Origin of the sequence: Mucilaginibacter antarcticus (assembly GCF_042686155.1) — a bacterium.
Classification (GTDB): Bacteria; Bacteroidota; Bacteroidia; order Sphingobacteriales; family Sphingobacteriaceae; genus Mucilaginibacter; species Mucilaginibacter antarcticus.
This window is the reverse complement of sequence record NZ_JBHUON010000011.1, coordinates 1-57,671: the sequence shown is the minus strand read 5'-3', so window position 1 is coordinate 57,671 and position 57,671 is coordinate 1. Positions and strand designations below refer to the sequence as shown.

Sequence of the window (57,671 nt, the reverse complement as noted above, 5' to 3'; positions counted from 1 at the left end):
GAGCTGCCGCAGGTCGAAGAAGAAGTAGACCGCTGTATCGAGTGCGGCTTTTGCGAGCACAAATGTCCAAGCCGCAACATTACCCTTACCCCGCGTAAGCGTATTGTAGTGCGCCGCGAGCTGCTCAATCTAAAGAACAAGGGTAACCTTGCACAGCATGCCGAACTGCTGCACCAATACCAATACGAAGGGTTGGATACGTGTGCGGTAGATGGCCTTTGCGCCACTGCCTGCCCCGTAGACATCAACACCGGCGACCTGGTTAAGCGCCTGCGCCGCGAGAGCCACTCGGACGGAGCTAATAAGTTGGCGCTGTTTACGGCTAAGAACTTCAAAGCTGTTTATAAAACGGTGAAGTTTGCCCTGGCATCCGGCGTTGCCGTAAACAAGGTGTTTGGCCGCAAGGCAATGTACAACTTAACGAGTGGCTTGCGTAAGGTTGTGCCGGCGTTTCCGTTATGGTCCAACCAGCTGGCATTGGCTGATGAGTTGCCTACTTCATCGTTCAGGCAGAGCAATACGCATGGGGTGGTGTACTTCCCGGCTTGTATATCGAGAGCTATGGGGGAGCCGATGCCTGATCAAAAGGGCGTTATGCAAACCTTTATGGACGTATCGTCCAAGGCGGGCATCAACGTGATCATTCCTAAGGATATTGAACATAACTGTTGCGGGCAGATCTACTCGTCTAAAGGCTTTAAGGACGCTTATACCTATACGGTTAACGAAACCGTGTGCAAGTTATGGGAAGAGAGCGGACAGGGCACACTGCCGATTGTGCTGGATATCACCTCATGCACCCAAACCCTGAGTCATTGCCGCCCCGCGCTTACCGACGAGAACAAAGCCAGGTTTGATGCCCTGCAGATCATCGACAGCGTGACCTATATCCATGACTACGTGCTGCCCGAGATCACCATCATTAAAAAGAAGAACAGCATTGTGCTGCACCCCGTATGCTCACTACAAAAGATGCCCGGACTTGAAGCTCAATTCTCTAAGATAGCTGCAGCTTTTGCCGTCGACGTAAACCAACCCGTGTTTGCTGGCTGCTGCGGCATGGCCGGCGACAGGGGCTTTCTGCATCCCGAGCTAACCCGGTCAGCGACCAAGCCAGAGGCGCACGAGGTTAGAGAACATAGTTACGACGGCTACTACTCCTCATCCAAAACCTGCGAGATTGCCTTGTCTGAAGCAGTGGGTCAAAACTACCATTCTATACTGATGCTGGTGGATGAGTGTACTGCAGAGCGGGGATAGAGGTGTTTGTTTCACGTGCGTGTGACACAGATGAAACAAGTGAAACAAGGTTTGGTCTAATATATTTATAATCAGCTTATTGCAAAAATGGAGTGAAACAAAATGAAACAAGAATTTTGCGTAACTAATTGATAGTGAGTTGATTTAAAATCAGTCAAATTCTGATAAAAATGACACAAAAGGATGGGTAAAACAGCTTAACGTGAGCTTTCTACCGTGTAAACAAAGCTATCTGCCTTGTAATAGCCCAGGTTATATTCGATGGGCCGCTCGCCGTGGTCAAACACAAAGCGCTTGCGAAAAAGCACCGGGTTGTGCAATGGGATCTGCAGCTTGCCGGCTATAAAACTATCAGCTGCTTTGGCGCTAATCTCTTCTTTGGATAGTGTGGCTATTACAGAATGCTCATTTTCAAGCATTTCATATAGCGGGGTGCTAAAATCTTCCTCGCCGGTTAAGCCCACACGTGGGTGAAAGTAGGATACGAAATATACAAAAGGCGCATCGGGGGTACCGCGCAGCTTTTCCATTTTTAACACTTTGCGGTCGGGTTTAATCTCAAAGAAGTCAACCACGTCCTCGTCTGGCAGCACCCAAGACACCTGCATCTCAAAGTTTTTAACCTCGATGCCGCGCAACTTCATCTCCTGCGAAAAGCTCAACCAGTTGTTAGATTTAGAGCTCACCACACTTTTAGCAACCTTGGTGCCGGTGCGCTTTTTGCGGACTAGCAGACCCTCAAAAACCAATTTATTAATAGCCTGGCGTAAGGTTGAACGAGAAATTGCAAGGACTTTAGCCAGTTCTATTTCGTTAGGGAAAGTCTTGCCGTTTTGGTAATCCTCCTCCGCTATCATCTGGCGCAAAAGCGTCTCGGCTTGCGCATGCAGGGGAATAGGGCTTTTATGATCAATAGCGTGGCGCATATGTTTAATTTACAAGTATAAGATTTTAAACATCGTTTAATCAAAATAAAGCGGCACATGACGTAGTTGGTTGATTTGCTTTACTGACTTAGTTAAGATACCTTTAGTGAAGATAAATAACATGCAGCTAAATTATGCCTGGTTTTGATTTTAGGTTAAGGGTTTTTTATGAAGTTTCTACACGCCTCAGCTTCACTAAGGCGGCATCAAGATTAAATATTACCCAACCTGCTGTAAGCAAGCATATCCAGGAGATGGAACATCAATTAAATGTTCGCCTGTTTAGCCGCAATGGCAACAATATTAAGTTAACCCCGGCCGGCGAAATTGTTCATAGCTACGCTGCTAAAATCATTACCGCGTACAGCAATTTAGAATCAGAGCTATCACAGCTCTCAGATATTTCCGAAGGCATTATTCATATTGGGGCAAGTACCACTGTGGCGCAAACAGTATTGCCTAAAATATTAGCCCTGTTAAAAAAGAACCATCCGAAGATAAATTTCACCTTTGTACAGGGCAATACTGATTTTATTACCCAGCAGGTAATTAATGAAACAATAGACGTTGCTATTGTAGAGGGGATTAAACACAACCCCCAAATTAGCTACACTCCGTTTTTAAAGGATGAAATAGTTTTGGTTACAAGCTCCAAAACCAAACTGGCAAAGCGGGGAGAAATTAAAGCGTCTGAATTGTATGATATACCGCTGGTTATGCGCGAAGCAGGGGCCGGTACCCTTGAGGTTATCCTGGAAGCGCTGCGAGCGGCAGGGATTGCACCCGCGCAGCTTGATATTGAAATTGAACTGGAAAGTACCATTGCTATTAAACAGTATTTGCTTTACTCAGAAGCCGCCTCGTTTCTGTCTGTCCAATCTATAACCAATGAGCTGAAATATCAGCAACTTGCCATAGTCGACATCGAGGGCCTGCAAATTTTAAGGGACTTTCAATGTATCCAGCTTCATGGCAACACATCTAAATTAATTAGTTTCTTTAAACGGTTTTGCCTGAGCAATCATAACTAGAAGTAATAGGGCATTACTTTATATCATTTGATTGGCATCTGCAGCTTCTTCAATTTTGTCGTTATATAATAATGACAAAATATGGAAGATAAAATAGTTACAGATCTATGTATAATTGGCGCTGGGCCGGTTGGCTTGTTTGCGGTGTTTGAAGCCGGCTTGCTAAAAATGAGATGCCACTTAATTGATGTTCTGCCGCAGGTTGGTGGTCAACTATCAGAAATATATCCACAGAAACCTATTTATGATATACCGGGTTTCCCGGTTATTAACGCGCAGGCTTTGGTGGAAAATCTTATGGAACAAATTGCTCCGTTTAAACCAACATTTAGCCTGGGCGAACGAGTTGAGCAAGTGATAAGGTTAGACGGGGATACCTTTTTGGTTAAAACTAACGAAGGCACGACGGTAGAAGCAAAAGCAATAGTCATAGCGGCTGGGTTAGGCTGCTTTGAGCCCAGAAAACCGGCTATAGAAGGACTGGTGGAGTACGAAGGAAAAGGCGTAAATTACTTTGTAAAAAACCCGGAAGTGTACCGCGACAAAGATATTCTAATTGCCGGTGGTGGCGATTCGGCATTGGACTGGACAATATTTCTCAGCGATATTGCCCGTAAAGTAACACTAGTTCATCGCAGCGACTCATTTAGGGGCGCGCCAGATTCTGTAGAGAAAGTTTCGACACTTGCCAATGCGGGTAAAATAGATTTAGTACTACAATCAAATGTAACTGCCCTGGAAGGACTAGGGCATCTGCAGCAGGTGCAAATTGCGCATAATGATACAACAATAAGCAAAACCAAGGCAGACTTTTTTATTCCATTATTTGGACTGACCCCTAAACTGGGGCCGATTGCCGAGTGGGGCCTCAACCTTAACGGTGGCGCTATTGAGGTAAATACGGTTGATTATTCAACCAACGTGCCGGGTATCTATGCTATTGGCGACATCAATACTTATCCCGGTAAACTCAAACTAATATTATGTGGCTTTCATGAGGCGGCATTAATGGCGCAAACCGCCTATCATCGTGTATATCCGGATAAAAAACTAACCTTTAAATATACCACGGTTTATGGCGTTAACCAGTTTTGATGCTATACAGCTAAAGGTGCAGGACCGCAATGGCGAAATCCGCATACTGAATATCCCGGCAGAGGCCGAGTATAATGTTATGGAGGTTTTAAAAACCTTTGGCTACAAAATGCGGGCAACCTGCGGCGGGATGGGGCTATGCGCGGATTGTCATTGTAAAGTACTGGAAGGCTCGGATGACTTACCCGATCCAACAGACCAGGAACTGGAAACCCTTGACGAGATACCCGATGCCGCGTTTAACAGCCGACTATCTTGTCAGATAAAGCCCGGTCAGCACCTTAATGGCGTTTATTTGCACCTGATGCCTACAGATTATTATTAAGATAAGGCTTAGCCGGCAAGCTTAGGCTGAGCCAATATGCAAACGGATTTATAAATGCGCTTTGGCGAGAATTACTGCGACGAAACAAACCGTATGGGTTCATGTTGATATACCGAATTTATTAATAAGTTTGTATCACAATTATAAGCCACCTACTAATTATTTTTTTGAAGCTGATTTTTAACTGACGGATACTATATTTGTGTTTTAATATGTACATACATTTAAACATTTAAAACAACATGTATCCCGAAGGAAATAACGATATCAATACCATGCGCAAAACCACGCAATACTTAATGCCCGCTACCCTGCCCGATGTAAAAGACGGCGAGGAATACAACATATACCCGGTAACCAAATTGGCGTCGGGCAAAATCTTTAATGGTTATGATAGCCTTGCCAAATGGATCATCGCTCAAACAACGGTTGTTATTGATGGTTTTAGCGGCGTAATATGGGATGTTACCAAAGATGCCCTGCAGGCAGCGCTTGAAACAGCGGGCTTAAACGTAAACTTTATTGATACGGCTGATTATTATAAATCATCCGCAGAAATAGAAAAACTGGTTGAGCCATTTTTAGGCACCCCGACATCGGTGTGGGGCACCAAATGTACGCTCCAATTAGCTGATTTTTTTGATTTTACAAGCGTTCCATCGCCCGATAAAAATGCCGATATAAATATTATCATCGGCACTGGTGCGGCTTTGGCCGGTTGGGATGCACCGATAGTGTACATTGATATGCCGAAGAACGAGATCCAGTTCAGAATGAGGGCCGGATCTGTAGGTAATTTGGGCACAGACGCGCACATTGAGCCGGCGCAAATGTATAAGCGTTTGTACTTTGTAGACTGGGTGCTGTGCAATGCGCATAAAAAGGCCATCCTTAATAAAATAGCTGTTATTGCAGATGGCCAATGGGCCACAGACATCAACTGGATATTGGGTGCCGACCTGCTAGCGGGCCTTGACCAGATCAGCCGCTCGGTTATCCGTGTTCGCCCGTGGTTTGAGCCGGGAGCCTGGGGCGGGCAGTGGATAAAAAAACATGTCCCTGGATTGAATAAAGACGCGGTTAATTATGCGTGGTCCTTTGAGTTGATCGTGCCTGAAAATGGCCTGATTTTTAAAAGCGATGATAACGTGTTAGAGGTATCGTTTGACATGGTGATGTTTGCTAATAACCAACAAGTCCTGGGTGCGCATGCAACCACCTTTGGCGATGAGTTCCCTATCCGTTTCGACTTTTTGGATACATTTGATGGCGGTAACCTATCCATTCAATGCCATCCCCATTTAAAATATATCCAGGATAATTTTGGCGAAACCATCACCCAGGACGAAACCTATTACATATTGGATTGCAAACCCGATGCACAGGTTTACCTGGGTTTCCAGGAAAATATCGAGCCTGAAAGTTTTAAAACGGCATTAATCAGCAGTCAGCAAGAAAACAAGGCGCTTATTATTACCGATTACGTACAATCGCACACCGCTAAAAAGCACGACCTGTTTTTGATTCCTAGCGGCACCATCCATAGTGCCGGGGCAGATAATTTGGTATTAGAGATTAGCGCTACGCCATACATTTTCACCTTTAAAATGTACGACTGGTTAAGGCTCGATCTGGACGGTAAACCGCGCCCCATCAATATAGACCATGCCTTTAAAAATTTGGTGTTTGACAGGAAGGGCCAAACAGTGCAGGACGAGTTAATATCAAAACCATCTGTCATTGAAGAAGGTGCAGACTGGAAACTGATCCATATCCCAACACATCGCGAGCATTTTTACGATGTGCACCGCATTGATTTTGAAGACAAAGTAGCTATAGACACCAACAACCTTTGCCACGTAATGATGCTGGTTGAAGGCGAATCGGTATTACTGGAAACCGCCGACGGCACGCGCCACGTTTTTGCCTATGCCGAAACATTTGTGGTGCCGGCAGCGGCAGGCAGCTACACGTTGACTAACGTAGGCCAGCATACAGCACGAGTAATAAAAGCATTTTTAAAATAAAGATATAATGACAACAGCAACAAAACAAAGCAGCATGTACCTGTACCTGGTTTGCCTGGTGGCGGCCCTGGGTGGGTTTTTATTTGGTTTTGATACCGCCGTAATATCAGGCACGGTAGGCCTGGTAAAAAAAGATTTTGCATTGGATGTATCACTGGAGGGCTGGTTTGTGAGCTGCGCCTTACTGGGTTGTATATTCGGGGTAAGTATCTCAGGTAAACTGAGCGATAAATACGGACGTAAGATCATCCTGATCCTGTCGGCGGTGCTATTTTTGGCATCGGCTGTTGGCTGTATGCTATCCTCATCATTTACAGAACTGATTGTTTACCGTTTAATAGGCGGCTTGGGTATCGGTGTGGCATCTATGGTGTCGCCGCTTTACATCTCTGAGTTTGCGCCGTCGCGCTACCGGGGTATGATGGTGTCGTTGTACCAACTGGCGCTTACCGTTGGTATTGTACTTTCATACTTCTCTAACGCGTATTTAGCTAATCATACCGGCGATACCTTTGGCGGTGATATGAGCCAGCGCATATTTGGTACAGAAGTATGGCGCGCTATGCTTGGTTTAGGTACCATTCCGGCAGGAATCTTTTTATTGTCCTTGTTCATGGTGCCCGAGTCGCCACGCTGGTTGTTACTGCAGGGTAAAGAGGCAAAGGCTAAAGAAATTTTAATCAAAATAGACGGCGAAGATGCCGCTAAAAAAGAAATCGCGGCTTTTAAAGCAACCGAAAGAGGCGAAGGCGAAGCTGATTTGAAAGAATTGTTTAAGCCGGTTTACCGCAAAGCTTTGTGGATAGGTTTGTTGCTGCCTTTCCTGTCACAGGTATGCGGTATTAACGCGGTGATCTATTACGGTCCGCGGATTTTGGAGCAAGCCGGCTTTACCCTGAACAGCGCTTTAGGCGGGCAGGTTACCATAGGCATAGTAAACGTTGTATTTACCTTTGTGGCCATATTTACAGTTGATAAATGGGGGCGCAGGCCGCTGTTGTTTTTAGGTGTAGGCGGCGCGGTTGCGGCACTATTAATTATCGGCGCTTTGTTTGCGGCAGGTATTACTTCCGGTCCGTGGATTTTAATTTTTATCCTGTTGTTCATCGCTTGTTTCGCATTCTCTTTCGGCCCGGTTTGCTGGGTGGTTATCGGCGAGATCTTTCCTAATGCCATTCGTGGCAAAGCAATGGCTCTCGCTACTTTATCGTTATGGATAGCTAACTTTTTTGTGGGGCAGTTAACGCCTTTAATGCTGGAGGATTTAGGTTCATCAGTAACGTTTTGGCTGTTTGCCATTTGCTGCTCACCGGCGCTTTGGCTTACCTGGAAACTGATCCCGGAGACCAAAGGCAGATCTTTGGAAAACATCGACACTTACTGGAAAGAAGACTATCAACGTACGCAAAAAGCATAATATACATCTATGAAAACAGTTATCAGATCAGGCTTTGCTATCGCGCTATTTTTGCTGTCGGCCGGCCGCTCTACAGCGCAGGACGTATTGCAGTATGTAGACCCCAACATTGGTACGGCGCATAGCCGCTGGTTTTTTTACACCCCTGCGGCGGTGCCTTATGGCATGGCTAAACTGGCCCCGTCAACCAACGGCCATTACGGCAACCCCAGCGGCTGGGAAGCCGTGGGTTACGATACCCGCCACAACTCGATAGAGGGCTTTGTGCATTTCCACGAGTGGCAGGTGGGCGGCGTTAGCGTTATGCCCGCCACCGGCGAGCTTAGAACCAAACCCGGCGAGCTGGATAAAGCGGGCAGTGGGTACCGTTCAAACTTCGACCGCAAGAGCGAGGTAGGGCAGCCCGGCTACTATAAAGTTTTATTAACTGATTATAATATCACAGCAGAAATAACAGCTACAAAACACGTCGGTTTCCACAGATATACTTTCCCTAAAAGCGAGCAGTCAAGACTGATATTTGATATAGGCACCCAACAAGGCGAAAGCGGTGAGGTGCGCGATGCCGGTGTGAAGATGATTGATGCTACGCACTTTGAAGGTTACGTAATTACCTACCCCAAGTATGTAAGAAAATACGACCTGGCAGGCCAGGTTAAAATGTTTTTTTATGGCGAGGTAAGCAAAAAGCCACAATCGGTTGGGTCATTTAATACCGCAGGCAATCAAGCTAACAGCAATGAAGCAAAGGGCAAAGGCGCGGGCTTAAACCTGGAGTACAACACCCAGGCAGGCGAGCAGATAGAATTGAAAATCGGCTTGTCATTTACGTCTATTGCTAATGCTAAGATCAATTTAGCTACTGAGGCTACCGGCTTAACTTTTGAAAAAGCTAAACTGCAGGCGCAAGCTACCTGGCGCAATGAGTTGGGCAAGATCAACGTGCAGGGTACTGATCGCGATAGCAAACTGAAATTTTATACCGGCTTGTTCCATGCCTTGTTGGGCCGTGGTACGGCCAGCGATGTTAATGGGTCGTACCCCCGGCATGATGGTACCATAGGCCAACTGCCTAAAGATAAAAACGGCCGCTTTAGCTATGACTTTTATAACACCGATGCCATTTGGGGTGCGTACTGGAATTTGACTCAATTGTGGGCGTTATCCTATCCGCAGCATTATACCAACTATGTACAAACCGAGCTGGCTATTTACAAAGAGCGCGGCTGGTTTGGCGATGGTATTGCCAATAGCAATTTCGTATCAGGCGTAGGTACAAATATGGTGGGGCTGGCCATTGCCGGTGCATACCAATCAGGTATCCGAGATTATGATGTCGCCTTAGCTTATAAAGCTATCCGCGCAAATGAGCTGGACGGCAAAGACCGCAAAGAAGGCTCGGGCAAAATGGATGTAGAAGCGTTTGTAAAGCATGGCTATTCACCGTTTTTAGATGCGGATAAAACGAATGAAACAGGATCGCACTTCTCGGCATCGCATACCATGGAATATAGTTTCAGTACGTTTGCGGCAGCGCAGATGGCAAAGAGCCTTGGTAAAACGGATGATTATCAATCATTCATGAAATACTCAAACGGCTGGCAGCAATTGTTTGATAAGGAGCAAAAACTCATTCGACCTAAATATGCTGACGGCACGTTTATTGACAAGTTTGACCCTACCGAGCCATGGCGGGGTTTCCAGGAGGGCAATGCGATACAATACACTTTCTTTGTGCCTCAAAACCCTAAGGGCTTGATTGATGCTATTGGTAAAGACCAGTTCAACAAACGTTTGGACGATATCTTTACCACATCGCAAAAAAATGGTTTTGGCGGCGGTAAAACTATTGATGCGTTCGCCGGGATAAAATCATTATACAACCATGGTAACCAGCCTAATTTACAGGCCAGCTGGATGTTCAACTTCTCTGGCAAACCATGGCTCACTCAAAAATGGACGCGGGCCATCTGCGATGAGTTTTATGGTGTTGAGCCTATCCACGGTTACGGCTACGGGCAAGACGAAGACCAGGGCCAATTAGGCTCATGGTATGTTATGGCAGCCCTAGGTATTTTTGATGTTAAAGGATTTACAGACCTGCGCCCCATAGTTGAGCTGGGCAGCCCGATGTTTAATAAAGCCATCATCACCCTGGGCAATAAGAAGCAACTGGTTATCGAAGCAAAAAACAATTCGAAAGAGAACGTATATATCCAGCGGGCTACCTTCAATGGCAAGCCCCTAAATAACTGCTGGCTTTACCGCGACGAGCTGATGAAAGGCGGCGCATTGGTACTAACCATGGGCAGCCAGCCAAATACGGCTTGGGGTGTTAAAACGCCGCCGCCGTCGGTACAGTAATTACGATCTCACATATATCCGTTAACAATGCAAAAAGCCGCTTACGTTAGGTAAGCGGCTTTTGTGTTTTCTACCACGATAGTGGGAAGATTAAAATAACATTTCTGCAGGTGGCGTAACACCTTTTAAACGCAGGTAAGGGGTGGTTTGCCCGCGATGGTGTGTTTGATGTTCAAACGCTTTAGCCAATGCAAGGCCCTTGGTGGTTTTCATGTTAAACAGGGTGATCTCCTGGGTCATCTGGTCAGCCGTGATACCCTGGATAGTGCTGATAGCATAATCATAGCTGGCAAGCACGGCTTTGGTAACCGCCTCTTTAGTTGGCGTAACGCTTTTTTCTGCATTTGCTTCCGCAGGTGGTGTTTTACCTGCAGCGCTTGAAGAGAACATGTAGTTAGCACCGGCCAAATGCAGCATTTGTGCAGCGAAGGTGCGTACTTCTGGCGTGGCTTTAAAAGCATAACCGTCAGCAGGCATGGCATCTAAATAAGCTTTAGTGTAAGCCTTGGCGCGGGTCCATTCAGCAATGTTTTGTTCTTTGGTTATCTGTCCAAAGGCGGTGGTGCAGGCAATAGCCAGCACGCCGAATACAAGTAGTAGTTTTTTCATTTTGAATTTCGATTTGGTACGATAAAGGTAATTAAAACAATTCAGTGCGTTTTTCAAATCATTGTCATCATTCGGGCGCCTTCAACCCCGGGTTCAGGGGAGCTTGCTAAAATCCACCTCGGGATGCTGTTGACTGGCCAAAGGCCTTTTAAAGGCACTTTTCAGCTTTACGAAGTCGTTAAAAAAGCCGCAGTTTTGCAGGTAAAACCGGTTGCCCTGCAGCCCGCCCGCGTAGTCTTTACGGAAGTTGATGTTAGCTGTTTCATCGCCTGTAAATACCGCGCTATCTAGCGGGTACCACTTGCCGTCTATATCAACTATCCACTGGTTGCCATATAGCACCTTGCGCGGCTTGTTGCCCATGGCGGGATCAAAATTTTCAAGGAAAGAGTGCAGGCCCTTTAAATAACTGCCGGACTGCGGCCGTTTAAAACTGGCCACCAGTTGCCATTCGGCAGCTTCCAGCGGTTTAAAGTAAGCGGTATAAATAGTAGTTTCGGCAGCGATATCGCCTTGGGCGCGTACCAAAAAGCAATAGGTTTTACCGGCAACCCAGGGGAAGTCCATATAACTTTGTCCGCCGGAGCCTTCTCCGCCAAACTCGCCGCCATGTACAGCCGCGCCTTTTTTCATCAGCTTAACTTTTAAATGTTCGGGGATGCTTTTGGGGTCGTCGGTAGTGTAAGGGCTCCATACAGAAAATAATATGCGGCGTGTGGTAGGGCTATTTACCTGCATGCCAAAATAACCACCCGTGAAACCGTTGGCCATATAATAGGTGCCTAATACATCCTGCCCCATAGGCACGATTACCTCGTTATAAAACCACTCCGTAGTATTTTTATTTTCGGCGGGGACGGTGTAGTTAAGGTGTACAGACGGCCCGCGGCGCCCCCAATAAAAAAAGTTGCCATGGTTGTCTTTAACATAGGCCGCATTACCTTTTGTGGCAGGGCCTGATAAAACCACGTCGGCGATATCGGCAAAAACATTGCCCTTTCTTTGGTAGCCGTGAATCTCTATTTTGATGTACCCCGGCTCTTTTACAATTACTTTACCGAAGTGCACAACGGAAAAATCGGTAGCGGATACGGTTTTGGTCAACCCCCTGTCTAACAAATTTATACTGATCTGGCTGGAGGTACCGCCTGTGCGCAGTTTCAGGGCAACGTTTAAATCGCCCGCATTTTCGGCACGAAAATATACGTTTATAACATCGTTATTCTCTGTCCACCGTGTTAAGCCTTGTTCGCCTATCCTTGCTTTGGCATTGGGGGTTAGCCACGCGTTACCGCCCAGCGGTACAACTATTGATGTATCAATTATTGGGGCAGATACGGCACAGATAGCCGTCGCCACAAAAATCACTGTTAGCAGGGCTTTGCAAATAACTTTCATATACGTCTGCTTTATTAAAACAGGTTATAGTTTTCCTTCGGTTTCGTGCTTAACCGCTCTAAGTAGCTCATTAGGATGTAGCGAACCAATAATATAGATGAGGCCATCCCTGTCGGTTAGGTATACGGCATCTCTGCCTGCCGCATAAAAGCGGATGGTGCCTTTGGTATGCAGGTTGTAAACCGGGTTATTGATAAAATCGCGGCTGTAAGGTAATACCTCGGCTTTTACAATGCTGTTAAGATCAATTTTTACCAGGCGGCTGGTCCACAGCCCGCTTAGCAAAATGCTCTTGTTTTCTACATTGGTTTTAACATGCACCAAAAAGCCCATAATAATGGATATAATCAGGATGGCAAAACCCACTACGGCCAACACATCGCCGTTCGAGTCGCCCACCGCGGTAAACGCGTAGACGGCGAAACAAACTATAACCAACACCAGGCGTATAGACAATGGCACAAACTCGCGCCCCAGGTATTGCTTCTCAGAAAAAACTACTTTTTCGTTCATTTTACTTTATACAATTCGAATATAGTTACTTTTTTGGTGTTTTCGCTCACCTTATATCTGTCGCTAAGCCTATGGCCGCCCACCCATATAATTTCGCCGTTACCATTTATAAGCAAAGGTATCTGGCTTTTTTGATGCACCGGTATTTTTAAGCTAATAAAAAAGTCGCTCAATTTTTTGCGGGTTTTCATCCCCAAAGGCTGAAAACTGTCCGTTTGCTGCCAGGCCCGTACCTGTAAAGGATAAATCAGTTTATCAGCATCTACCGAAACCGCCATAGGATTATCTTTGATAATCAGCGGCGAATCGTCGTGCAATAAGGTCAATTTATAATTGCCATACACCGCAGCATGTTCATCGACGTTAATCACCACCCCTTGCGCTGTCGATTTGCTTTTAGGGACAATGATCAATTTATCGCGGTCAAGTATCAGCTTATAGGTGTCCGACTCAAAAGTTCTGCCCGAATGTTTATCCAAAACAGAAATAACATCGTTGAGGCTAGTTTCGCTAAAGCCATAATCCTGCAATAATTTATACAGCAATAGTTTTTGCGGGTTAAGCGCCTTTACAGCACTTATTTGCAAATACACTTCGTCGCCATCAATAGTTAGCAGGTGCTTCAGCTCAGCAACGCGTATTTCTAAAAGGGTTTCCAGATCCCTAAAGTGCTGCAGGTTGTTTTCAAATGTTTTTTCGAGCGAGGGGTTAAGCTCCTGCAATTTGGGAATCACGTCATGCCTTAATTTATTGCGGGCGTATTTGGTTGATGCGTTCGAGCTATCCTCTACATACGTTAAATCATTCTCACTCACCAAGTGCGCAATCTGCTGTCTGGATAAAAATAGCAAGGGCCTTACCAGGTGGCCATTTTTGGGTAAAATGCCATGTAGGCCGGCAATACCGGTGCCGCGTACCAGGTTTAACAATATTGTTTCAATTGTATCGTTTTGGTGATGCGCAAGCGCAATAGCGGTGTAATTGTGCTGTTGCCTTAGCTGCTCAAACCATTGATACCTAAGCTCGCGCGCCGCCATCTGGATAGAAGTCTTTTGGGTAGTGGCATGATATTGGGTGTCAAAACTGACAGTATGAAAAGGCGCGCCGAGTTGCTGAGCCAGTTGTTCGCAAAATTGCTGATCGGCGTCGGCTTCGGCTCCGCGAAGCTTAAAATTACAATGCGCGATAGCAAATTTAAACCCCGATGATTTTAATAAATGCACCATCAACACAGAATCCATACCCCCGCTAACGGCAGCCAGCACAGTGTCACCTTTACTAAAAAGGGTATGTTTAGCTATAAAATCGGTTAAACCTTTGTCTGGCAGCATCATCAAAATTATTAATTTAATTACCCCGACAAAAAACTAATTTTGCACTAGTGAATAAATACGTTTTAAGTTTATTGTTTTTACTGGCGGCAGCGGCAGTTTTTGGCCAAAGTAAATCAAAGGTTGAGCTTATCAGGTCTACCTATATGCAGGCGGCAACCGCGCCCGATGGCAGCCGCATACTTAAAGTGCGTAACGGTACTTTTAAACAAGATTACTCTACCCTAACATCAGACAGTGCCTACTTTTATACAGAGCTAAATATAGTGGAGGCCTTTAGCCACGTGGTGATAAACCAGGGCGATACCGTTCATATTTACAGCGATAAGTTAAATTACAACGGTAATACCAAAGTTGCGGTGCTAACCAACCATGTTGTTATGGTTGATAAAGACGCTACCCTGACTACGGATTACTTTACCTACAACACCGCTACGCGCATTGGTACCTATACCGATGGCGGCAAGCTGGTAAACAAAGAAACTACGGTTATAAGTAAAAACGGGTACTATTTTGCCAATTCGCGCGATGCTTATTTCCGGTACGATGTGGTTGCCACCTCGCCCGACGCTACGATAAAGACAGACACCATGCGTTATAACGCGGGTACACGTATTAACTATTTTTACGGGCCAACACTTATTAACGGCAAGGATAAAGACAACCTGTATACCGAAAATGGCACGTACAATACTGCAACGCAACAAGCTTTCTTCGGCAAAAAAAATCTTTACGTACAAAAAACTAAAAGCCTTAGGGGCGATAGCTTATTTTATGATAGAAAAAGAGGCTATGGCAAGGCTGTTAACCATGTAACTTTTACAGATACAGAGCAACGAATAACCCTTAAAGGCGATTTGGGCGAGTTTTTTAAGGCTAATGAGGAGGCCATAGTTACCCGTAATGCCTACATGATATTTGTTACCGAAGACAGTAGCGGCGTTAAAAAAACAGTTAACGTCCCCGCGAGTGTAATAAAAACCAATACTGCTGATTCGGTGCTGAAAAAAACCAGGCTGCCGGGTAAAGATACCCTGGCAAAAGCGTTGGATGAGCTAAATAAAGCCCTGCCTGCCGGGAAGAAGCTCACCGAACAGGCTTTAAGAGACTCAGTTACTAAAAACCTGCCGGGCGATAAAAACCTGGCGACGCAGGCGGTGAAAGACGCTGTTACTAAAAACCTGCCGGCTATAAAGAAAGCCGCAGCAGCCAACAGTAGTGTGGTGAGCGATGTTTTGGCGGCGGTTAAAAAAGCGGTGCCTGCGCCCCCCACTACGCAGTTCCCCAAAAAAGTGATACCTAAATTTGAAAGCGTACTGCGGTTTGGCGATACCATACAGGCTGTAGAAAAACCCCGGGCAGGTATCAGGTACGATTCGCTTTATTTTGTGGCTGATACGTTGCGTACGCAAGTGCTCACTTTTAAAGACTTCAAGATAATGAAGCAGAAAAGATATGATGCCGAGCACCCGGACACTACCATAAAAGCGCCCGTTAAAAAAGCCGCGTCTGTTATGCTGACAAAGCTGCCCAAATACATCGTTTCTGAGCCAATCCCTTTTTATAAAGACACCACCTACATACGTTTAGAATACTTTGGCAAACCCGTTGCTAAGCCTAAGCCGGTAGTAGTGCCTGTTAAAATTGCTAACGCGCCGGTAAAGAAAAAAATAAGCCCGCAGGATTCATTGAAAGCGGTAAAAGTAAAGTTTATAGCAGATTCATTGGCATTGCTTAAACCTAAGCCCAAGGTGCTAAGCGATACATCAAGAATAAGAATAGTGAGCGGCTATAATGCAGCCAAGCTCTTTAAATCTGACCTGCAGGCTAAAGCCGACTCCATGTTTTATAGCAGCAGCGACTCTACCATCCGCATGTTTGTGCAGCCTATGATATGGACGCAAGGCGCGCAATTATCCGGCGATAGTGTAACCTTGCAGATGAAAAACAAGAAGCTGGATAATTTGGATATGTATCCTAACGGCTTTATTGTTCACCTTGAAAAGAAAGACTCCACGGTGTTTAACCAGGCCGGGGGCAAGCGTATGCATGGCACATTTAAAAATGGAAAGCTAAATACGTTTTTAATTTTGGGCAATGCCGAAACCATATATTTTAAGCGCGATACGGTTAAAAATATAATTACTGATATGTCTCGCACGGTTAGTGGTACCGCATCTTTTACGTTTGAGAATGGCGAGATTACCGGCAATGGATTTTCTCAGAAATATGAGGGTAGGGCTTTACCGATAAATAAGGTTAAAGAGGATGATAAAATACTGAAAGCTTTTATCTGGAAACCAAAAGAAAGGCCGATATCTAAAGAGGCTATTTTGAATAGACGAAAAATCCTGCCGGCTAAAAAAGGAACAGTCAAGCCGGCAGTTAACACGGTTAAACCAACAGGCAAACCGGTGTTAAAGCCCGTAGGGACAGCGGCAAAAAAGGATTCGTTGGGCAAGGCATTGCCACAAATAAAACTGGGTAAGGATAGTTTGGCTACAAAGCCAGCAATTAAGTTGTTAAAGGATACGCTGAGCAACAAAGCTGTAATAAAGCCATTAAACGATAGCCTCAGTAAACCGACTGCAAAACCACTAAAAGACATTTTGCCTAAAGACACCACGCAGCAAAGGCGGTCAATAATTTTGAAGCCTTAAATATAATTTATAGCGATTACGAGCTGGTAAGCAAGCGATATTAGGCGGATAAGATTTGTCTTCCTCTCCGTGCGCATGCCACCTTCGGCTCTTTGGGGTGACAGGTATTTACTTACAAACGCTTTAAAAATTCAACCAACTTTTCAACTGCTACAGCCCGGTGACTGATAGCGTTTTTTTGCGCCATTGTCATTTCGGCGAACGTAATGTCGTAGCCATCGGGTTGAAAAATTGGGTCATAACCAAAGCCGGCGGTACCAGCTAGCTCGTGGCGGATAGTACCCTCAACTGTTCCTTCAAAAAAGTGTTCTTCACCGTTCCAAACCAGCGATATTACTGTCCGGAAACGTGCTTTGCGTTTATCAATACCTTCCAGACTTTTTAAAACCTTAACCATGTGGGCAGCGTGATTGCCATGCTCGCCCGCATAACGTGCCGAGTAAACACCGGGATCGCCGTTAAGGGCGTCAATCTCTAATCCGCTGTCATCGCCAAAACAATTAACGCGGTACTTATTATAAATATGATGGCTTTTTATCGACGCGTTTTGGTTAAACGTGGTGCCGGTTTCTTCAATATCGTCGTGGCAGTTAATGTCATTCAGGCTGAGTAGTTGTATAGGCTCCTGGTTGCTATCTTGCTTTAATATGGCGGCAACCTCTTCAAGCTTGTGAGCGTTATTGGTAGCAAAAACTAATTGTGGCATTATTACAGATTTTTAACTTGTTCCCAAAAAGCTTTTTTATTGTCGGTACTGGCCATCATCTCATCAAAACTAAAACTACGCAGCAACAGCCCGCTTTTCATTTTTTTAGGCTGATTAAGTGGTGGTAAACCCATGCCGGGCGGCACAGCGGCCTCCCCCAAAATCAAAAGTTTTTCGGGTTTAAAATAATTTACCAGGTCAATAATGGTATAACCTGATTGATGAACGTTGAAGATGGCCACATCGTCTAAGCCGTACTCCAGGCGTTTTAGAATATTCTGTAATGCAGAGAGGTGATCTGCCGCTATAAACTCCGCGGTAGTATAGTTAGTCAGTATCAGAAACTGTTTTTTATTACCACCCAGATAATTATAAGCCGGCGCCGGCGTTTGTGTTAAAGCTGAAATGACGGGCGTTTGAGCTGCAATATCCGGCTGTTTGGTTTCAACTGGTGGGGTTAATACCGGCGTTTGAGCCACAGGTTCAATTTGTTTTGTTGCGATTGGTGTAGCGTCAGCGGGTTGGGTTTCAACAGGCGTACTTGTGCTATTTTTCAGATCGGTCTTATCGCTTTGCAGCAGGTAGATATCGTCTAGTAAAATATAGCGTAACGCTGCCTGGTTTTCTGCTCTCACTTTAACAAATTTTAACCAAAAATAGTTAAAGTGTTTGATGCTTTATTGGCATATTCGCATTATTATAAATCCGTGCTGTGTTTAAAGGAGTTAAGAGGCTTTATAATTGATTATTTTTACCGAAATTCGGGCACGTTTTTTTGCGTTTTCTACGCAGCATATTTAAAAAGGATAAATGAGAAAGTTTGGGATTGTTATACTAAGTACAGTTTTGTTTGCGGCTGCCGCTAATGCGCAGCAAAAGAGGGTGTTAGATAAAATTGTTGCCGTAGTAGGTAACAGCGTGATATTGCAGTCGGATATTGAGTTAATGAATACCCAATACATTATGCAAAATGCGCACCCTGATAAATGCATGCTTGCGCAAAGCTTAATAACGCAAAAATTATTGATCCAGCAGGCCGCTATTGATAGTATTGTGGTAAAACAAGAGGACGTAGAGGCAGATGTTGACCGCCGTATGCGTTACATGATACAGAAGGCTGGTGGGCAAGACAAAGTAGAGGCTTATTTGGGCCGTTCTATCCTGCAATATAAAGAGGATATACAGAACGATGTTAGAGAGATCATGTTGGCCGAAAGGATGAAGGGACATATCACCGAAAAGCTGAATACCACCCCTCAGGATGTTAAAGATTATTTTAATAAGATACCAAAAGATAGCTTACCAACTTTTAATAAAGAAGTTGAGGTAGCCGAGATCGTGTTTGAACCAAAGCTAAGCAAGGAAGAGAAGGACATTTATCGCGAAAAATCGCAGGCTTTATTAGACAGGATAAAAAAGGGCGAAGATTTCGGTACCCTTGCAACCACCTATTCACAAGATCCGGGTTCGGCATCACAAGGCGGCGACGCCGGTTTTAATGACAGGAACCAGTTTATTAAAGAGTATACAGGTTGGGCCTTTAAGCTAAAGGCGGGCGAGTATTCGCCGGTGTTTGAAAGCCCTGATTATGGTTTCTTCTTTCTGCAGGTGTTGGAGCGCCGTGGCGAACAGGTCCATACACGTCACATTTTAATTTCGCCACCTTTTACAGCAGCCAGCCTTGAACGCACAAAAGGCAAAGCCGATACCGTGTTTAATTTATTAAGCAAAGATAACAAGGTTGATTTTTTCGCTACAGCAGCTTCGCTATACTCTGATAGCAAAGAAACCAAATACAACGGTGGCCTGATATTAAACCCTGAAGGCGAATCGCGTACTACTATTATCCCTACTGATAAATTAGACCCGCAAATTGCGGCAGTTATTGACACCATGAAGGTGGGTAGTATATCAAAACCGATAGTATATACTGATGCACGTAGCGGCAAATCAAGCTACCGCATATTTTACCTAAAATCTGTAACCAACGCGCACAAAGCAAACTTGGAGCAAGATTTTCCGAAGATAAAGCAGTTTGCAACCGAAGATAAAACAGCAAGAACTATTAGCCAGTGGTTTGCTAAAAAACGTAAAGAAACGTACATCAAAATAGATCCGCAATACCAGGCTTGCCCTGTATTAACCGGATGGGCCACACCAGTAGTAGAGAGCGCACAGGTAAAACCATAACATATATTATGCAACACAAATCCGATGTAGAAGCAGCAGATGCTTTAAAACTGGCTTACCAACAAATACGATCAGAGATAAGTAAAGTAATAGTCGGGCAGGATGAGGTTGTAAAATTTGTATTGATATCCATTTTTAGTAATGGGCATTGTTTATTGGTAGGTGTGCCGGGGCTGGCAAAAACGTTACTGGTGCAAACCGTATCGCAGGTGCTCGACCTTGATTTTAACCGTATACAGTTTACGCCGGATTTGATGCCGTCGGACATCATCGGGTCTGAAATATTGGGCGAGGACCGTAATTTTAAGTTTATACCGGGTCCTGTATTCTCAAACATTATCCTTGCTGATGAGATTAACCGTACGCCGCCTAAAACCCAGGCCGCGCTGTTAGAAGCTATGCAGGAAAAATCGGTTACTGCTGCCGGTGTTACGCATAAACTGGCACAGCCTTTCTTTGTACTGGCTACGCAGAATCCGATAGAACAAGAAGGGACTTATCCGTTGCCCGAGGCACAGCTTGACCGTTTTATGTTCAAGGTGTCGTTAAACTACCCATCGTTTGCAGAGGAGCTGGAGATTGTTAAAAATACTACCAGCACCCTTAAGCAAAGTGTATCTAAAATATTAAACGGTGAGCAAATCATCTACTTTCAGCAATTGGTGCGCAACATCCCTATTGCCGACAATGTGTTGGAGTATGCGGTTAAACTGGTAGCTAAAACCCGCCCCGATGGCGAGTTTGCAGGCCCTAACGTTAAGCGTTTATTAAACTGGGGCGCTGGCCCGCGTGCATCGCAATTTTTGATCCTGGGGGCTAAATGCCATGCTGTGATCAATGGTAAGTACTCGCCGGATATTGAAGATGTACAAGCCGTAGCCAAACCAATATTAAGCCACCGTATAGTACGCAGCTACCATGCAGAAGCAGAAGGCTTGTCTACAGATGATATTGTAACCCAACTATTTTAGTCTTAGAAGATTGGTATTTCAAGATTAAAGATTGGAAATACTTGTGACAAACAAAAAGGCGAACCAGTATGGTTCGCCTTTTTGTTTAATAGCCGTGAGGGGCTCAAATCTTTAATCTTCAATCACAAATCTTCACTATTAGTTCTCTACCGCTGCGAAGATCTCTAACAATACATTCCATTTGTGTGCAGCATCTACTTCCCAGATACGTACGTAATGGTAATTACTTACAATGTTGCCTTTTTTAATACGGGCGCGGCCATAGGTATAAGCCAGATCATTAGTGATAGAGCGGGCACCGCTAATGTTGTCTGCAGTAATGCTGATGGCTTGATTGTTTAAAAACTTTAATATTTTATCAGTACCGGTAATAGGCTCAAAACCAGGGAAATAGTAACGGGCCTCTGGGCTTAAAAACTCTTTATAAGCGCCTAGTGCTGACATGCCCAGGGTTTGATTAAATACCTTATCAGTATTAATGATAATGGTTTTGCCGTTAAACGGGTCTTTATTTGCAGTCGGTTTTTTCGACTCGTCGGGCTCTTTAAAATCAATAAGCTCTTCTTTTTCAGGCTCGGGGTGTTGTATACCCAAATCCATCAGCAGCTTGTATTTGCCTTCGCCATCACCGCGCCAGATAGACACATAGTCGCCATAAACTTTATCGTCATCGGCCTTGCCATTTGCGTAAGTATATGGTCCGGCTGTAAAAGCCAGATCGCCGCCATGCGAAGTACGGGCAAATTTTGGGGTCCATTGTAAAAGGCCGGGCTGCTTATCAATGTTCGAGTAAAAATCAGTGATCTTAACGGGCCCGGGTCTAAACACTATACCGTCCTGGTCGGCTACAGATAAAAAGGCTTCTTTCATTCCTTTTTTTGCAACCAATTTATTAAAGCTTTCTTCGGCTTCAACTACTTTACCAACTTTAGCAGGGGCTTGAGCAGCCGCTACAGCGCTAATAAATGTAAAACAGATGGCAGCTAATACGATTTTTTTCATGTGTGGTGTGAGTTAGGGGGGATTTTACTTAAATATGCCCGCTTTTAAGGGCGGGGAGTTATCAGCTTTTATAACGTTGATTATTAGATTAAATTTTACTCCAGTTTGTTCCTTCTTTACTGTCTTTTAGCTGGAAGCCTATTTTCTGCAGGCCATCTCTGATTTTGTCAGATGTAGCGTAGTCTTTGTTTGCCTTAGCCTCGTTACGCAGATCAACTACCAGGCTTAAAACTTTAGGCAGGTCATCATTAGCAGCCTGTTCGTTTTTTAAACCCAACACATCAAACACAAATAGTTTGATTATGTTTTTTATGATTTCAAGATTAACAGCGTCTATCTTCAATTTACCATCGTTAACAGAATTGATAATACGCGATGCCTCAAAAAGTTCGGCTATTAAAACGGGGCTATTAAAATCGTCATTCATGGCATCGTAGCAGCGTTGCTGTAAAGCCGCAGCGTCAACGTCTGTGGCGTTAGTCGCTTTCAAGCCGTCCAACAAGCCTATGGCATTCATTAAGCGCTTAAAGCCTTTTTCGGATGCTTCCATTGCCTCGTTGCCAAAGTCTAAGGTACTGCGATAGTGTGCCTGTAACATAAAAAAGCGCACCGTCATGGGGCTATATGCCTTGTCAAGTATGGTGTTGTTACCGGTAAAAAGTTCATCGGGTAAAAAACTATTGCCTAATGATTTTGACATTTTTTGCCCGTTAACGGTCAGCATATTGGTATGCACCCAGTAAGTAGCCGGGTTTTTACCGCAGCAAGCCACGTTTTGGGCTATTTCGTTAGTATGGTGCGTCGGCGCCAGGTCCATACCGCCACCGTGGATGTCAAATTGTTCGCCTAAGTATTTTTGGCTCATGGCAGAACATTCCAGATGCCAACCCGGGAAACCGTTGCCCCACGGCGAAGGCCACTGCATTAAATGCTCGGGTTTGGCTTTTATCCAAAGCGCAAAATCAAGGGGACCGCGTTTTTCATTCTGTCCACCCAGTGTGCGGGTGTTCACCAGTAAATCTTCGAGGTTGCGGCCATTTAATATCCCATAATTTTGCGTTTGGTTATATTTTTCAACGTCGAAATAAACGGTTCCATTAATCTCATAGGCAAACCCCTGGGCCAATATCGCTTCCACCATTGCTATCTGCTCAATAATGTGGCCTGTTGCCGTGGGCTCAATGCTTGGGGGCAGGGTATTCAATATCTGCATCACATTGTGGAACCCTACCGAATACTTTTGCACAATTTCCATTGGCTCAAGCTTGGCCAGTTTGGCTTTTTTTGAAATTTTATCTTCACCCTCGTCGCCAGCATCACCCTCCAAATGCCCTGCATCAGTGATGTTACGTACATAGCGTACTTTATAACCCAACAGCAAAAGATATCTGAAAATCAAATCGAAGGATATATAGGTACGGCAGTTACCCATATGCACATCGCTATAAACGGTAGGGCCGCAAACATACATGCCAACGTGCGGCGCGTTAAGGGGCTTAAACTCCTCTTTTTTACGTGTTAAAGTATTATAAACAGATAAATTTTGCTGCATGATGGCAAACTTACAATTTTTTGTGGTTTGGTGAATAGTTGTTAGGTTGATATGACCGATCTATTACCTCAACACCAGGTCAGCACATACCGGGTAATGGTCTGAGAGTTTTTTTTCTATGATACGATAGCCCGTCACATCAAATTGCGAGGTAGTCATAATATAATCTATCTGATAGTTCGGAAAATCGCCATTATAGGTTCTGCCCATGCCCGAGCCCTTTTCGCGAAAGGTGTTTTTTAGCCCCTTCGCCATTTGATTTACCGCAAAAGAGGATGGTGTATCGTTAAAATCACCTGCAATAATATAAGGGTATGGACATTGTCGGGCGTGGGTTTTAACAAGAAGCACCTGTTCGCTGCGTTTAATAAATGCCCGCTTAATTTTACCACCCAAACGTTTTGTTGACTCCAGATCGGCTTTGCCTTTTTTGATCACTGTATCTAAATAACGGTAGTCTTCTGAACCAAAACTAATAGACTGTAGGTGAACGCTGTAGAACCGAATGGTTTTTTTGTTTTTTTTAACATCAATATATAAACACTGATTTCCGTTATTTATGTCTGATAACTGGATCATACCTTTGGATACAATAGGATACCTTGAAAAAATAGCGATCCCCATTATTTCTTCTTCACTACCCCCAAAATTTTCATAGTAATAGTTGTTTGATTGCATGATGCGTTTTAACGAATCAACCATTGCGTACTCCCCTCGTTTACGGGTATAAAATTCCTGAATCCCAATTATATCCGGTTGCTCAGCTGCTATGGCATCCAAGATGCCCGTTTTTACAGCTATTTCTTTACCTGCACCGTATTTTTTAAAATCGTGTACATTGTAAGTCATTACCCGGATGGCATTAGTGTCGGCAGGCTTTATGGCCTTACTTGATAATCTGAACCCGATGTTGTTTTGCAATATGCCAAAGCCACAAAGTATAGTTAACAGGGGTAGTAAAATAAGCTTGCTTTTACGCAAGGCCCAGTATGTTACCATTAATAGGTTTACCAGCAATAACGGCGGGTATGCCAAACCAAAAAACGCGATAAGCCATATCTTTTTTGGATCGGTAAACGACGCAACGTAGCTTAATAGCAGAGCCAGGCATAAGCCAATGGTTAGGCATAAAAAAACCTTGTCAATAAAAGGCAGCGTATGCTGTTGCTTTTTTTTCATTTTTTGCTGGCGCGAAATAGTGTTTCCTTTTCTTGTTTGCTCAGGTTATCATATCCTGTGGTAGATATTTTATCAAGGATGTGGTCTATCTCGTCCTGGCGTGGTGTATTATTAGACACTTTATCCCTGTTAGTTGATGCCACTTTAAGTTTCGATTTGGGTTTAAATAAACCGGCGATTGCCGCTACCACATCACGGCCTTTTTGCAGTTGTTTCACGTAGATGAAGCCAAATATCAGGCCTCCAAGGTGTGCCATCTGCCCACCGGCATTACTACCAACCATTCCCAAAAACCCTAATACTGCATAAATTATAGCTATCCATTTAAGTTTAACGGGGATTACCCCAAATAACATTATGGCATAGTTTGGCGCTATGGTGGCCGCGCCTGCCGTTACCGCCATTACACAAGCCGATGCGCCTACGACATTACTTGTTAACAGAACGGTGCTATTAGAAAGCAGCGGGAACAGGTTATAACCGGCAATAAATACTACCGCGCCTGCAAGGCCGCCTAAAAGATATAAACCTAAAATGCGTTTGTTGCCTAAAAACTCTTCAAAGATCTGCCCTATCCAAAATAGCCACATCATATTAAATAATACATGCCAAAAATCGGCATGCATAAACATGTAGCTTAATGGTGTCCAAAACCTAACAAGCAATTTAGGCAAATAAGCGGGCATGGCCAGATACTCATATGTATAGGCCGTAACATAATTGGTGCGTAAAGTTAGTTTTTCAAGTACGCTTAACACACCAAAAAGCAAAAACACAAACACATTAATGCCTATAAGCAGGTACAGTTTACTGCCCGATTTAAACATTTTGTAATATATATTTTGCCAGAACGTCATCGCTAAAAAGTCTTAGTATCTATAATTCCCCGGGCTTTGTAAGCGCCACGCTTTTACTAATATAAACCCTAACACTACACCGCCAAGATGAGCAAAGTGGGCTATATTATCGCCACCAAACTGCTGTATGCCTAAAAACAATTCAAGCAGTATGTAGGCTGGCATAATGTATTTTGCTTTTACCGGTACTGGTATAAACATAATCATCAGTTCGGCATTAGGATACATCATTGCAAATGCCAACAACAGGCCATATATAGCGCCCGATGCCCCAACCATTGATGAAAAGTATATACCTGCCAGTTTCTTGGCATCGGCATAGGGGATACGATTAAAAGTAGCCTCTATATCCGGCGTTGTAAACGTACCTAAAATACCGTGTACCTCAATAGCCTGTACCAGCATCTGCAGGGCTATGCCGCCTAAGCCACAGATAAAGTAAAAACTGATGAAGCGCTTAGGCCCCATACTGTTTTCTAATATCGAACCAAAAGAATATAAGGCAAACATATTAAAGATAATATGCATCCAGCCACCATGAAAGAACATATAAGTAAGTGGTTGCCAAGGCTTAAATAATGGCGAATCAAAGTAATGCGCCGACATCAGGTTATACAGCTGCTCGGTTTGCGCGCCACTAAAAACTAAAAAAGGCAAAAAGCATATAATATTTATGATCAGCAGGTTCTTAGTGATCGAAGGCAGGTTGGCGAATGGGGATTGCATCATTTATAGGCGTATGTTTTTATCTGGCGTTATTTTTCAAACCGCTCTAATAATTCGTTTAAAGTAAAAGTACTAATTACAGGCTTGCCATTTAATGCCACATTAGGCATTTGGCAGGCAAACAGCTGGTCGGTCAGTTGATTCATCTCTTCCTGAGACAGCTTGGCGCCAGCCTTAATGGCGGCGTTGCGGGCTAGTGAGCGGGCAAGATTATCGCGCTTGTCCATTTTTAAAATAGATAGGTTGTTTTTAAATCCTTCAAGCAAACGCTCCAATAATTCATGTTCACCTACATTGTTCAATTCGGCAGGTATGCCCTCAACCACAACAGTATTTTTACCAAACTCGCGGATATCAAAACCCAGTGCACGAATGTCGGGCAATAACTCTCTCAATAACTCATAATCGGCACCATTTAGTGTAACCGACTGAGGGAATAAACTTTGCTGACTTACCCCCGAGTGGTTTTGCAGCTGCTGTAAAAACCGCTCATATAAAATGCGCTCATGGGCGGCTTGCTGGCTAATTAGCATAAAGCCAGACTTTATTTGCGACATGATAAAGCGGTTATGGATCTGAAAAAACTGCCTGTCAGTTGATTTAGTAATTTCCTGCTCATTTACCGCAACAGTTTCTTCAACGTGCATTTGCTGCTGCACCGCTGTTTCGCGCTGGCTTATTTCATATAATGTATCCCAGTTATTAGGGAAGGAGTTGCTTTTAGGGTTATATCCAACGTTGCTACTGCCGCCAGTGCTCTTTTCTGTCTCTCTTAAAAAAGGCAACTCGCGTTCGGCTTTGGCAAAAGGGTTAAAGTTGGGGTTGAAAGCAATAACCGGGGCAACAATCTCTGCAAAAGGCTTTGGTGTTATCAGGTGTTCAATGCTGTTCTCCTGGTCAAAGTCTAAACTTGGTGTGATATTGTACCGGCCTAAAGAACGTTTTACCGCCGAGCGGATAATGGCGTAAATAGCCTTCTCGTCCTGGTATTTTATTTCAGTTTTTGTAGGATGTACGTTAATATCAATTTTTGAGGGATCTATCTCAATAAACAATACATACAATGGGTAGGTATCATCCGGCAGTAAATCTTCAAAAGCGGTTAATACTGCGTGGTTTAAGTACGGATCTTTAATAAAACGATTGTTTACAAAAAAGAACTGCTCGCCGCGGGTTCGTTTGGCAAATTCGGGTTTGCCCACAAAGCCACGCAGGTTAATAATGGTGGTGTCCTCTTCCACAGGTACCAGCCGTTGGTTGTAGTTATTGCCAAACAGGTGGATAATGCGCTGTTTTAAGCTTGTAGCCGGCAGGTGATAAACCTCTTGCCCATCATGATGAAGGGTGAAAAATATGGCAGGGTGAGCCAAAGCGACCCGTTGAAACTCATCTATGATATGACGCATCTCCACAGGGTTGCTTTTTAAAAAATTACGGCGCGCCGGGATGTTATAAAAAAGGTTTTTAACACATATAGATGTGCCCGCTACTGCCGAACAAGGTTCTTGCTTAATAACCTCAGAGCCCTCAATAAAAATTTGTGTACCCAGTTCGTCTTCATGGCGCCGGGTTTTAAGCTCAACCTGAGCAATAGCCGCTATTGATGCCATGGCCTCGCCCCTGAAACCCATGGTGCGTATGGCAAACAGGTCTTCGGCTTTTTTAATTTTTGATGTGGCATGGCGTTCAAAAGACATACGTGCGTCTGTACCGCTCATGCCGCAGCCGTTATCAATAACCTGTAGCAAGGCCTTGCCAGCATCTTTAACTATCAATTGTATTTTATCAGCCCCAGCATCTATGGCGTTCTCTATCAGTTCTTTCACTGCAGATGAGGGCCGCTGTACCACCTCGCCTGCGGCGATCTGGTTGGCAACGGAATCTGGTAAAAGCTGAATTATATCTGACATCTGTGAAATTTCTCTCCTCCCGAAAGTGCGGGATTTTATCGCCGCTAAATTAGGCATTTGACGGCACAAGTTTTCCTGTTTTTTATCCTTAAAAGAGGGATTTCAAGTCCATCGTTTAGAATGACCGTAAACCCCTCTTCAGCGCAAATTATCATTTAACAACTAACTTTACTGCTTTATCATTGTTTATCCTTTATTTAGCGCTAGCCCACATCCATCTATGAAAAAACTTTGGCCCGTAATGCTGCTTTTGCTTGCAGCCTGTAAACAAAAGAATTACAATGCCGATCTGTTAATAAAGAATGCCATAGTTTATACGGTTGACAGTGCTTTTAGTAAAGCCAATGCCTTTGTAGTGAATAAGGGTAAAATTATTGCCGTCGGCGATATTGATTCCTTAGAAGATAAATACCTGGCGCGCGAGGTTGTAGATGCACAGGGGAAAACCGTTTACCCCGGTTTTATTGATGCCCACACGCATTTTTACGAATACGGACTGGGTTTACAGCAAGTACCTTTGAAGGAGATGACCAGCTGGAGTCAGGTTGTGGACAGCGTTCAGGTATTTGCCGACCGTAATCCCGACGGGTGGGTGATAGGGAATGGTTGGGATCAAAACTTATGGGCGGGCAAAAAGTTCCCGGACAAAGCAAAGTTGGATTCGCTGTTCCCGGTTCGGCCGGTGATATTGAACCGGGTAGACGGCCACGCCGCAATTGTTAATCAAGCCGCACTTAATGTGGCTGGTATAAAACCAGGGCAAAAAATCGCGGGGGGCGAAATTGAAACTATTGACGGTAAACTTACCGGGTTGTTAATAGATAACGCAATCGGTATCGTTATAAGTAAAATACCTGACCCTACAGAACAGCTTACCCAAAGCGCTTTAATAAGCGCTCAACAAAACTGCTTTGCTGTTGGCTTAACAACGGTTGATGACTGCGGCCTGCCTTTTACTATGGTAAATACCATTGCCGCAATGCAAAAACAAGGTTCGCTAAAGATGCGCATGTATCTGATGCTGGCCGATAAGCAAGAAAACTATAACTATTTGTTTAAGCGCGGCATTTTTAAAACGCCACGCCTTAATGTGCGCGCGTTTAAGGTTTACGGCGATGGCGCCCTTGGATCTCGCGGCGCGTGTTTGCTGAAACCTTATACTGATCAGCCTGCGTCAAGCGGTTTTTTGCTAAGTACTAAACAGCACTTTGAAGAAGTAGCCAAAATGATAGCCGACAAAGGCTTTCAGATGTGCACCCATGCTATTGGCGACTCGGCCAACCGTGCGATATTGAATATATATGCCACAGTATTAAAAGGTAAAAACGACAAGCGCTGGCGCATTGAACACGCCCAGATAGTATCGCCCGATGATGTGAAAATGTTTGGTGATAATAACATCATACCATCGGTGCAACCTACTCATGCTACATCTGATATGTATTGGGCAGGGCAACGTTTGGGTGCAGGGCGTTTAAAAACCGCCTACGCTTTTAAAGACCTTTTAAAACAAAACGGCTGGATAGCTTTAGGCACAGACTTCCCGGTAGAGAACATTAATCCTTTTTACACCTTTTATGCCGCTGTTGCGCGTAAGGATCTGAAAGGATTTCCTGAAAAAGGTTTCCAGATGGCGAACGCTTTAAGCCGCGAACAGACCTTGAGGGGCATGACCATTTGGGCCGCTAAAGCTAATTTTGAAGAAAAAGAAAAAGGTAGCATAGAGGTGGGTAAATATGCAGATTTTGTGATATTAGATAACGATTTGATGAAGGCCAAAACCGCCGATTTGCCAAAAACTAACGTATTAAAAACCTACATAAACGGAGAGAAGGTGTATGAGAAAAAATAAGCCGCACTGCTTACTTTTAATTTTATTAGTATTTACTTTATTTAATACCGCCTGCGCACAAACAAGCGGGCTCAATTATTTAAAAGAAGAACAACTGGCTCAACAGTCCACCGTATTGTTTAATAATACCAATAATATGATACCCCTGCGTAATATTGGTAATCTTAAAATTGCCAGTATCCATTTGTCAAACCCCCAGGCTGCCGGCTTTGACAGTTTGCTTAACAAGTATACCCGGGTAACATCTATCAGCGTAGCCAGCTATGATAAGGGAAAGCAATCGGGTTACCTGGCCGTTGATCTGCGCCCTTTTAACACAATAATCTTTCAACTAACCGAGCCCGATCTTAACAACCAGCAATTGATTAAACTGATAACCGATAACCAAAAAGTAAAAAACGTAATAATAGCTTACTTTGGTAACGGGGGGAAATTATCGCTGATAGACGAGGTTACAGCGCCGATACTATATGCTGAGCGCGAGTCGGCTATTGCCGCGTACTATAGCGCCCAGGCTATTTTTGGCGGGGTAGCTGTTACACAAAAGCTGGCTACTAGTATCACCCAGCGCTATCGCTCCGGCATGGGTTCTACAACCGAAAAAACCCGCCTTCAATATACCGTGCCCGAGGCAGCCGGAATTAACACGAACAACCTGCAGGATATTGACAAAATTGCCAAAGAAGCCATGAATGCCCACGCCACACCGGGCTGCGTGGTATTAGTGGCAAAAGATGGTAAGGTAATATTTAACAAAGCTTACGGTTATCATACTTATAGCGCTGACGCCCCGGACAAGATCACTGATATTTTCGACCTGGCATCAATGACCAAAACATCGGCGACTACTATTGCAGCTATGAAGCTTTATGAAGAAGGTAAGCTAAATATTGACTCGACTATGGCCTATTACCTGCCGCTGGCGCGCAATAGCAATAAAGCAAATATCCAAGTGCGCGAATTATTGATGCACCAGGCCGGGTTAATACCTGATATATCAACTTTTGGTGTTATCAAACCAACCGACCATACGGTCGATTCGTCGGCTGCTTTCCCGGTAAAGGTTAACAACAATTACTTTTTACGTAAAGATTATTACAAAGACATTATGCTGCCGGCCATGTATTACTCGGCGGTTAGAACGCGCGGGCAATATGTTTACAGCGATGTGGGCATGTTGTTTATGCAGCAAATTATTGAGGGTATTACCCAAACACCCATCAATGTTTATACCCAGCAGCAATTTTATAACCGGCTGAGCATGCAAACTGCAGACTTTTTACCGCTGTACCGTTTTCCCGAAAGCCAGATCATCCCGTCAGAAGTTGACCCTGTGTATCGTAAGTCTGAGTTAGTGGGTTATGTAAACGACCCGACCGCCGCGCTTATGGGTGGTGTGGCAGGGCATGCGGGCTTATTTGGCAGCGCTAATGACGTAGCTATTTTATACCAGATGCTGCTAAATAAAGGCAGCTATGGCGGCGACATATTTTTAAAACCACAAACGGTTGAGCTGTTTACTTCGAAGCAATCGCCTATAAGCCGCCGTGGTTATGGTTTTGATATGTGGGACCCCATTGCCGAGCGCAAATACCCATCAGAGATGGCATCGCCACAAACCTACGGGCATACAGGCTATACCGGCACCTGCGTTTGGGTTGACCCTAAAAATAACCTGGTATATGTCTTTTTGTCAAACCGTACCTACCCAACGGTGAGCAGCAGACTAGGTAGCCTTAACATAAGGCCACGGATACAAGACGTGGTTTATAAGGCTATTGCGAAGGGGTTGTAGCCCCCTCTAAATCTCCCCCGGCAGGGGAGACTTTTATATTTATTAACGCCCTCATTCCGGGGAGGGTTTTCGGTAAGGCTATAATATTTGGTTAAATTCTAACCGCTCTCCATCAGGTCCGGTGATGTTAAAGTACTTACAGCCGTTTCGCCAGAATTGTAAAAATACCGGCGCTGGTTCAAGAATGTTGAAACCGCCGGCCTTCACGGTAGCATAGGCATCGTCAATATCAGGCACATCAAAGGCTACGTGGTCTATGTGTCCGTCTTTTCGCGATGCTATTTCGGGCAGTACACTATCCGGCATCTGGTATAATTCAATGATCATATCTCCGCGTCTCATCATTACACAAGTGCCTTGTTCGCCATTATGGACGAATGGTCTTTCCATCGCGTTAGCAAAACCCAACTTACTGTAAAATATGGCCGAATTAACAATATTAGTAACCGGTATGCCAATGTGTTGTATAGCTTTAATATCTATGTTTATAGCGCTTTCCATAATTCAAGTATTTATAATAAACGGCAAAACCTGCGCTTAGTGTTAAGCTCATCACATTATTATTACAAATGGCAAACACTATTCCCGTTTATTGCTGTTAAACTTGCACATAATTTATCACGATCTGCAATAGATGAAAATCGGAATAGTTTGTTACCCTACCTTCGGCGGTAGCGGGGTTGTAGCCACAGAGTTGGGTAAGGCCCTTGCCGATAACGGTCACCAGGTGCATTTTATCACTTATAACCAACCCGCCCGATTGGATTTCTTTTCGGAAAACCTGTTTTATCACGAGGTGTCCGTATCTAAATATCCGCTGTTTGACTATCCGCCTTATGAACTTGCCCTAGCCAGTCGCCTGGTTGATGTGGTACGGTTTGAAAAGTTGGACATATTGCATGTGCATTACGCTATACCTCATGCTTCGGCAGCGTTTATGGCTAAGCAGATACTGCAAACATATGGTGTGTACATCCCGGTTGTAACCACGTTGCACGGTACTGATATTACTTTGGTAGGTAAAGACCGCACCTACAAACCGGTAGTAACCTTTTCTATTAATCAGTCTGACGGTGTTACCGCGGTTTCTGAGAATCTGCGCAAAGACACCTATGAGTTTTTTGAGATAGAGAACGATATCCGTGTGATACCCAACTTTATTGATTTAAAGCGCTTCAATTTGCAGGCTAAAGATCACTTTAAGAAGGCTATAGCGCCCGAGGGTGAAAAGATACTGATTCATACTTCAAACTTCCGCAAGGTAAAACGTACTAATGATGTAGTAAAGATATTTGCCAAAGTGCGCGCTAAAGTACCATCGAAACTTTTGATGGTAGGCGATGGTGGGGAGCGGAGCGAATGCGAGCAATTATGCCGCGACCTTGGTGTTGCTAATGATGTGCGTTTTTTAGGCAAGCAAGATGCTATTGAGGAAATTCTGTCGGTATCAGACCTTTTCCTGATGCCATCGCAGTCTGAAAGCTTTGGTTTGGCAGCATTGGAAGCTATGGCTTGCAAGGTGCCTGTATTAAGCTCCAACGCGGGTGGTTTGCCAGAACTGAATGTTGATGGTGTAACCGGGTTTTTAAAAGACATTGGCGACATTGATGGCATGGCCGAAAAAGCCATTTATATGCTGGAAGACGAAGCCCGCCTGGCGCAGTTTAAAGAAAACGCCCTGGCTCGCGCCAAAGAATTTGAATTAAGCAAAATATTACCGCTATACGAAAGCTATTATGTTGAGGTAATAGAGAAGACACGGGCAAAAGCAGCAAGTTGTTCTAAGAAATAGAAAGCAGGTCGTCGTGTTGAGCTGCTTAAGCATTGGTTGGCGCTACGCTTAACCGTTGAGCGTCAAGGTATTCCTTTGGGTGTTAATAGACCAGCTTATACCCAATTCCCCGCACATTAATGATCTGTACCGATGGGTCGCCGGCCAGGTGTTTGCGTAGCTTGGTAATAAACACATCAAGGCTGCGAGCATTAAAAAAATTGTCGCTACCCCATACTTTTTCCAGGATATCGTTGCGCTTAACAACTTGCTGATGGTTTTGGCAAAGCATTTTTAGTAATTCGCTTTCGCGCGACGTGAGTTGGGTAACATTGATGCCTTGTTCGACCACATTTTTACGCGGACGGAACACAAATTCAGCAAACTGAAAAATGTCGGTCTCGTTCAAAGGCCGGGCCGACAACACGCCCTCCCGGCTTAGCTGCACTTGTATCCTTACAATCAATTCTTCAATACTAAAAGGCTTTTTAAGATAGTCGTTGGCGCCAATCTCAAAGCCCGCTACTACATCTTTTGATTGCGATTTCGCGGTCAGGAAAATGATAGGCGTCTGTCTGTCCGTCGCTCTTATCCTACGCGCCACTTCGAAGCCATCCATTAGCGGCATCATTACATCAAGTACCAATATATCCGGTTTCTGTGCTTCATACTGTTCTAAAGCAACCTTGCCGTTAGGGCATAAAATAACTTTGTACTCACGCTCTTCCAGGCTTTCGCGAACGATGTGTGCCAGGGAGGACTCATCCTCGGCGAGTAAAACTTTAATGTTGCTCATTTATTTTAAAGGTATAGAAATGATGAACGCTGTTTGTACATTAATTTCGCTGTTTACTGTTATGGTGCCGCCGTGCGCTTCAATTACAGACCGAACATAACTTAGGCCCAGCCCACTGCCCTTTACGTTGTGCAAATCGCCGGTTGGCACCCGGTAAAACTTGTCGAATACGTTTTTTACCTCGGTGGATGGTATGCCTATTCCGTTATCTTTTACAGTGATGCAGGCAAAGCCGCTTTCTTTCACGGCGGTTATGCTAATAGTCACTGACTCTTTTGAATATTTAACGGCGTTGTCGACCAGGTTAATCAGTGCGTTTTTAAAATGCAGCGGGTCGGCGGGCACCTGTTTAACGCCTTCAGCTATATCAATATTAAACTGTACGGGTTTAACCGCCCTAAACTTTTCCATGCTTACAATTTCATCAATCATCGCCGTCACATCTACATCATGCAGGGTAAGCGTTAAGTTATTTTTATCATAAACAGATATATTGAGCAGCTTGGTTACCATATCATTTAAGCGGTTGAGTTCGCTTTTAGATATTTCAAGGTAGCGTTCCGTTTTTTCCTTATTCTCTAATGCGTTAAATTTTTGCATCCCCTCAATAGCGGCGGATATGGTGGCAATTGGGGTTTTGAATTCGTGCGTAAGGTTATCTATAAAATCATCTTTTATATCGGCCAGTTGTTTTTGCTGTTTGATGATCTTGATAAGGAACTGAAAGGACAGTATCAGTAGTGATATTAACGCCACAGAAATACCGACCTTGTAGATCATTTTTTTCGCTACCCATGTGTTTCGGTGCGGAAAATAGAAACCCACCCATTGTTTATTTGGATAACGGTGTAATACATTTTGACGGAAAGGAATAAACTTTTCTACAGCATATTGGGGTGCGCTAACCGTATCTGATGCAGCAAAGCAAATGCGCGCTGTTTGGTCAAGGCCGTTTATACCATACAATAGCAGGCGTTCTTTAAAATATTTCATTATCCGCGCGCTATCTGTTTTGAACGCTGCAACCGGGGTTGAATGCTCCAAATCGTAGAAAAATCTTTCCTCGTCCACAAAGGGGCTTCTATGAAAAAATTTCAAAAGCGAATCGTCCAAACGCATGTTTTTTTGATTGACTTGTATTACAGAATTATTAAGTTTTCCATTGCTCAGCATACTGGGCGACATGATGGAAACCCCATTTGGCGACGGCATACTAATATGCATGTAGTAGCCGGTATGCATAGTAGGATGCTCAATGTTTGGATGTACATAATCCAGATCTATATGCAGCGAATCGCCATCATTAATATAATGCATCTTCACTGTATCCACCCATTTTTTTAGGTTGGTATAAATATATGCCGAGTCAGCACTCCGCTGCTCGCTGTTATGCCTATCCAATGCTTCAGTTAAAGCATAATTGCCGTTTTTATTTAGCCTGTTTAACTCGGCATTGAACGTCTTGAATGTCCAGTCGACCTGGAAAAACATAATGCCAAATATGGCCAGCGTGATAGCTATAAGGATAAGGTTTAGTTTTCTCTTCATGTCAACTTTAATTGGTGAAACGAAGATATAGCAGGGCGGTAAAAGCGGCCCTTTTTGTTAACATACATTAACATTGTTTAGCATTAAGAAAATAATCCATCAAAGCAAAAAGCCCCCGACTAAGTCAGGGGCTCCCAAATATCACAAGGTGGTTTTATTTCTTAAACGGATAGGAGTTAAAGTATAAAGAGATAGCTGTTGATGGCCCGAAACCTCTTTTTAATACCGGCGCAACTTCTGGGGCACGGGTAGCCCATTTGGTTTGTGTAATGCCATAACTGTTGCGGTTATTGTAAGCCACTTTGGCGTTAAGATTAAGCCAGTCAACCAGATCCGTTTTGCCGGTTTCCTGCGTATACATGCGGGCATAACGGGCAAATATGCCTTTAAAGCCGGGCAGGTCATTACCGTTGTCCTCGTTGTTCATCACTTTACCCTGGTAAATGGTATCACGGGTAAATTGGGCCAGTTTCTGAGCATCGGCTAAATAAAAAGCTTCTTTGGTATATTTATACAGCATGGTAGCCGCACCTAAAAAAGTGCCTTGGTTATAAGTGAAGCTAATATCGCTGGTGCGTAGCAAGCCGGTACGGCGGTTTAAGTCTACATTATCTTTTACCTTGCCCGTGTTTTGATTAAACAGGTAAATTTTTGACCAGCTATATAAAGCAATGGCCTTATCGTAATAGGTATTATCGCCGGTAGCCTTAGCCAGGTAACAAGCGGCTACAGACGCCGGGCCTTCAATGCAAGCGTTTTTAGAAGTTTTGGTTTCGTACCATATTAGGCCACCGCCATAGGTGTTGGTAAAGGCACGTTTAAACATCTTGTCATATTGGTCCTTTGCTTTTTCAAGATACTTTTTATCGCCAAAAAACAAGTAACCACGTACGCTAAATAATACTGCCCAGGAAATATCGTCGTTGTACTTATTGTACATCCAGTCCTCTTTATGATTAACGATAAAGTTGTTAAACAGGGCTTCAAATTTGGTTTTGTAAATTGGGTCTTTAGTAACCTCATAGGCATCTAAAACAGTCTCAATCATTTCGGCTTGATCCCAAAACCCGTTGTGGTTTTCTATCTTATAGCCATTGTACCAGTCGTTAAAAGCTTTTTTTGCTACTGCGATATCGGCAATGCCGGGCTGCGCTTTTTCTTTTTGGAAGATCCAGGTTTGTGCCTCGGGTTTTGCAGTGGCTGCCAAGTTGATCTTTGTGCCATCAGCGGCTGCGGTGTTATGTAAGTTAAGCGCGAACTTAGAGTTTGATAACGGCATTAGGCTGTAGCCACCGCTTACTTTTTTAATGGTCCATTTAACATCATCGGCATTTGTATTGTCTTGCTGGTCAATAGCTACCGAGTCGGCGGGTGCGGCGGAAGCGTGTAACAGCTTACCGCTACCTACGTTGGTTAGGGTATAAATACCTTTGCCCAAATGATTAACCACCCAACGCTGCGCGTCAGATTTGGTGTCCGTCCAGCTATTTACCAATGCGCCGTTATCTACTGATGAGTTTTTAACGTCAAGCAGTTTGCCGCTTGATATTGATTTGATGGAGTAAATAGCGCCTGAGGTTATGCCGCTGGTCTGAGCATTGACAGGCACCGCGTTAGCAAGCAGGATAATAGCGACCAGGATGCCTAAGTAAAATGATTTCATATAGTAGGGGGTTGGATATTCGTTGTTAGGGCAATATTGAAGATAAATTTCTATTTAGAAGTTAATGTTTTGAACTTGTTACATTGCAAACGTTTGCGTAGACTACTTATATATAAATGTCAATTATACTCCCCCGGGTTGTGGTAAATACGCGGCGGCTAAAAACAAATAGCTGATGTGTTTTATTGTCTGACAGCTGCGCTCATTAACGGCCGGCACTAAAATTTTGGAGCAAAGAAAACGCTTAGCCATTATAGGCGGAGGACCAAGCGCCCTCTTTATGTTTAAACAGTTGGTTTACGCTAACCGTAAAGATTTGGTTATTGATATTTTTGAGAAAAAACAACAGCTGGGCTCGGGTATGCCCTACAGTGCAGATGGTGCTAACGACGAGCATATAACCAATGTATCAGGCAATGAAATACCTGAGTTAGTGATATCTGTGGGTGAGTGGTTACAAACAGCGCCAAAAAAAATGCTGCAGCATTTTAACATCACACCGCAGTCTTATAACGACTATAAAGTACTGCCTCGCTTAGTTTTTGGCCGGTATCTCCAATCGCAATTTGATTTACTATGCGCTAAGGCGGAGGAAAAAGAGATCAGCCATAACATTCATTTTAATAGCACTGTTACAGATGTAATTGATCATGCTGACCAGGAAATAATAACTATACAAATTGCCGGCAAAAAATTCTTGGAGTATAACTATGTCATAATATGCACCGGGCACCGCTGGCCGCAAAAAAATGAAGGCAAATTACCCGGCTATTTCGATTCGCCTTACCCTCCGGCTAAGCTGCAAATCAAAACGAATGAGCCGGTAGCCATCAAAGGTTCATCGCTTACTGCGTTTGATGCGTTGCGCACGCTCTGCAGGGCCAATGGTGAGTTTACAGAGGATGCTGACGGCCGTAAGCGTTATGAATTAGCCGAGGAGAGTAAGGGCTTTAAAATGGTAATGCACTCGCGCGAAGGTTTATTGCCTGCTGTGCGTTTCCATTTAGAAGATCCGCAGTTATCTAAAACAGATACACTAACTAAAGCCGAAATGCAGTGCCACCGCGGAGAAAACGGCGGCTTCATGTCACTCGACTATCTGTTCGACAAAAACTTTAAGGAGATATTTAAGGATAAACGCCCGGAATATTATGAAAAAAAAAAAAATATGAATTTGGAGATATTTGTCGGCGCAACGATGGCATTCAGGGAGCATCTGGACCCATTTGATTTGTTTCTGGCCGAATACCAGGAGGCTGAGCGATCTATTAAAGATGAAACATCCGTTTATTGGAAAGAGGTGCTGGCCATATTGAGTTTCTCCATGAACTATCCGGCAAAATACTTATCTGCCGAAGATAATTTGCGGCTTAAAAAAGTACTAATGCCGTTGATATCAATTGTTATTGCCTTCGTGCCACAAAGCTCATGCGAGGAAGTGATAGCATTGCACGAGGCAGGCGTATTAACTATTGTAGCTGTGGGCGAAGATAGCCATGTTGAACCCGGACAAAGCGGTGGCGCGACCTATTTTTATAAAGACGAAACAGGGTTAAAGAAATCGGTATATTTTAAAACCTTTGTGGACTGTGTGGGTCAGGCGCACCTGGCTTACGAGGATTTGCCTTATAAAAGTTTGATCAGCAAAAATGCAGTTAGCCCTGCGCGCCTACAATTTCAGGACCAAAAAAACGCACGGCAGGAGCGCGATAGCGGCAATGATGGAGTGGAGATAGAGGGCGGAAATTACTACCTGCGGGTACCGGGCATAGCCATTAATGACAGCTACCAGCCGGTTGATAAATATGGCGCTTTTAACGAGCGCCTTTATATAATGGCTGTACCGTATATTGGTGGCTTTAACCCAGATTACTCAGGGCTTGATTTTTGTGAAGCAGCATCAAAGGCAATTATTAAAAGTTTGAATAAAGCATGAACGATCAGCCATCAGCACCATTAAAACTATATATGTTATTACTAGGCTCAAAAGCGCCCGGCAGGCATGTTGAACAACATGATTTTTTCTTTGGGATAGCTGCATCGCTCCCAGAGCTGGTTCCCGCCATTAAAACCTTTTGGCGCGGCGCGGTAGGCAACCTGCATATTGACGGTTGGCGCGAGGTAAATACCGTGCAAGGCTATAGCATTGTCGTAGTGTTAAAGGATGAAAACACGGTGCCATCAGACAACAAGCTGTTTTTTATTAACCTCGGCGGCTATACCGCAGGGCAGTTGGAGGAGCAGCACTACGTTATCCTGTCTGTTAATACAGACCGCAGCCAGGCCATACAAAACGCTAAGAAGGCGGCTTTCTTTAAAACCAATACTATAGCGTCAGTTAAAGGCGCCAATGCGCATATCGACGATAAGTATGGTATTGACGTAGATGATATTTATAAGATAGAAGAAATGCTGCCGAAGGCGCAGAAAGATAAGTACCATATTGCAATAGCCCCCGGAGCTAACTTGTGCGAAGATGAAGTGCATTTAGGATATTTTAGGTTAGACAGACTATAACTCAGTATATTTTGAAATAGGCATTCTCTCAATAAGCTGAAAGCATCAAAAGGTGTATTTTGCAATACCACCCTTGCCTAAAAACTACTTTTTCAATCCTATCTCACGTAAACGTTCGTCCAAATATTCACCGGCGGTGATGTCCGTGTACAACTTTGGGTTTTCGGCATCGATGGTTGATTGTAGCGAAGTTAAATCCATGTCAGCTTTAGGGTGCAAAAAGAATGGCACCGAGTAGCGCGACGCTTTCATCAGCTCGCGGGGAGGGTTTACCACACGATGCGTGGTCGATTTTAGTTTATTATTAGTTAACCGTTGCAACATATCGCCTACGTTAACCACCAGGTCTTCGCCATGCGCTTTTACCGGGAACCAGCTTCCACTTCGGGTAAGCACTTCAAGGCCATCGGCACTGGCGCCAATTAGCAGTGTTATCAGGTTGATGTCTTCATGTGCTCCGGCACGTACCGCGTCGGCAGGGACAGCATCCGGATTCTCAATCGGGAAGTAGTGCAGCGTACGCAATATCGAGTTGCCGTTGTTTACCTTATCGTCAAAGTAATGCTCGTCTAAATTAAGATATACTGCAATGGCCTGTAGCAATTGCTTTCCAACGCTTTCCAACTTCTTGTAAATCTCTAATGTGGTTGGGTTAAAGTTTTGCAATTCTTTAACTTCCAAGTTATCCGGGTAGCTAGCTTTAAGTTCATCATCACCCTCAACCGTCTGGCCAATTTGCCAAAACTCCTTCATGTCCGGAATTTTAAAGCCTTTGGCAGTCTCCTTGTTTTTGCCGGTATAGCCGCGCTGGCCAGCCAGTTCTGGTATTTCGTAGCTTTGCTTCACGCTGTCGGGCAGGGCAAAAAGTGCTTTTACCTGCGCATAAAGTTCGTCAATAAGCTCTTTGCTTAAGCCGTGGTTAGTTATAGTAACAAAGCCGGTATCGTTAAAGGCCTGGCCAATTTCGTCAGAGAATTGTTTACGCTCGGTTGCAGTACCATTTACATAGGTATTCAAGTCAAGGCGTGGGATATTTATTGCAGTGCTCATAGTATATCAAATAAAAAATACGTGTAAAAATATTTAAATAAGATCAGTTTATATATAGTTGTGTATAAGTAAACGTGTTATATGCCAACCAATTAAAAACATCCTTTGTTTTGATCGTATCCAGACGCCTTGTTCATCGGCGTAAAACAATTACAGCACTAAACGTTTTATAATTTGTTATGTCATAATAACAGGCGGGCTGTTGAAGCCCGGTGCAATAGGGATAGTGATTATGAAAATATTAGATAAAATTATAGGCTCCGCTTTTTTAGCTTTTATGCTGATAGCCGTGCCGAAAAAAAATCTGGCTCAGCATAAAAAGGCTGATACTGCGCTAGTTTTCGAAAAACCGGATCAAAAAACCAAAGACGTCCTTCAGCAAAAGGCCGAGCAAATAAAAGGTCAGGAAAAAGCAGTCCGCGAGCAGCGCCGTCAGGAGCGGATACGCGAATGGCAGGAGCGATCAGTCAGCGTGCCGATTCAACCGCCGCCGATATGGGGGCAAACACCGCTGCAGCAACAGCAAATGGCGCTGCGTGGGCAAAAGCGTCAGCTAGAACGGCAGCAGCAAGCAGCACAACGTGCTAAACAATTAGAATTTAAACGTCAAAAACCAAACATTAAACCGGGGCAATAAAAAAAGCCTGCTCCTGTTACTACAGAAAGCAGGCCCTCACACTTAACCGGTTAACAACAAACGATTAAAGGTCTTTTATAAGCTGCCGTGCAGGCAGTATGATATAAAAATGGTCAGTACAAAATTGTAGCTGACCATTTATTGTATTATGGTGATAGAGATTAAAGCTCTTCGTCGTGCTGAGATACGTCCAAACCGGCAATCTCATCTTCCTCAGATACACGTAGCGGGCTAATAAGGTCTGTAACTTTTAACAGAACAAATGCACCAATAAACGCGAAGGCTGATACGGCAACTAAGGCGATAACATGTTTGATAAACAAAGCAGAATCACCATAGAATAAACCATCAGCGCCTAGGCTGTTAACACTTTTAGTAGCAAATACACCGGTTAATAGCATACCAACCATACCGCCTACACCATGACAAGGGAATACGTCAAGCGTGTCGTCAATGTTGGTTTTGCTTCTCCAGATAACTACGAGGTTAGATACAACCGCAGCAACTATACCTATAATTAATGAGCTTGATACCGTTACAAAACCCGCAGCAGGGGTTATAGCCACTAAACCTACCACAGCACCAATACAAGCGCCCAATGCTGATGGTTTTTTACCTCTAAGTATATCAAAGAAGATCCATGACATTGCAGCAGCAGCTGATGCAGTAGTTGTAGTAGCTAAAGCGGTAGCAGCTAATTCGCCAGATGCTAATGCAGAACCAGCGTTAAAGCCAAACCAACCGAACCAAAGTAAACCGGTACCTAATATTACGTAGCTGATACGAGCCGGTGTGTGTGCCTCTTCGGCGCCGGTACGTTTTTTCAAGTATAAAGCTGATGCTAAAGCTGCCCAGCCAGCAGACATGTGTACTACAGTGCCACCTGCAAAGTCAAGAACGCCCATTTTAAAAAAGTAACCTTCTGGGTGCCACGTAGCGTGAGCAAGCGGGATGTAGATGATGATGATGAATAAAGTGATAAAAATAAGGTAAGAGTTAAAGCGGATACGCTCTGCAAATGCACCGGTAATTAGTGCCGGTGTAATAACCGCAAACTTTAACTGGAACATTGCGAACAAGATAACCGGGATAGTGCCGCCTAACCATGCAACACCTATCGTGTTTTGCATCATAAAGAAAGAGGCAGGGTTGCCAATTAAACCTAAGCCGCCAACGTCTTCGCCAAAGGCCATGCTAAAACCAAACACTACCCAGATGATGGTGATTAAGCCCATACAAACAAAGCTCTGCAACATGGTCGAGATAACGTTTTTCTTTCTAACCATACCGCCGTAGAAGAAAGCAAGGCCCGGGGTCATCAATAATACAAGGGCGGTAGAGATAAGCATCCAGGCTATATCAGCCCCGTTATACGTTGTCGCCGGAGCGGCAGCCGCCTTTGCGCCCGGGAAAGTAAGCGCCAGGATGACAACGATAATGAGAATGCCAAATGGTACGATTTTTTTCATGTGTGTTTTGTTAAGTGATTAATATGAGTTGATGTTTAGTTAATGAGTTTTGATTTTGGGGTATTGGTAGCATACACTCGAGCCGGGCGCAAACCTGCGAGCCTAAAAAGCTCAATTTTTACTGCGGTTGGCAGTAATTGCATAAGGTTTGTTTGAATAATAAGTCTGAAAATCATTTTTATTCGGTTTTGTGTAATTTATTTCCGGGTTAGTTTAAATAAATGCAGTGTTTGCTATAAATAGCATTAAAAAATGACGAATAACGCCGTTATTTATTGTATTTCTTTTGCTAAATTAACAATACATTTTATTTATCCTATAAAAATTAACAATAAAAATGAAAAAAAACATCAAAACTGATTTTTTATAGCTTGTTTAACTTGAAAAATTGTAATAAATAAAATTTTGAAAACAAATATTTAAGTATTGCTTTGAAAAAGGACGGTGATTGTGAAAAAAATGTAGAATATGGGACGTATTATCTGCAATACTGGATAATTATTGTAGATATTTTAAAAACAGAATGCTATTAAAGCAAGAAGGCCCTTCCGATTGTCTCCGAAGGGCTTTTATTATATTATTTTTACAGAGGATGTTAATCTTCTACCATCTCGCTGTGTGGTTCTGCTTCTTCTGGTTTTTCTTGTTTAAAGTAGTGATTCTGAAATATCAGTATCAAAATAACACCTACGGATATAGATGCATCGGCCAGGTTAAATACCGGCCTGAAGAAAACAAAATCTTCGCCACCCCAAACAGGAAACCAGGTTGGGAAATTGCCTGATACCAGCGGGAAGTAAAACATATCAACCACACGGCCATGAAACAGGCCTAGCGACTTGCCTAAGGCATCCTTTTGAAACAGGATACCATAAAACGTAGAGTCGATGATATTACCCATAGCGCCGGCAAATATCAATGCGCCGTTCATAACCAAACCACGGTGATACTTGTGTTTAACTAAATACACAATGCCATAGCCTATGGCGGCAACAGCAGCTATGCGGAAAAGCGTTAAGGTAAGTTTACCCCAATCGCCCCCCAGCTCCATACCAAAGGCCATGCCGTTATTTTCGGTGTAATGCAGCATGCCCCTATCACCCAAAAAGTGAATTTCTTCGCTCTGGTACATGTGCATGCGTACCCAGGTTTTGATGGCCTGGTCGGCAACGATAACTAATAAAGCAAGTAAAAAAGGTTTGTAATACGAAGCCTTCATTTATTGCTTTAGTTTAGCTTCCATAGTTAAGGTGGTATGAGGCACCGCGCGCAAACGCTCTTTAGGGATTAGTTTACCTGTTTCGCGGCAAATACCGTAAGTTTTGGTTTCAATACGTACTAAAGCGGCCTCTAACTGTTCAATAAATTTTTTCTGACGGGCAGCCAATTGGTTAATCTGCTCTTTCTCTAAGGTTGCAGATCCGTCTTCTAAGGTTTTGTAAGTGCCGGCGGTATCATCTGTACCGTTAGCGTTAGGCGAGCTTAAAGAAGTTGCCAGGGCATTTAACTCTTCTTTAGCGCTGGCTAATTTCTCTAACAATAAGTCTTTAAATTCTTTTAACTCAGTGTCGCTATATCTGGTTTTTTCGTTTTCTACTTTCATTATACTTTATTAATAGCAATAATTATTTCTTGTTCATCAATTGTTGTGGCTTCGCCCTCAGTAAGCTGATTATCAACTACTATGGAGTCTGCCAAAATTTCGGCGCAAATATATGATAAATTATTATTCAGGGCCCGGCTTATAAATGGCTGGTCGGTTAACTTTACGTTAATTCTGTCTGTTACTTCAAATCCATTGTTTTTGCGCAGGTTCTGTATACGGTTAATCAGTTCGCGCGACGTACCTTCTTCCTTTAATTCATCGGTTATGGTAACATCTAAAGCCACGGTTAGTTTGCCTAAATTTGCTACCTGCCATCCCGGCACGTCTTCTGCAATTATCTCAACGTCGCTTACGCTAATTAAGTACTTAGTATCCAGTATATTGATGCTGCCTTCGGTTTCAAGTTGGCTGATGTCGTCCTGCGTAAAATTGTTAATAGCATCGGCCACAGCTTTCATATCCTTACCTACTTTAGCACCAAGGGCCTTAAAGTTTGGCTTAATTTTCTTTTTAATGAAACCTGCTGTATCCGTTATATATTCTATATCCTTTATATTGGTTTCAGACAGTATAAGGTCTTTTATCTGGTTAACCTGGTGTTCAAAATCCCTGTCTAATATAGGCAGTAATATTTTGCTTAACGGCTGACGCACATTGATACCCACTTTTTTACGTAACGACAACACCAGTGACGATATGTCCTGTGCCATTTGCATGCGCTCCTCTAACGACTCGTTTACCAACGCGGCAATATGATCAGGGAAGTAGGAAAGATGTACAGACTCAAACGGTTCTTTTTTGGTGATGCTGTTCAGGTCGGTATATAAACGCTCAGCAAAAAACGGTGCGATAGGCGACATTAACTTGGCTACTGTAATTAAACAGTTGTATAAGGTTTGATACGCCGATAGCTTATCCTGCGAGTCGTCTGACTTCCAGAAACGGCGGCGGCTTAAGCGTACAAACCAGTTGCTTAAGTTAACATCTACAAACTCCTGTATGGCGCGGGCCGCTTTTGTTGGCTCAAAGTCCTCATAAAAAGCATCAACCTCTTTGCTCAGGGTATTTAGTAATGATATGATCCAACGGTCTATCTCCGGGCGGTCCTGGATATTGATATCCGGCTCACTGTAGGTAAACTTGTCAATGTTGGCATACATTGTGAAGAACGTGTAGGTGTTATACAGCGTACCGAAAAACTTACGGCGCACTTCATCTATGCCATCGGCGTTAAATTTAAGGTTGTCCCACGGCGCGGCATTGCTAATCATGTACCAACGTGGTGCGTCGGCGCCAAACTGCTCAATAGTAGCAAACGGATCGACCCCGTTCCCTAAGCGCTTTGACATCTTATTGCCGTTTTTGTCCAGCACCAAGCCGTTAGATATGACGTTTTTAAACGCTACACCCGGGTTATTAACTCCGGCATTAATTTCTTTGATCTCGTCGCTGGCTTCGCTAAGCATTACCGCAATGGCGTGCAGGGTAAAGAACCAGCCACGGGTTTGATCTACACCTTCAGCAATAAAATCTGCCGGGTACGAGTTTGCAAACTCCTCTTTATTTTCAAACGGGAAATGCCATTGCGCATACGGCATGGCGCCGCTGTCAAACCAAACATCAATAAGGTCAAGCTCGCGCACCATTTTTTTGCCGGTTGACGATACCAATATCACATCGTCAACATAAGGGCGATGCATATCCTCTAATACAAAGCCCTGCGGCATAAAGCCCGCGGCGATTGATTTTTCGATCCCGGCGTTAAGTTCAGCTATAGAGCCAATGCAAATTTCTTCCTTGCCCTCCTCATCGCGCCAGATAGGTAAAGGTGTACCCCAGTAGCGTGAGCGCGACAGGTTCCAGTCTACCAAATTCTCCAGCCAGTTGCCAAAACGGCCTGTGCCGGTCGACTCCGGTTTCCAGTTGATGGTTTTGTTAAGCGTTACCATCTTATCCTTTACAGCGGTGGTTTTAATAAACCAGCTATCTAGGGGGTAATAAAGTATAGGCTCATCGCTGCGCCACGAGTGCGGGTAGCTGTGTTCGTATTTCTTAACGTCAAACGCTTTGTTCTCGGTCTTTAATTTTATGGAAATGAGTACGTCGGTAGATTTAAAGCCTTCAACCGCGCGCTCTTCTGTGCTGTAATAATCTTCTTTAACGTAAAAGCCTGCAAAGTCAGTAACCTCGTCAACAAACTTACCTTGCTTGTTAACTAACGGAACATCCTTGCCATTCTCGTCTTTTACCATTACGGCGGGTACGCCTGCATCTTTAGCTACCCTAAAGTCATCCGCGCCAAAGGTTGGTGCAATGTGTACTATACCTGTACCATCTTCGGTAGTCACAAAATCTCCCGCGATAACACGGAAACCATTTGCCTGAAGATCTGCATTGGTTACATACGGCATTAATTGATCGTAGTGAATGCCAACTAATTCAGATCCTTTATAAGTTCCTTTTATAGTCCAGGGGATCAGTTTATCACCGCCTTTATAATCCTCAAACGATGTGTTCTCGGCATCGGCCTTAAATAATTTTGCCACCAGATCTTTTGCCAATACAACGGTGATTGGCTCAAAAGTATAGGGATTGAAAGTAGCTATTTTGGCATAGGTAATCTTTTCGCCAACAGCCAATGCGCTGTTTGACGGTAGGGTCCACGGCGTGGTCGTCCATGCCAATATGAAAAGATCGGTATTGATATCGCTGTATAAAAACTCAGAATCGCCATCGCGCTTAACTTTAAACTGCGCGGTAATGGTGGTATCCTTCACCATTTTGTAGGTGCCCGGCTGGTTAAGCTCGTGCGAGCTTAGGCCCGTGCCCGATTTTGGTGAATATGGCTGTATAGTATAACCTTTATATAAAAAGCCTTTATCGTGTAGCTGTTTCAGTATCCACCAAAGCGACTCGATATAATTATTCTCGTAAGTGATGTATGGGTTTTCAAGGTCAACCCAGTAGCCCATTTTTTCGGTAAGGTCATTCCAAATATCGGTATAGCGCATTACCTCTTTGCGGCAGGCGTCGTTATACTCTTTAACCGTAATTTTTTTGCCGATATCTTCTTTAGTGATGCCCAAAGCTTTCTCAACAGCCAGCTCAATAGGTAAGCCGTGCGTATCCCAGCCGCCTTTACGTTTTACCTGGAAACCTTTAAGCGTTTTGTAACGGCAAAAAATATCCTTAATGGCGCGGGCCATAACGTGGTGGATGCCCGGCATGCCATTGGCGCTTGGCGGACCTTCATAAAATGTATATGGGTTACCGGCAGGGCGGCTGCTTATGCTTTTTTCGAAGATGTTGTTCTGCTTCCAAAACTCCAACACATCTTTACCCGTTTGCGATAAGTTTAACTGCTTATATTCCTTGTACATTAATATTTTACCCCTTATTTTTAGAGGTTGCAAAATTAGGCAATTTGTAATGAAAAAGAGTATTTATGGGGGATGAATTTGCCGGCCTTCAAGTTTGAGCTTTCAGGAATGGTGTTGAGTAATAAGAATGTTCGCTTCAAGGCACTTAGGTAGGGCTTTCTTTTAATAGATACAAGCTTTGCGAGAAATAATATCTTTACATCATATACCTTATCACCATGAAAACCCTTTTAATTATTACAGCCTGTTTGCTTGGATTCGCCCTTGTGTTTTCTTGTAATGGTACGAGTGTTATAAAACAGTCAGATACGGTTGCGGTGCCCGTTGGTACTTCAGGTAAAAATACAGCCTTAAATACCGGTACCGAATATATAGCATGGGACGAAGCACGTATCAATGGTACTATACCGATGATTACTACAACCAAACTATTGTACACTGCACTTGGTAAGCCTGATAGCATCGTTACCCAGAATATGGAGAATGTTTGTGTATCATACTACTATGATAGGCCTTTTAAAAACGTTTATATAAAAGGCAGTAGTTTTGAACTTTACGGAGATACGGTTGTAATTAGCTCGCTAAACTTTAGACAACCGGGTGTGATATTCACTGCCGGAAAACTACGGTTTGATAATAGAACTACCCTGAGCGCGGTCGCTAAACTATTCCCGAAGGCAGTTGGTGACCAATCCAATGTGTCATTGGAGAATAATGAAAAAGTAATATCGATTAGAATTGAAACAGGGAAAGTAGTTAATGATTCTGCCTGGCATTTGTTGTTTAAAAATGGAAAGCTTATAACAATTGATTTTTGGATGCCCTGTTAGATAAAAGGGTAAAGCATCATTTACCCACGTATTTATAGAATGTTACTTTTTTTCTTTAATCTTGCCATTTATGTCGGCCAAAAGTTTAGTTACACTATTATTAATATTTATCGGTCATGCCGTATTTGCGCAATCAAAGAAAGGTACTGTTCGTCCACCGTTTACCTTGTCACTTCGTATTAACGATAGCATAGCATTTGATCAACCTTTTAAAGAAACATTTTATTTAGTGGATGAAGGCGTATTGCAACTCTTTCCGGGAGATGATGTTTTGGTAGAAGTAGATTTGGAAAAAGACAGCCTCATTAATTTCAAGATAGTACCCACGATAATGAACAAAGAAAAGACCATGCGTTTTACATTTTTTCAGAGCTACGAAGGCAACATCCACAAGGAGATGATATTAAAAGTGTACAACCCATTTTCAAAAAACCTTGTCTACAAAGCGCATATAAGTATAATAAATACTGACGGCTGGAAAAGTACCAGTATAGCGCCTGTATTACCAAAATTGCTCTCCTACGAATTGTGGCCAGACATTATCGGCAGTATACTTTTACAAGGTTTCAAGTTAGAGAGCGCAAAGTAGCGCCATTGCACGATAACCCCCGTGGCTTACAGTTAAACATACTGTCTTTTTCAGTAAATTTGAACCAATGAAAAAACTCATCCGCAGCTTTAGCTATGCTTTTAAAGGCTTGGCCCATGCTACCAAAACTCAGCTTAACTTCCGGGTGCATTTGGTGGTCTCGTTGCTGGCTTGCTTTTTAGGATATGCCCTGCATATTTCGATGGGCGAGTGGATGTGGATAGTTGCCTGCATTGCCATTGTGTTAATGGCCGAGCTGTTTAATACCGCACTAGAGTTTTTGGTTGACCTGGTATCTCCGGAGTACAACGAACTGGCGGGGCATGTAAAAGATATTGCTGCCGGGGCGGTTGTTATTGCAGCACTGTTTGCGGTGATTGAGGGTCTGATCATTTTTCTTCCTAAAATATTAGCGCTTATCAATGCTGCATAAAACCCGGGGCATAGTTTTAAAAACTACCGACTACGGCGAAAGCAGCGTAATAGTGCAGGTGTTTACCGAAAAGCTGGGCCTGCAATCGTACATCATTAACGGCGTAAAAAAACCGAAGGCTAAGATCAGCCGCAATATGTTGCAACCACTGCATTTGTTGGATATGGTAGTGTATCATAAAGCCGCCGGCAATGTACAGCGTATATCAGAATTGAAAACCGCGCCGGTATTGCAGACCCTTCCTTATGATATTATTAAAAGTAGCATGGCTCTTTTTTTAAACGAGGTACTTTACAAATCCATCAAACAACAAACCGCCGACGAGCACATGTTTGATTTTGTATTTAGCGCCATTGAGTGGCTTGACCATCAAACTGACGGCCTGGCTAATTTTCACTTGCTGTTTCTAGTAAAACTTACCCGCTACCTGGGTTTCTACCCCGACAGGTACCAGGTAGATAATGCCGATTACTTTGATTTGAAGGACGGTGTTTTTAAACAATACAAGCCCGATAGTATTTTGTATTTATCCCCCCCGCACACGCAAAACTTCGGCAGTTTATTGCATTCAAGCTTCGAAAATCTGTCATCATTAAAATTAAGCAATGATGAGCGCCGTTATTTGATAGCCAAGCTGCTTGAGTATTACGCGCTACATGTTGAAGGTTTTGGAAATATCCGCTCGCACGAGATATTGGAGGAGGTATTAGGTTAAAAGGTTTCCCTAATCTTCTTCAAAGCAGAAGATTAGGGAGATATTTTATTGCAGAACCTGCTTCTTAATATATTCAATGCATGACTCCGGCAATTGAGCGCCGTCTATTTGACTGATGCTGTCGTCGTTATTAATTTTCAGCTCGGCGTTAAGGTTATCGTCGATAGTTACATGCAGCATTTTCTGTTCTTTCTCAACCACGCAAGTTACATCGCGGCCACTATAATGTATTTCGAAACGGTATCTGCCGTCTTTTTCTGCTGGTTTGGTGTCTTTGGATTCGATCATGGTTTTCAGTATTTTCTACTAATAACACCGCAACACCAAGGATGTTTTAACGGCATTTTTACTTACCTGGTAAAACGGAGCGTACAATTTGAATGATACAACGCGGGAATATTTATCCCTCAGCGTTTTTGAGCATTATAATTACGATAATGTGTTGTATTTTAGGCCATTGATTAAACCAACCTTCTTGCATACCCTTAATGAAAAAACTATCCCTCATTGTTTTTGCTATAACGCTGGCGTTCTTTAGCAACGCCCAGGAGCGTGTAGCCACCTATACTGCCGAATTTAAAAAGCACCCGGATAGCCTGGGGGTTAAGATAAAATTGGCTACAGCACATGCCCAAGCCTCGAACACTGATACCGCAGAACTATTGTTTAAAGAAGTAGCCGCTACCGCCTTAAAAAAAAATGACACTAAAGCTTTTGTTAACGCTCAAATAAGTATAGGTAAGCTTTATGCTGACAAAGGCGACAATGTAAAGGCGCTTAACCATTATCACCAGGCACAAAGTGGTGCCGAAAAAATAGCCGATAAAAATTTATTGGCCCATGTGTATAAAAACATTGGCGCCCTGTACATCAGCTGGAAGAAATTTGAGGAAGCACTTGCTTATTATGACAAAGGGGAACTAATAGCTGCGTCAATTAATGAGGACGAGTTAGTGGCAGATTGTCAAAACAATAAAGGGACCGTTTACGAGCAGCAAAAGAAATATGATATGGCTTTGGCGGTCTATAAGAATGCCTTGAAGGTTTACACCAAAAAGAACATCCCGGCAAAAATATCAATGGTGTTAAGCAATCTTGCTATTGTTTACAAGTTTAAAAAAGACTTTGGTGCATCATTACAATACAATTTAAAGGCACTTGCCCTGTCTGAAAAAAGCAACGACAAGTGGATAATGGCCGCAACATATAATAACATTGGTGGCTTATATAGTGCGATGAATAACTATCAGCAAGCCATTATGTATGCTACTAAAAGTAAGGATTTGGCTACAAAAATTGATGCTATTGAGATTATTGAAACAGCTTACGAAACCATGGCCGATGCGGCATCAAAGGCTGGCGACTACAAAAACGCGTATCTATATCATCAACAGTTTATGCAGTCAAAGGATAAGTTTATCAATCTTGAAAGCACAAAGCAACTATCTGAACTTAATGTAAAGTACGAAACTGCTAAAAAGCAAAAGCTGATACAGCAGCAGCAGTTAGAGATACTGCGACGGAACATGACCATTATGGTTATAGCAATTGTGTTTTTAGCCGCGCTTGTTATTGGTTATCAGATTTATACCCGTGACAAATTAAACCAAAAAACGGCGTTACAAGAAGCTGCTATAAAACATCAGGCCATGGCTACAAAAGCCATTATAGAAGCCGAAGAGAATGAGCGGAAACGCATAGCCTCTGATTTGCACGATGGTGTAGGGCAGTTGTTCTCTGCAGTCAAACTGAACCTTAGCGGCTTGCTGTGCCGCGCTAATTTAAGTGATCCGGCTATGGTTACGCTGGGCGATAAAACCCTGGCCATGGTAGACGAGAGCTGTAAAGAAGTTAGGCTGATAGCTCACCAGATGATGCCGGGCAGCTTATTGCAAAACGGACTGACAACGGCTATTGAAGATTTTGTTAAGAAGATTGATTCCTATCATTTAAAAATAGATGTTAAAGCCCACAATATGGAGGGTAGGTTAGATAGTGATATTGAAACGGTGCTTTACCGTATTGTGCAAGAGAGTGTTAACAATGTTATCAAACACTCGCAAGCTTCAAAGCTTGATATAATACTAACACGTGATGAAAAACAAATAGCTGCAACTATAAAGGATAACGGCCGGGGATTTAACACTGCTGACAGAAAATATTTTGACGGAATTGGCATCAAAAATATTATAACCCGCGCGGCATATTTAAAAGGCAGGGTTGATATATTTTCGGAAGAAACCAAGGGGACTTTGATTGCTATCTTTATACCACTAGGCGAGGACTTTTAATTAAACAATCACTAAACCAAAAAGAGAGAACTCTTTTGTGGGTTCTCTCTTTGTATTAACTGACTCATTAACGTATCATAAAGAACAATGGGGGTGGTTAGATAGGTAATAATTACTGCAAATATAAAACTTGTGGTTTTAAGGCAAATTGCTTTCCTGCCTGTTTAACAAAATTTAACGTTTTACTTTCGCAAATATCAGGCAGTAATTAACAATATTGCGTTTCAGAGATGGTATGGTTAAGGCTCTAAAAATAAATTACTAAACGCGGGTCAATAAAGCCCCGCTACAATCCCAAAAAATGATCGAAAGTATCGCTGCGGATACCCAGGCGAAGCGTTTCTAAGGGGATGCTGTCGGCAGGGGCTATGTTACCCAGATTTACATTAGCGCCAATCAATTTAATGAACCATACTTGTTGCGCTTTTTGTGGGGCTTCCCAAATAATGGTTTGCTCGGGTATTTGGGTCAATATCTCGTCAACCAAACCCTGGCGCACTTCGCCCGAGTCGCGGTAGATGCCTACGTTGCCGCTTTCGCGTGCTTCTGCAATAACCTTCCATGATCCGGCTTCAAGCTCGGCTTTCATCAGTTGGATCCATTTGTAGGGAGCAAATATCTTCTGCACGTCCTTTGATCCAACCTCGGATATTACAGTAAAGTTTTTAGCAAGTGTTTTAATGTAATCACATTTAACATCGTGGTTGATAGTAATGGATCCGTCGGATACCTCAACATGCTGAAGATTATATTTGTCCACTATGCGGCAATAATCATCAAACTGCCCACGTACTATCATAGCCTCAAATAAAGTACCGCCAAAGTATACCGGTATGCCGGCATCCTGGTACATTTTTATCTTTTGATCAAGGTTTGGGGTTACGTATGATGTTGCCCAGCCCAGCTTTACAATGTCGGTATAGGTGCTGGCAACTTCTAAAAAATCTTCAACTTGCCGTAAGCTCAGGCCCTTGTCCATTACCATGGTATAGCCGCTCTCGCGTGGTTTTTCCGTGCGTTCCGGAAGATTATTGATTGTATAATTCATTATAAAAGCCAGTGAGGTGCTAAACGGCGTAAAAGTCTAAAAAAAAAGCTAAAACTTGAAACGTTTTAGCTTTTTAAGGTAAGTAAGGGTTACCGCGTGTAACGGTTTATAATATCCAATATCACTTTATTGTCTTGCAACTGTGGCAAATAATCAAATAAAATGTGATGCTTTTCCGGGTCTGTAGCTAGTGCCATTTCTAATTGGCTCAGCGCTTCGTTATACTCGCCTTTAGCAAACAGGTAAGCTACCAAGCGGAAATAAAGCTCTGCGGCTTCAGGGTTGTTTTTTATACCCTCGGCCACGATCTCGATTGCGCCCGTTAGTCTTTCATCCTCATAAAGTATCGACGAATAATCTAACCAGGCATCAATATCCATAGGGTTAAGCTCAACCACTTTTTCGTAAGCCTCTTCGGCCTCTTTCATATGGCCAAGCTTGTATTCGGCATCGGCAATGGCAAACCAGTAGTCGGCGTTAAGGGCGTCAATATCCAGCGCTTTTTTATAAAAGTGCAGGGCTTCAAAATAACGTTCCTCAAAATCAAGCGTCACACCAATGCCAAACCACGCGTCGGCCAATTTTGGGTCCATTTTTACTGATTTTTTGTAAAAAGCACGCGCGTCATCCATCTGCTCAAGCTTCTCGTAACACTCGCCAATGGCGCAATACGTATCGGCATTAGGCTGCTCATACTCAAATGTATGGCGATACACTTCTATAGCTTCGGCATACTTTTCTAAATTTACCAGCGCGTTACCCTTGTTAAAGTAAGCCGAGGCAAAACTGTCTTTGATCAATATGGCATAATCATAAGCGTCAATAGCTTTTTCAAACAAACTTAATTTGGTAAACGCGTTACCCAGGTTATACCAGGCAGCGTAGCTATAAGGCTCGTTGTCGATATATTGCTGATAAAACTGCACGCTTTCTTCTTGATTGTCAAGTACATCATAGCAAAAAGCCAGCTCATACAGCGCATCCTGGTTCTCCATGTTTTGCTCCAGGCAAAGCTTCAGGTAGGTTATTGATGTCTCGTAATCGCCCATATTTTGGTAAACGTAGGCTATGTGCAACAGTATCTCGTCAGTCTCTTCGGCGCGTTCAAGCGCTTTTTCGTAATTCTCCAAAGCTTCTGTGTAGCGTTCCATGCTTTCAAACATGTTACCGCGGATAATATAAATATCAGCGTCCGAAGCTTCGAGCATAGCGGCCTTATCCAGCGCCGCAAAAGCGGCGGTGGTTTGGTTGGTAATTGCCAGTAACTGCGCTTGCTTAACTAAAAATACCGCCGCAAAAGGATGCTGGTTTGCAGCATACTCGGCTACTTGTAAAGCCTTGGCGGGGTCATTTTTTTCGATATAGTAATCGATGATGTTCTCAAACGCCTGGGCATCAAAAAAGTACTGGTCATGATTCCTGATCATTTCCTCGTACCGCTCTACCGAGAATTTTGGATCTTCGGTAAAACCAAATTCAAAGTCTTCTTCCATTAATTAGTGCTTAAGAACAGGTTTAATAATCCACTTTTAGGTTAGACTATTAAACTTTAGTTGAGTTTAAATTACAAGTAAAATGCCCCCTACGGCAATTAAGTTTTCAACATCCAAACATTTTTAACATTGGCAAATGCAAAGTGTTGATTATTAATAACAAAGCATTTGGCTGGCAATGGGGAGGATTGGATCTGATTTGCATTAAAGATATTTTACCTTTAGTATAACAAAGATACGCACAACGCGCCCCTATGTAACTAAACCTTTAAACATTTACATAAAGCTTACATAAAACATTTGTCACCCGGCAGCGTTAAAAAGCCATATGTGGTCAGTTTTCACCAAGCCCGTATATTTAATATATTACACAAAATTTAACGATACATGACTAATTTTAAGAAATACACTTTTGGGGTGGTTACCTATGCGGCCCTGTTTCTTAGCTTCAATGCTTCGGCGCAAGAGGCGCCTAAAAACTGGCACCAATTAGATCTGAAAACCGATGGTTATTACGGCATCAGCTTAAATAATGCTTACAACTTTGTAAAAGGAAAAAAAGGCAAAACGGTGGTAGTAGCCACTATTGACAGTGGCATAGACACTGCCCAAAAAGACCTTAAAAGCATCCTTTGGGTAAACCCCAAAGAAACCGCGGCTAACGGTAAAGATGACGACGGCAATGGGCTGGTTGATGATGTGCATGGCTGGGACTTTCTTGGCGGCCCGGGCGGCAAGGTTAACTATACTGAAACCACTGAAGAAATACGAGAATATGCCCGCCTAAAACCGAAATATGGCACGTTGACTTCCGCTCCCGCGGGGAGCGAAAAAGAGTATGCCTACTGGTTGAATGTAAAAAAAATACACGATGCTACTTTTGAAAAATCAAGCACCGAGGCCGCGCAGATAGGCCAAATGATTAATGCTTTAATGGCCACCAGCGGTTATATTAAAAGAGAGTTAAAGCTTGCGCCATCGGCTACGTTTACTAAAGCTGATCTGGAAAAAATTACGGCCACCAACAACGACACCATTATGCAAAGTAAAGGTGTATGGATGCAAATGTTTGAGCAGGCCGAAGGTGATAATGGCAAGGTGATGAAAGATATTGCGCAGTATATGGAAAAACTCAACAATGACATTAATCCTGACCTGGAGTCGCGCAAAAGAATAATGGGCGACAACCCGGATGAACGCGGTGGTAAACCCTATGGAAATAACATTCTGAAAGCTCCTGACGCATCTCATGGTACCGGTGTGGCCGGCCTCATAGGCGCTGTACGCGGCAACAACTACGGTATAGATGGCGTAGCCGATAACGTTCGTATTATGGCCATTAAAGCAGTACCAAACGGTGACGAGTACGATAAAGATATTGCTAACGCGATACGTTACGCGGTTGATAACGGCGCCAAGGTCATCAACATGAGTTTTGGTAAAAAGTTATCGCCGCATAAAGATTGGGTTGACGAAGCCTTTAAATACGCTGCAGGTAAAGATGTATTGCTGGTGCAGGCATCAGGCAATGACGGCCAGGATATGGATATCAAACCACAATATCCTAACGATATTTTTGAAGACGGTTCATCAAGCGACGCGGCTAACGTAATCTGTGTAGGCGCATCAGGCGCTAAAGCCGGTGACGAGCTAGCCGCCAGCTTCAGCAACTACGGCAAGAAGAATGTTGACGTGTTTGCCCCGGGTGCAAAAGTAACATCGATAGATACCGATGCTGAGTTTAACACAGCCGATGGTACCAGCTTCTCATCGCCAATTGTGGCAGGTGTGGCCGCTTTGATATTAGAGCATTATCCAACTTTAAGCGCTAAGCAATTAAAGCAAGTAATATTGGAGTCGGCAACGCCACTTACAGGTAGCATGACCCTTAAACCGGGCAGTAAAGACCAGAAAGTTGACTTTACAACCTTAAGCAAAGCCGGTGGTATTGTTAATGCTTATAAAGCGTTACAAATAGCATCTAAGTTAAAGGGTGAAAGAAAGTAAGTGCAAATACTTACAAATAAAAAGGTGGGCTAATTGGCCACGAATGGTCGGAAGAAATTCCGACCATTTTTATGTTTTGAAAAACAAACCCGGGTCTCCGCCGCATTGCACAACGATCAGGGCTATAGCGAG

The 57,671-nt window shown here is 43.5% G+C and carries 47 protein-coding genes (1 of these 47 running past the window's edge); 22 read left to right on the top strand and 25 right to left on the bottom strand.

Going from position 1 to position 57,671, the window contains the following annotated elements:
* Positions 1-1,260, top strand: the 3' end of a protein-coding gene (locus tag ACFSYC_RS10795) for an FAD-binding and (Fe-S)-binding domain-containing protein (protein ID WP_377127018.1). The gene continues 1,578 nt to the left of window position 1, outside the view; only the last 1,260 of its 2,838 coding nucleotides appear in the window; its start codon lies beyond the left edge, outside the window; the stop codon is at positions 1,258-1,260.
* Positions 1,261-1,457: 197 nt separating this feature from the next.
* On the opposite strand, the gene ACFSYC_RS10790 is transcribed toward ACFSYC_RS10795, so the two are convergent.
* A complete protein-coding gene (locus ACFSYC_RS10790; RefSeq protein ID WP_377127015.1) occupies positions 1,458-2,186 on the bottom strand; it encodes a GntR family transcriptional regulator in 729 nt (242 codons plus the stop codon).
* Between the two features lie 134 nt (positions 2,187-2,320).
* Here ACFSYC_RS10790 and ACFSYC_RS10785 point away from each other — a divergent pair, with 134 nt between their 5' ends.
* The 6 genes from ACFSYC_RS10785 to ACFSYC_RS10760 all read left to right on the top strand — a co-directional run bounded on the left by ACFSYC_RS10785 (position 2,321) and on the right by ACFSYC_RS10760 (position 10,445).
* Positions 2,321-3,217 carry a LysR substrate-binding domain-containing protein gene (locus ACFSYC_RS10785; protein WP_377127012.1) on the top strand — a complete coding sequence of 299 codons (897 nt, stop codon included), beginning with the start codon at positions 2,321-2,323 and terminating at the stop codon, positions 3,215-3,217.
* 81 nt (positions 3,218-3,298) lie between these two features.
* Positions 3,299-4,312, top strand: coding sequence for an NAD(P)/FAD-dependent oxidoreductase (locus tag ACFSYC_RS10780; protein ID WP_377127010.1), 1,014 nt, complete (start codon positions 3,299-3,301; stop codon positions 4,310-4,312).
* Positions 4,293-4,637 carry a 2Fe-2S iron-sulfur cluster-binding protein gene (locus ACFSYC_RS10775; RefSeq protein WP_377127007.1) on the top strand — a complete coding sequence of 115 codons (345 nt, stop codon included), beginning with the start codon at positions 4,293-4,295 and terminating at the stop codon, positions 4,635-4,637. Before ACFSYC_RS10780 ends, ACFSYC_RS10775 begins: the two co-directional genes overlap by 20 nt.
* Before the next feature lie 242 nt (positions 4,638-4,879).
* Entirely contained in the window at positions 4,880-6,664 is a 1,785-nt protein-coding gene (locus ACFSYC_RS10770) for a class I mannose-6-phosphate isomerase (protein WP_377127004.1), read from the top strand.
* 7 nt (positions 6,665-6,671) lie between these two features.
* The gene (locus ACFSYC_RS10765) at positions 6,672-8,081 is read left to right on the top strand and encodes a sugar porter family MFS transporter (RefSeq protein ID WP_377127002.1); all 1,410 of its coding nucleotides are present in this window, start codon (positions 6,672-6,674) and stop codon (positions 8,079-8,081) included.
* A gap of 9 nt (positions 8,082-8,090) precedes the next feature.
* Positions 8,091-10,445: a GH92 family glycosyl hydrolase gene (locus tag ACFSYC_RS10760; protein ID WP_377127000.1), complete on the top strand. Its 2,355-nt coding sequence runs from the start codon at positions 8,091-8,093 to the stop codon at positions 10,443-10,445.
* 90 nt (positions 10,446-10,535) lie between these two features.
* On the opposite strand, the gene ACFSYC_RS10755 is transcribed toward ACFSYC_RS10760, so the two are convergent.
* From ACFSYC_RS10755 to tilS, 4 genes are all read right to left on the bottom strand, one after another.
* Complete coding sequence (locus ACFSYC_RS10755) at positions 10,536-11,054, bottom strand: DinB family protein (protein ID WP_377126997.1); 519 nt, start codon at positions 11,052-11,054, stop codon at positions 10,536-10,538.
* A gap of 93 nt (positions 11,055-11,147) precedes the next feature.
* A complete protein-coding gene (locus ACFSYC_RS10750) occupies positions 11,148-12,452 on the bottom strand; it encodes a DUF3472 domain-containing protein (protein WP_377126995.1) in 1,305 nt (434 codons plus the stop codon).
* Positions 12,453-12,476: 24 nt separating this feature from the next.
* Entirely contained in the window at positions 12,477-12,965 is a 489-nt protein-coding gene (locus ACFSYC_RS10745; RefSeq protein WP_377126992.1) for a hypothetical protein, read from the bottom strand.
* Positions 12,962-14,299 (bottom strand): tRNA lysidine(34) synthetase TilS, encoded by a 1,338-nt coding sequence (gene tilS, locus ACFSYC_RS10740; RefSeq protein ID WP_377126989.1) that lies wholly within the window; start codon positions 14,297-14,299, stop codon positions 12,962-12,964. Before tilS ends, ACFSYC_RS10745 begins: the two co-directional genes overlap by 4 nt.
* Before the next feature lie 47 nt (positions 14,300-14,346).
* Between tilS and ACFSYC_RS10735 the strand changes: the two genes are divergently transcribed.
* Positions 14,347-16,956 (top strand): OstA-like protein, encoded by a 2,610-nt coding sequence (locus tag ACFSYC_RS10735; protein ID WP_377126986.1) that lies wholly within the window; start codon positions 14,347-14,349, stop codon positions 16,954-16,956.
* 112 nt (positions 16,957-17,068) lie between these two features.
* Here the strand turns inward: ACFSYC_RS10735 and ACFSYC_RS10730 are convergent, their stop codons facing one another.
* Entirely contained in the window at positions 17,069-17,662 is a 594-nt protein-coding gene (locus tag ACFSYC_RS10730; protein ID WP_377126983.1) for a non-canonical purine NTP diphosphatase, read from the bottom strand.
* Between the two features lie 2 nt (positions 17,663-17,664).
* The gene (locus tag ACFSYC_RS10725) at positions 17,665-18,297 is read right to left on the bottom strand and encodes a hypothetical protein (RefSeq protein ID WP_377126980.1); all 633 of its coding nucleotides are present in this window, start codon (positions 18,295-18,297) and stop codon (positions 17,665-17,667) included.
* A 175-nt stretch (positions 18,298-18,472) separates the two neighbouring features.
* Between ACFSYC_RS10725 and ACFSYC_RS10720 the strand changes: the two genes are divergently transcribed.
* Positions 18,473-19,852: a peptidylprolyl isomerase gene (locus ACFSYC_RS10720; protein ID WP_377126977.1), complete on the top strand. Its 1,380-nt coding sequence runs from the start codon at positions 18,473-18,475 to the stop codon at positions 19,850-19,852.
* An 8-nt stretch (positions 19,853-19,860) separates the two neighbouring features.
* Positions 19,861-20,823 (top strand): AAA family ATPase, encoded by a 963-nt coding sequence (locus ACFSYC_RS10715; RefSeq protein WP_377126975.1) that lies wholly within the window; start codon positions 19,861-19,863, stop codon positions 20,821-20,823.
* Positions 20,824-20,961: 138 nt separating this feature from the next.
* Here the strand turns inward: ACFSYC_RS10715 and ACFSYC_RS10710 are convergent, their stop codons facing one another.
* The 6 genes from ACFSYC_RS10710 to mutL form a co-directional block, all read right to left on the bottom strand.
* The gene (locus tag ACFSYC_RS10710; protein ID WP_377126972.1) at positions 20,962-21,825 is read right to left on the bottom strand and encodes a DUF4440 domain-containing protein; all 864 of its coding nucleotides are present in this window, start codon (positions 21,823-21,825) and stop codon (positions 20,962-20,964) included.
* Between the two features lie 88 nt (positions 21,826-21,913).
* A complete protein-coding gene (cysS, locus tag ACFSYC_RS10705; protein ID WP_377126969.1) occupies positions 21,914-23,377 on the bottom strand; it encodes a cysteine--tRNA ligase in 1,464 nt (487 codons plus the stop codon).
* Between the two features lie 63 nt (positions 23,378-23,440).
* Positions 23,441-24,556: an endonuclease/exonuclease/phosphatase family protein gene (locus ACFSYC_RS10700; protein ID WP_377126967.1), complete on the bottom strand. Its 1,116-nt coding sequence runs from the start codon at positions 24,554-24,556 to the stop codon at positions 23,441-23,443.
* A complete protein-coding gene (locus ACFSYC_RS10695; RefSeq protein ID WP_377126964.1) occupies positions 24,553-25,383 on the bottom strand; it encodes a rhomboid family intramembrane serine protease in 831 nt (276 codons plus the stop codon). Before ACFSYC_RS10695 ends, ACFSYC_RS10700 begins: the two co-directional genes overlap by 4 nt.
* Before the next feature lie 42 nt (positions 25,384-25,425).
* Positions 25,426-26,142 (bottom strand): rhomboid family intramembrane serine protease, encoded by a 717-nt coding sequence (locus tag ACFSYC_RS10690; protein ID WP_377126961.1) that lies wholly within the window; start codon positions 26,140-26,142, stop codon positions 25,426-25,428.
* A 26-nt stretch (positions 26,143-26,168) separates the two neighbouring features.
* Entirely contained in the window at positions 26,169-28,049 is a 1,881-nt protein-coding gene (gene mutL, locus ACFSYC_RS10685) for a DNA mismatch repair endonuclease MutL (protein WP_377126958.1), read from the bottom strand.
* A 220-nt stretch (positions 28,050-28,269) separates the two neighbouring features.
* Here mutL and ACFSYC_RS10680 point away from each other — a divergent pair, with 220 nt between their 5' ends.
* A complete protein-coding gene (locus tag ACFSYC_RS10680; protein ID WP_377126955.1) occupies positions 28,270-29,901 on the top strand; it encodes an amidohydrolase in 1,632 nt (543 codons plus the stop codon).
* Complete coding sequence (locus tag ACFSYC_RS10675) at positions 29,888-31,696, top strand: serine hydrolase domain-containing protein (RefSeq protein ID WP_377126952.1); 1,809 nt, start codon at positions 29,888-29,890, stop codon at positions 31,694-31,696. Before ACFSYC_RS10680 ends, ACFSYC_RS10675 begins: the two co-directional genes overlap by 14 nt.
* A gap of 78 nt (positions 31,697-31,774) precedes the next feature.
* Here ACFSYC_RS10675 and ACFSYC_RS10670 read toward each other — a convergent pair whose 3' ends face one another.
* On the bottom strand, positions 31,775-32,197 hold the full coding sequence (locus ACFSYC_RS10670) for a VOC family protein (protein WP_377126949.1): 423 nt from the start codon (positions 32,195-32,197) through the stop codon (positions 31,775-31,777).
* 133 nt (positions 32,198-32,330) lie between these two features.
* Between ACFSYC_RS10670 and bshA the strand changes: the two genes are divergently transcribed.
* On the top strand, positions 32,331-33,488 hold the full coding sequence (bshA, locus tag ACFSYC_RS10665; RefSeq protein ID WP_377126946.1) for an N-acetyl-alpha-D-glucosaminyl L-malate synthase BshA: 1,158 nt from the start codon (positions 32,331-32,333) through the stop codon (positions 33,486-33,488).
* A gap of 82 nt (positions 33,489-33,570) precedes the next feature.
* Here the strand turns inward: bshA and ACFSYC_RS10660 are convergent, their stop codons facing one another.
* The 3 genes from ACFSYC_RS10660 to ACFSYC_RS10650 all read right to left on the bottom strand — a co-directional run bounded on the left by ACFSYC_RS10660 (position 33,571) and on the right by ACFSYC_RS10650 (position 37,474).
* Positions 33,571-34,263: a response regulator transcription factor gene (locus tag ACFSYC_RS10660; RefSeq protein ID WP_377126943.1), complete on the bottom strand. Its 693-nt coding sequence runs from the start codon at positions 34,261-34,263 to the stop codon at positions 33,571-33,573.
* Positions 34,264-35,811: a sensor histidine kinase gene (locus tag ACFSYC_RS10655; protein ID WP_377126940.1), complete on the bottom strand. Its 1,548-nt coding sequence runs from the start codon at positions 35,809-35,811 to the stop codon at positions 34,264-34,266.
* 154 nt (positions 35,812-35,965) lie between these two features.
* Entirely contained in the window at positions 35,966-37,474 is a 1,509-nt protein-coding gene (locus ACFSYC_RS10650; protein ID WP_377126937.1) for a glycoside hydrolase family 76 protein, read from the bottom strand.
* A 226-nt stretch (positions 37,475-37,700) separates the two neighbouring features.
* Here ACFSYC_RS10650 and ACFSYC_RS10645 point away from each other — a divergent pair, with 226 nt between their 5' ends.
* Together ACFSYC_RS10645 and ACFSYC_RS10640 are read left to right on the top strand one after the other, a co-directional pair.
* On the top strand, positions 37,701-39,410 hold the full coding sequence (locus ACFSYC_RS10645; RefSeq protein WP_377126934.1) for an FAD/NAD(P)-binding protein: 1,710 nt from the start codon (positions 37,701-37,703) through the stop codon (positions 39,408-39,410).
* Positions 39,407-39,991 carry a DUF1543 domain-containing protein gene (locus ACFSYC_RS10640; protein WP_377126931.1) on the top strand — a complete coding sequence of 195 codons (585 nt, stop codon included), beginning with the start codon at positions 39,407-39,409 and terminating at the stop codon, positions 39,989-39,991. Before ACFSYC_RS10645 ends, ACFSYC_RS10640 begins: the two co-directional genes overlap by 4 nt.
* Positions 39,992-40,075: 84 nt before the next feature.
* On the opposite strand, the gene ACFSYC_RS10635 is transcribed toward ACFSYC_RS10640, so the two are convergent.
* Entirely contained in the window at positions 40,076-41,041 is a 966-nt protein-coding gene (locus tag ACFSYC_RS10635; protein WP_377126929.1) for an isopenicillin N synthase family dioxygenase, read from the bottom strand.
* Positions 41,042-41,273: 232 nt separating this feature from the next.
* Between ACFSYC_RS10635 and ACFSYC_RS10630 the strand changes: the two genes are divergently transcribed.
* Positions 41,274-41,678 (top strand): hypothetical protein, encoded by a 405-nt coding sequence (locus ACFSYC_RS10630; RefSeq protein ID WP_377126926.1) that lies wholly within the window; start codon positions 41,274-41,276, stop codon positions 41,676-41,678.
* A 161-nt stretch (positions 41,679-41,839) separates the two neighbouring features.
* Here ACFSYC_RS10630 and ACFSYC_RS10625 read toward each other — a convergent pair whose 3' ends face one another.
* The 4 genes from ACFSYC_RS10625 to ileS form a co-directional block, all read right to left on the bottom strand.
* Entirely contained in the window at positions 41,840-43,147 is a 1,308-nt protein-coding gene (locus ACFSYC_RS10625) for an ammonium transporter (RefSeq protein WP_377126923.1), read from the bottom strand.
* Between the two features lie 595 nt (positions 43,148-43,742).
* The gene (locus tag ACFSYC_RS10620; protein WP_377126921.1) at positions 43,743-44,366 is read right to left on the bottom strand and encodes a lipoprotein signal peptidase; all 624 of its coding nucleotides are present in this window, start codon (positions 44,364-44,366) and stop codon (positions 43,743-43,745) included.
* The gene (locus ACFSYC_RS10615; protein ID WP_377126918.1) at positions 44,367-44,750 is read right to left on the bottom strand and encodes a TraR/DksA family transcriptional regulator; all 384 of its coding nucleotides are present in this window, start codon (positions 44,748-44,750) and stop codon (positions 44,367-44,369) included.
* Positions 44,750-48,133 carry an isoleucine--tRNA ligase gene (gene ileS / locus ACFSYC_RS10610; protein ID WP_377126915.1) on the bottom strand — a complete coding sequence of 1,128 codons (3,384 nt, stop codon included), beginning with the start codon at positions 48,131-48,133 and terminating at the stop codon, positions 44,750-44,752. Before ileS ends, ACFSYC_RS10615 begins: the two co-directional genes overlap by 1 nt.
* A 218-nt stretch (positions 48,134-48,351) precedes the next feature.
* On the opposite strand from ileS, the gene ACFSYC_RS10605 reads away from it, so the two are divergent.
* The 4 genes from ACFSYC_RS10605 to recO all read left to right on the top strand — a co-directional run bounded on the left by ACFSYC_RS10605 (position 48,352) and on the right by recO (position 50,700).
* Positions 48,352-48,963, top strand: coding sequence for a hypothetical protein (locus ACFSYC_RS10605; RefSeq protein WP_377126912.1), 612 nt, complete (start codon positions 48,352-48,354; stop codon positions 48,961-48,963).
* Between the two features lie 70 nt (positions 48,964-49,033).
* A complete protein-coding gene (locus ACFSYC_RS10600; protein ID WP_377126909.1) occupies positions 49,034-49,552 on the top strand; it encodes a hypothetical protein in 519 nt (172 codons plus the stop codon).
* Between the two features lie 67 nt (positions 49,553-49,619).
* On the top strand, positions 49,620-49,985 hold the full coding sequence (locus ACFSYC_RS10595; RefSeq protein ID WP_377126906.1) for a diacylglycerol kinase family protein: 366 nt from the start codon (positions 49,620-49,622) through the stop codon (positions 49,983-49,985).
* Positions 49,975-50,700 carry a DNA repair protein RecO gene (gene recO, locus ACFSYC_RS10590; RefSeq protein WP_377126903.1) on the top strand — a complete coding sequence of 242 codons (726 nt, stop codon included), beginning with the start codon at positions 49,975-49,977 and terminating at the stop codon, positions 50,698-50,700. Before ACFSYC_RS10595 ends, recO begins: the two co-directional genes overlap by 11 nt.
* 45 nt (positions 50,701-50,745) lie before the next feature.
* Here recO and ACFSYC_RS10585 read toward each other — a convergent pair whose 3' ends face one another.
* Positions 50,746-50,988, bottom strand: coding sequence for a hypothetical protein (locus ACFSYC_RS10585; protein WP_377126900.1), 243 nt, complete (start codon positions 50,986-50,988; stop codon positions 50,746-50,748).
* Positions 50,989-51,188: 200 nt separating this feature from the next.
* Between ACFSYC_RS10585 and ACFSYC_RS10580 the strand changes: the two genes are divergently transcribed.
* Complete coding sequence (locus ACFSYC_RS10580) at positions 51,189-52,991, top strand: tetratricopeptide repeat-containing sensor histidine kinase (protein ID WP_377126897.1); 1,803 nt, start codon at positions 51,189-51,191, stop codon at positions 52,989-52,991.
* Positions 52,992-53,277: 286 nt separating this feature from the next.
* On the opposite strand, the gene ACFSYC_RS10575 is transcribed toward ACFSYC_RS10580, so the two are convergent.
* Positions 53,278-54,039 (bottom strand): phosphosulfolactate synthase, encoded by a 762-nt coding sequence (locus ACFSYC_RS10575; protein ID WP_377126894.1) that lies wholly within the window; start codon positions 54,037-54,039, stop codon positions 53,278-53,280.
* Between the two features lie 89 nt (positions 54,040-54,128).
* Positions 54,129-55,532 (bottom strand): tetratricopeptide repeat protein, encoded by a 1,404-nt coding sequence (locus ACFSYC_RS10570; RefSeq protein WP_377126892.1) that lies wholly within the window; start codon positions 55,530-55,532, stop codon positions 54,129-54,131.
* 387 nt (positions 55,533-55,919) lie between these two features.
* Between ACFSYC_RS10570 and ACFSYC_RS10565 the strand changes: the two genes are divergently transcribed.
* Positions 55,920-57,539, top strand: coding sequence for a S8 family serine peptidase (locus ACFSYC_RS10565; protein ID WP_377126889.1), 1,620 nt, complete (start codon positions 55,920-55,922; stop codon positions 57,537-57,539).
* The last annotated feature ends 132 nt before the right edge of the window (positions 57,540-57,671 follow it).

Coding starts and splice junctions, on each gene's coding strand:
- ACFSYC_RS10790 (WP_377127015.1), bottom strand. CDS start 2,186: ATGCGCCACGCTATTGATCATAAAAGCCCTATTCCCCTGCATGCGCAA.
- ACFSYC_RS10785 (WP_377127012.1), top strand. CDS start 2,321: ATGCCTGGTTTTGATTTTAGGTTAAGGGTTTTTTATGAAGTTTCTACA.
- ACFSYC_RS10780 (WP_377127010.1), top strand. CDS start 3,299: ATGGAAGATAAAATAGTTACAGATCTATGTATAATTGGCGCTGGGCCG.
- ACFSYC_RS10775 (WP_377127007.1), top strand. CDS start 4,293: ATGGCGTTAACCAGTTTTGATGCTATACAGCTAAAGGTGCAGGACCGC.
- ACFSYC_RS10770 (WP_377127004.1), top strand. CDS start 4,880: ATGTATCCCGAAGGAAATAACGATATCAATACCATGCGCAAAACCACG.
- ACFSYC_RS10765 (WP_377127002.1), top strand. CDS start 6,672: ATGACAACAGCAACAAAACAAAGCAGCATGTACCTGTACCTGGTTTGC.
- ACFSYC_RS10760 (WP_377127000.1), top strand. CDS start 8,091: ATGAAAACAGTTATCAGATCAGGCTTTGCTATCGCGCTATTTTTGCTG.
- ACFSYC_RS10755 (WP_377126997.1), bottom strand. CDS start 11,054: ATGAAAAAACTACTACTTGTATTCGGCGTGCTGGCTATTGCCTGCACC.
- ACFSYC_RS10750 (WP_377126995.1), bottom strand. CDS start 12,452: ATGAAAGTTATTTGCAAAGCCCTGCTAACAGTGATTTTTGTGGCGACG.
- ACFSYC_RS10745 (WP_377126992.1), bottom strand. CDS start 12,965: ATGAACGAAAAAGTAGTTTTTTCTGAGAAGCAATACCTGGGGCGCGAG.
- tilS (WP_377126989.1), bottom strand. CDS start 14,299: ATGATGCTGCCAGACAAAGGTTTAACCGATTTTATAGCTAAACATACC.
- ACFSYC_RS10730 (WP_377126983.1), bottom strand. CDS start 17,662: ATGCCACAATTAGTTTTTGCTACCAATAACGCTCACAAGCTTGAAGAG.
- ACFSYC_RS10720 (WP_377126977.1), top strand. CDS start 18,473: ATGAGAAAGTTTGGGATTGTTATACTAAGTACAGTTTTGTTTGCGGCT.
- ACFSYC_RS10715 (WP_377126975.1), top strand. CDS start 19,861: ATGCAACACAAATCCGATGTAGAAGCAGCAGATGCTTTAAAACTGGCT.
- ACFSYC_RS10710 (WP_377126972.1), bottom strand. CDS start 21,825: ATGAAAAAAATCGTATTAGCTGCCATCTGTTTTACATTTATTAGCGCT.
- cysS (WP_377126969.1), bottom strand. CDS start 23,377: ATGCAGCAAAATTTATCTGTTTATAATACTTTAACACGTAAAAAAGAG.
- ACFSYC_RS10700 (WP_377126967.1), bottom strand. CDS start 24,556: ATGAAAAAAAAGCAACAGCATACGCTGCCTTTTATTGACAAGGTTTTT.
- ACFSYC_RS10695 (WP_377126964.1), bottom strand. CDS start 25,383: ATGTTTAAATCGGGCAGTAAACTGTACCTGCTTATAGGCATTAATGTG.
- ACFSYC_RS10690 (WP_377126961.1), bottom strand. CDS start 26,142: ATGATGCAATCCCCATTCGCCAACCTGCCTTCGATCACTAAGAACCTG.
- mutL (WP_377126958.1), bottom strand. CDS start 28,049: ATGTCAGATATAATTCAGCTTTTACCAGATTCCGTTGCCAACCAGATC.
- ACFSYC_RS10680 (WP_377126955.1), top strand. CDS start 28,270: ATGAAAAAACTTTGGCCCGTAATGCTGCTTTTGCTTGCAGCCTGTAAA.
- ACFSYC_RS10675 (WP_377126952.1), top strand. CDS start 29,888: ATGAGAAAAAATAAGCCGCACTGCTTACTTTTAATTTTATTAGTATTT.
- ACFSYC_RS10670 (WP_377126949.1), bottom strand. CDS start 32,197: ATGGAAAGCGCTATAAACATAGATATTAAAGCTATACAACACATTGGC.
- bshA (WP_377126946.1), top strand. CDS start 32,331: ATGAAAATCGGAATAGTTTGTTACCCTACCTTCGGCGGTAGCGGGGTT.
- ACFSYC_RS10660 (WP_377126943.1), bottom strand. CDS start 34,263: ATGAGCAACATTAAAGTTTTACTCGCCGAGGATGAGTCCTCCCTGGCA.
- ACFSYC_RS10655 (WP_377126940.1), bottom strand. CDS start 35,811: ATGAAGAGAAAACTAAACCTTATCCTTATAGCTATCACGCTGGCCATA.
- ACFSYC_RS10650 (WP_377126937.1), bottom strand. CDS start 37,474: ATGAAATCATTTTACTTAGGCATCCTGGTCGCTATTATCCTGCTTGCT.
- ACFSYC_RS10640 (WP_377126931.1), top strand. CDS start 39,407: ATGAACGATCAGCCATCAGCACCATTAAAACTATATATGTTATTACTA.
- ACFSYC_RS10635 (WP_377126929.1), bottom strand. CDS start 41,041: ATGAGCACTGCAATAAATATCCCACGCCTTGACTTGAATACCTATGTA.
- ACFSYC_RS10630 (WP_377126926.1), top strand. CDS start 41,274: ATGAAAATATTAGATAAAATTATAGGCTCCGCTTTTTTAGCTTTTATG.
- ACFSYC_RS10625 (WP_377126923.1), bottom strand. CDS start 43,147: ATGAAAAAAATCGTACCATTTGGCATTCTCATTATCGTTGTCATCCTG.
- ACFSYC_RS10620 (WP_377126921.1), bottom strand. CDS start 44,366: ATGAAGGCTTCGTATTACAAACCTTTTTTACTTGCTTTATTAGTTATC.
- ACFSYC_RS10615 (WP_377126918.1), bottom strand. CDS start 44,750: ATGAAAGTAGAAAACGAAAAAACCAGATATAGCGACACTGAGTTAAAA.
- ileS (WP_377126915.1), bottom strand. CDS start 48,133: ATGTACAAGGAATATAAGCAGTTAAACTTATCGCAAACGGGTAAAGAT.
- ACFSYC_RS10605 (WP_377126912.1), top strand. CDS start 48,352: ATGAAAACCCTTTTAATTATTACAGCCTGTTTGCTTGGATTCGCCCTT.
- ACFSYC_RS10600 (WP_377126909.1), top strand. CDS start 49,034: ATGTCGGCCAAAAGTTTAGTTACACTATTATTAATATTTATCGGTCAT.
- ACFSYC_RS10595 (WP_377126906.1), top strand. CDS start 49,620: ATGAAAAAACTCATCCGCAGCTTTAGCTATGCTTTTAAAGGCTTGGCC.
- recO (WP_377126903.1), top strand. CDS start 49,975: ATGCTGCATAAAACCCGGGGCATAGTTTTAAAAACTACCGACTACGGC.
- ACFSYC_RS10585 (WP_377126900.1), bottom strand. CDS start 50,988: ATGATCGAATCCAAAGACACCAAACCAGCAGAAAAAGACGGCAGATAC.
- ACFSYC_RS10580 (WP_377126897.1), top strand. CDS start 51,189: ATGAAAAAACTATCCCTCATTGTTTTTGCTATAACGCTGGCGTTCTTT.
- ACFSYC_RS10575 (WP_377126894.1), bottom strand. CDS start 54,039: ATGAATTATACAATCAATAATCTTCCGGAACGCACGGAAAAACCACGC.
- ACFSYC_RS10570 (WP_377126892.1), bottom strand. CDS start 55,532: ATGGAAGAAGACTTTGAATTTGGTTTTACCGAAGATCCAAAATTCTCG.
- ACFSYC_RS10565 (WP_377126889.1), top strand. CDS start 55,920: ATGACTAATTTTAAGAAATACACTTTTGGGGTGGTTACCTATGCGGCC.